This window comes from Agrobacterium sp. CNPSo 2736, from assembly GCF_004005385.1.
Classification (GTDB): domain Bacteria; phylum Pseudomonadota; class Alphaproteobacteria; order Rhizobiales; family Rhizobiaceae; genus Agrobacterium; species Agrobacterium leguminum.
Window position 1 is genome coordinate 804,658 of record NZ_RZTX01000001.1, and the last position, 56,988, is coordinate 861,645.

Below are 56,988 nucleotides of genomic sequence, written 5' to 3' on the forward strand. Positions count from 1 at the left end.
ATAGGATTCGATATTCGGGGCGCTGAGGCCCTTTGCATAGGAGATGACGTCGAGAACCCGATCGCCCGCTTCCGAAAGCTGAACCTTCGTCGGCTCCTTGACGTCGCCCAGCACGGAGGCCTGTGCGGAGCGGCTGGAAATCTTGGTGATGAGAACCTGCGGCTCGATGGCGCGGTTGGCGAGCCGTTCCTCGATTTCGCTCTGCACATCCTCGACGTTGCGGCCGGTGGCGCGGATCTTGCCCGCATAGGGAACGCTGATATTGCCTTCCCGGTCCACGGTCTGGTTCGGCAGGCTGATGAAGTTGCCGGGACGGCTGCCCGCGTCGTTCGGAATGAACAGGCCGCCGGCCTGGCTTTCGAAGATCGCGACCTGCACCACGTCGCCAACGCCCATCGGCAGCGCCGGAACACCGCCCTTGCCGCCGCCGAAACTGCCGAGCAGGGTGGTGGTTGTGGTGTCGCCGACGTAATTGAGGACGGAGCTGTTGATGTCGAGCAGCGCGTAGTCGACACCGGCGGTTTTCTGCTTGTCCTTGGAGGCGAATTTCACGGAAGCGTTAGATTCGATCGAAGCTGCATCTGGGCCGGAGGCCGCAGTAACCGTGCAACCCGCCAGTGCTGCAGAGGCAAGCAGAATCGAAACATTCAATAAACGCATTTGGTCCTCGAAATGAATTCCGTCCGAAAAGCAGAAATAATCCGGACATCGTATAAGTTTTTAAAAATAAGCACTTCATAAATGACACCGGTAAAGGAAATCCAAACCGGCATTACATCCGTTCAGCGGAATCGCATCCCGGGATGTTTACGTCCCCTATCAGGCATATGCCCAATTTCAGACGATGCTTCAAGTTCATCATCGCTCAACTGCGCCGAAAAATTCCGGGCGCGGCACGATGTTCAAGTCCCCTGACGGTGTCAGTATTGTTACGCTTCAATATTCAGTTGGCTGCCATAATCTCTTTGATTGCTGCATTGCGCTAGTGCAGTTTTGTCACGCTTGCGCGGTTTCTTTTGCTGTGGGCTTACGTGAATCCTAATCATTTGTTTTGTAAAATAATTTTTCCTATTTCAGTATAAATGCTTCTGAAATAAAGAGCCTGCCCGCGACTCCAAGTCGTTCTTTAACTCTCGCTAGGTTCGCGTCCACGCTATTCGTCAGACCCTTCGACTGCTATGCAGCACTGGGAGTATGTCGGCGATATGCCGAAGCGGGCAGAGCCACCCATTCATGTATCCCGAAACGTATTGCTGCCATCTGAACAATGGCAGGCAGGGCAACGCCAATGATTGTCGTAATTGCCAACAGGCTCGCTATGTCCGTTACATGAAACAACTTGACCGCGACAGCCCGGCCAAAACCGATGGCGATGATATGCATCACATAAATTCCAACGGACAACTGGCCGAGTGTCTTAAACATCAATGAAATAGGGCTTTCGCGAATAACGAGTGCCTGCGAAATTGCGATCATCAAGACTATGCCGAGGGTCGCCGATAAGAAAGGAAACCGTTCGGGGATTTCAATTTGCCACGAGACATAGGTGGAAATCGCAAAGGCTGCCAGAAGCGCGAGAAATGAGGGCATCGTGTATCTCTTCTGCTGAAAGCCGTATTGTTTTGCGAGAACGCCGAGTGTGAAATAGATCAAGCCGTACGCAATGTCCCATGGGACCTGTTGGCCCTGCAGATAGAAGAAAACGAACAGAATAAGTGCGAATGCCGCTCGGACGAGGGCAGGCACCCAGGCGAATGCATGAGAGGCAAGTTGGCAGAAAAATAGTGAGTAAAGAAACCAGAAGGGGCTTATCGGGCTCCACAGGATTTCCAGGACTCTGGTAAAATCGATGGTCGTGTTTGTAAGACCCAAATGCCCCATCACCACCATCAGGCTGCCATGCAGGACTGACCAGAATAGATAGGGATAAGCGATATTTTTTGCGATCTTGGCGAAAAAATCCCTAGGTGCGGTATCCGGTCCAGAGAAGAACAGTCCCGACACGAAGAAAAAAAACGGCATATGGAAGGTGTAAATTGCATAGTCGGCGAAGCCCATAAGGCTGAAGTGCGGCGGCGCGACAGAGCCATTTAGGCCTCTTTCCGCGTGGCCGAAAACAACAAGGATTATACACAGACCTTTGGCGACATCATAACTATAGTCACGCGGATTCTTAGGTTTCATCCAAGCACTCAATGAAAGCTTTCATGTGTAGATGTGGGCCGAAGGCATTTCTTAATTACGCCCGCTCAGCCAGTGCGAAATTCACGGTATCCGCGAACTCCCGCAGGAAACGCTCCCGTGAGAAGCGGGCGGCATTGTTGATGCAGGCGTTCTTGTCGAAGCGGTCGGAATTGTCGACGAACTCCTGTACGGCGGCGCAGATCGCCTCCGGTGTCTGCTCACCGAAATAAAGGCCGGTTGGATGGTTGGAGGCGCCGAGCGGAACGACGGTTTCCAGCACGCCGCCCTTGCCATAGGCGATGACCGGTGTGCCGAGCGCCTGGGATTCGACGGGCACGATGCCGAAATCGTCTTCTGCCGCAAAAACGAAGGCCTTGGCCTCGGCCATGTATTTGTGAAGCTCTTCATTGCCGACGAAACCGAGGATTTCGACATTCGGCGTGGCGATTTCGCGGATGCGTTTCATGTCCGGCCCGTCGCCGATGACGACCAGCCGTTTGTCGGGCATCTTTGCAAAGGCTTCCACGATCAGGTGCACTTTCTTGTAGGGCACGAGCCGCGACGCCGTGACGAAATAGTCACCCTTAAGCTCGGACGGGGAAAGATGGGAGGTGTCCACCGGCGGATAGATCACGGTGGAATCGCGGCCATAACATTTGCGCACCCGGTTACGGATGAATTTGGAGTTGACCGTCATCAGGTCGACGCCGTTGGCGGTGCGGATGTCCCACATGCGGATATAGTGAAGAATGGCGCGCGCGATCCATGAGGTGAAGCCGCGCGTCATCCTGGTTTCCTTAAGATACTGGTGTTGCAGGTCCCAGGCGTAGCGGATGGGGCTATGGATATAGGAGACGTGAAACTGGCCCGGGCCGGTGATGACGCCCTTGGCGACCGCATAGCTCGAGGAAATAACGAGGTCGTAGCCGCTCAGATCGAACTGTTCGATGGCGAGCGGCATCAGCGGCAGATAGGAGCGGTATTTTTTCCGGGCGAAAGGCAGCTTCTGGATGAAGGAGGTATTGACGGGACGGCCGCCGAGAAACCCCCTGTCGCGCTCGCTCATGAAATCGACAAGGCAGTACAGATCCGCGTGAGGGTAAATTTCAAGAAGGTTGTGAAGCACTTTTTCGGCCCCGCCTCTGTCGGTGAGCCAGTCATGCACGATTGCCGTCTTCATAATTTCCTCAATAATTTCAACGTAATAAAAATTAATGTTCCGCCATGGAATAAAGTTTGGCGGTGTAGAATATCAGGTCTGTCTGCAGCCCTTGAAAACACGGCTGGCGGCGTCAAATAACGTAACGATTAATAAGAATGTGCGGGTATGTCTGTGGTGGCCTAGCGTTAGTCCGCTCTTTAATAGCACTTTGTTCGCAAATGCGAAATATCCAACCTCCTTAATTCCTTTTCTTCCTTTGCAGTCAAAATCCGGTCGTCATTCCCTCTCTCCCAGCCGGAAGAGATGGATGTCACGGCGCGCCGTATTTTTGGCGAAACTCCCGTTTTTTCATTGCCTTAAACGATGCCGCCTTCTTTCGCAAAGACCTGTCTTGCGTTTCGCCGATCATGGAAACCCATCATCGTGCCGCATTGTCATTGACAAGCCGTCTTATCGAGATATTCTTTTATAAAGATGCATATAACATAATAATGGAACACATAAAAGCTGGGAGCTTGACCATGAGACGTAAACTTGCATTTCTCGCCACCGCCGCTTTGATGTTGGCGCCCGGTGTAATGATGGCTGCGGAGAAGGGCGGCGTCATCAACGTCGCCACGATCGGCGAGCCGCCGACGCTCGATCCCATGGCGTCTACCGCCGATCTCGTCGGCATCGTCACGCAGCATATTTTCGAAACGCTCTATACCTTCGACAAGGGCTGGAAGGTGACGCCGCTTCTGGCGGAAAGCCTGCCCGAGATCAGTGCGGATGGCAAAACTTACACGATCAAGCTCAGGCAGGGCATCAAGTTCCATGACGGTAGCGACATGACCTCGGAAGATGTCGTCGCCTCGCTCGGCCGCTGGATGAAGGTCGCCTCGCGCGGCAAGCAGGCAGCCGGCTTTATCGACAATATCTCCGCGCCGGATGCCGGAACGGTGACGATCGCCCTCAAGCAGCCCTATGCGCCGCTCGCTTCGCTGCTCGCCTTCAACAATTCCGCCGCCATCATCCTGCCGGCTGAAAAGCAGGCGGAGCCGATGGCCGAATTTATCGGCACCGGCCCCTATATGCTGAAGGAACGCAAGGCCGACCAGTATATCCAGCTCGTCCGCTTCGATGGCTACAAGTCCCGCGATGGCGAAAGCGACGGTTATGGCGGCGCGCGCCATCAATATCTCGATGAAATCCGCTTCGTCCCGGTGCCTGATCCGAATACCCGCGTCGAAGCCGCCGTTTCCGGGCAATATGACTATGTCGATTCCATTCCGGTGGAATCCTTCGACAAGGTGAAGTCCTCGTCGGCCTCGCAGCCGATGATGCTGAAGCCTTTCGGTTATCCGGTCTTCGTATTCAACACGAAGGAGGGGCTTTCTTCCAAGCTGGAGGTCCGCAAGGCGGTGACCGAAGCGCTGAACATGGAAGACATGCTGGCAGCCGCTTTCGGCAGTACGGATTTCTATGCGCTCGATGGCGCCTATTATCCCGATAATTTCTCCTGGCATTCGGAAGAGGGCGTCGAGGGCAATTATAATCTCGGCAATCCGGAAGCCGCCGCCGAAAAACTGAAGGCGGCCGGTTACAACGGCGAGCCGCTGCGCATCCTCACCAGCCGCCAGTATGAGTTCCACTACAAGATGGCGCAGGTCGCGGCGGAATATCTGAAACTTGCCGGTTTCAAGGTGGATATGCAGGTGGTGGACTGGGCGACGCTGACGCAGCGCCGCGCCGACCCGAAGCTCTGGGATATCTACATCACCCACAGCCCCTTCCTGCCGGAGCCGGCGCTGATCGGCGCGCTCTCCACCGGCTCGCCGGGCTGGTGGGATACGCCGGCGCGCAAGGCCGCGGTTGACGCCTTCACCTCGGAAGCCGATCCGGACAAGCGTATCGCGCTCTGGGCCAATGTGCAGAAAACGATCTATGACGAGCTGCCGCTCATCAAGATCGGCGACTTCAATGCCGTGGCGGCCAAGTCCAACAAGCTTGATGGTGTCGATCCGGCTCCATGGCCTTACTTCTGGAACGCTTCGGTTACGAAATAAGACCGGCACCGCATGCCGTCACCCCGGCCTTGAGCCGGGGTCCAGCGCGATCAAGTCCTTGATCGCAAGAGACTCTCTCACCACGCGGACGCGTGGTGGCTGGATGCCGGATCTAATCCGGCATGACGGAAAAATGCGGTCGGCATTTACGTAAACCAACTCAACCGTCGCCTGGTCGCGGCCTATCACCCGCTTCGGAGCCTTGATACGTGATACGGTATATTTTCCAGAGACTTGCAGGAATGATCGTGGTGATGTTCCTCGTCGTCACCATCGTTTTCGTCATCCTGCGCGTCACTCCCGGAGATCCGGCCGCCGTGATGCTGGGGCCGGATGCCTCGGCGCAGGATATTGCGGAGCTGCGCACCCGGCTTGGCCTCGACCAGTCGCTCGGCGTGCAATATGTCTATTATATCGGCCAATTGCTGAAGGGCGATCTTGGTCAGTCGATCTTCCTCAACATGCCGGTTGGATCGGCACTGCTGGACCGGGCGGAACCGACCTTCTTCCTGACGATCTTTTCGCTGCTGATTGCCAGTGTCATCGCGCTGCCCATCGGCATCTACGCCGCTTACCGGCGCGGTTCCTTCGTGGATCAGGCCGCGACCACCATTGCAATGCTTGCGGCGAGCATTCCGAGTTTCTGGCTCGGCCTCATCCTCATGCAGGTCTTTGCCGTGCGGCTCGATCTGTTTCCGGTGTCGGGTTACGGTGGGCCGGGTGCCAGCTTCATGGAGCGCATGTATCACCTGACCTTGCCGGCCATCGCGCTCGGCCTCGTTTCCTCCGCGCTCATTCTGCGCTTCACTCGCGCCTCGATGCTGGATGTTCTCGGTGACGATTATGTCCGCACCGCCAGAGCCAAGGGCGTCAAGGAGCGCCGGGTGGTGATGAAACATGCGCTGAAGAATGCGCTCATTCCCATCCTCACCGTGCTTGGCCTCACCGCCGCCGTGCTGATTTCCGGTGCAGTGGTAACGGAAACCGTCTTCGGCCTGCCGGGTGTCGGCAATCTTGTCGTCTCAGCCGTGCTCCGGCGGGATTATCCGGTCATTCAGGGCGCGCTTCTCATCATCGCCGGGCTTTACGTGCTCATCAATTTTGCAATCGACATGCTTTATTTGCTGGTCGATCCGAGGGTTCGTTACTGATGGCCGATATTGTTTCCACCACCCCGCCGGCGCGCAACCCGACCATCCTGTTCATTCGGCGCCTGTTGAAGCGCAAGACGGTCGCTGCCGGCCTTATCGTTCTCGTCGTCTTCGTGCTGCTTGCCGTTTTCGCGCCGATGATTGCGCCTTATTCGCCGTCGAAACTGTCGATTGTGAACCGTCTGAAGCCACCGAGTGAAATTTACTGGTTCGGCACCGACGAGTTCGGCCGCGACGTGTTTTCCCGCACCATCTATGCCGGAAGGCTGTCACTTCTGGTCGGGGCCGCCGTGGTGGCGCTTTCGGCGCTGATCGGCATCACGCTCGGCCTGCTTGCCGGCTTCTTCCAGAAACTGGATACGCCGATTGCGCGTCTGATCGATGCGATGATGGCCTTTCCGGATATTCTGCTGGCGATTGCGCTGGTGGCGGCACTCGGCCCGTCGCTGACCACCGTCATCATCGCGCTTGCCGTCGTTTATTCGCCGCGCCTTGCCCGCATCGTGCGCGCCTCGACGCTGGTGATCCGTGAGTTGCCCTATGTGGAGGCGGCGAAGGCGCTTGGCATTTCCACCTTCCACATCATGACGCGGCATGTGCTGCGCAATCTGGTCTCGCCCATCCTTGTGCAATGCACCTTCCTTTTCGCCAGCGCCATGCTGGCCGAGGCGGGCCTTTCCTTTCTGGGGCTCGGTGTCAGCCCCGAAATTCCCACCTGGGGAACCATGATCTCCGCTGGCCGCCAGTATATCGGTCAGGCTGACTGGATGACCTATTTCCCCGGCTTTGCCATCATTCTTTCCGTGCTGTCGCTGCAAATGGTCGGCGACGGGCTGCGGGACATGCTCGACCCAAGACTGCGAAGGGATTTGTAATATGACGTCCGGCGAACAGGCAAACACGCCTCTTCAAGCTCCCATTCTTCTCACCAATGTCAAACCCGTCGGTTTCGGAAAGGGGGCGTCCCAAGCCTCGACCGATATTCTGATCGGCGGCGACGGCAAGATCGCCGCGGTAGGCTCTGCCCTGCAGGCGCCTGCGGATGCACAGCGTATCGATGCCAAAGGTGCCTTCATCTCGCCCGGCTGGGTGGATCTGCACGTGCATATCTGGCACGGCGGCACCGATATCTCCATCCGCCCCTCCGAATGCGGGGCGGAACGCGGCGTCACGACGCTGGTGGATGCCGGTTCGGCGGGCGAGGCGAATTTCCACGGTTTCCGCGAATATATCATCGAACCTTCGAGAGAGCGCATCAAGGCCTTCCTCAATCTTGGTTCCATCGGCCTTGTTGCCTGCAACCGGGTGCCGGAACTGCGCGACATCAAGGATATCGACCTTGATCGCATTCTCGAATGTTACGCCGAAAACAGCGAGCATATTGTCGGCCTGAAGGTGCGGGCGAGCCATGTCATCACCGGCTCCTGGGGTGTGACGCCGGTCAAGCTCGGCAAGAAGATTGCCAAGATCCTGAAAGTGCCGATGATGGTGCATGTGGGCGAACCGCCGGCACTCTATGACGAGGTGCTGGAAATTCTCGGCCCCGGTGATGTCGTGACCCATTGCTTCAACGGCAAGTCGGGCTCCAGCATCATGGAAGACGAGGACCTGTTCAACCTTGCCGAACGCTGCGCCGGTGAAGGCATCCGGCTGGATATCGGCCATGGCGGCGCCTCCTTCTCCTTCAAGGTGGCGGAAGCGGCGATTGCACGCGGCCTGTTGCCGTTCTCGATCTCGACGGATTTGCATGGCCATTCGATGAATTTCCCGGTCTGGGATCTGGCGACGACCATGTCGAAGCTGCTATCGGTTGATATGCCCTTCGAAAATGTCGTCGAGGCCGTTACCCGCAATCCGGCCTCCGTCATCCGCCTCGATATGGAAAACCGTCTCGATGTTGGCCAGCGCGCCGACTTCACCATTTTCGATCTCGTGGATTCCGATCTGGAAGCGACCGATTCAAATGGCGATGTGGCGCGCCTGACGCGTCTGTTCGAGCCGCGTTACGCGGTCATCGGCACGGAAGCGATTGCCGCCAGCCGTTATGTTCCAAGGGCGCGCAAGCTGGTGCGCCACAGCCATGGTTATTCCTGGCGCTGAACCCGAATGGAATGGCGGGGCACGCTCCGCCTTCCGCAGACATTACGGGATACCCGTCCCGGCATTATGAGGAATTCGCGTGAAACAGTCTTCGCTTGATGCAGAAGGGCACCTTTCGCCCTATGATCGGCTCGCTGCGCTCGGCATCTCCCTGCCGCCGCCGCCGCCGCCAATTGCCAATTTCGTCACCCATGTGGTGGAAGGCAACATGCTTTATCTCTCGGGCCAGGGGCCACGGGAAGAAAACGGCCATCTCTATGCCGGCAAGGTGGGCGCGGAAATCGGGCTGGAAGAGGCCTATAATCATGCGCGTCTCACCGGCATCAATCTGCTTGCCGTCATGCATGAGGCGCTGGGTGATCTGTCGCGGGTGAAAAAGGTGGTCAAGCTGCTCGGCATGGTCAATGCCGTCAGCGATTTCCGCGATCACCCGAGCGTTATCAATGGCTGCTCCGATCTCTTCATCGATGTGTTCGGCGATGCGGGACAACATGCCCGCTCCGCCGTGGGTTTCGGCTCATTGCCGGGCAACATCACCGTTGAGATCGAAGCCATCGTCGCGCTCAAGGGGTGAGGCCGTTTAATGGTTGCGCCAGCCCATCAGCTTTTCGATCCGTTCTGCCGAGACCCTGACCTGTTCGGTGTAATGGCTTTCGTCCGCCAGCACCTTCTGTTCCGGCAGCACGATGGAAATCGTCGCAACGCATTCGCCCCTGTTGTCGCAGATCGGCGAGGCGATGCAGGCGACGGCGTAATCGGATTCGGCGACCTGTATCGACAGGCGGTCATGGAAAGCGGCGCCTGCCGATTGCGACAGGGTCTCCGGGTTGATTTCCGCGCGACCGGTGGGCGAGGTGCGTGCGCAGCGCTTGAACAGTTCGACACGCTCAGCCTCCGGCAGATGGCCGACGAGCAGGCGGCCGGATGCCGTCCAGTTCAGGGGAACACGGGTGCCGACGCGCGACGCGACCTGAAAATGGCTTGGACCATCGGCCATGGCCAGAACCAGCATATGGTCGCCATCGCGGCCGCAAAGCTGTACGGTCTCGCCCGCATGGCGGCACAGATCGTGCATTTCGTGGGTGGCGACACCCATGAAATCCAGCGAGCGGGCATAGGCAAGGCCATAATGGTAAAGCCGCGCGCCGAGCCAGATATTGCCATCGGCATTGCGCGCCAGCATGTTCTTTTCGACGAGATCGTCAATGATCACATAGACGGTGGAAAGTGGCGCCTTGATCGCCTTGGCAATCGCGTAAGCGCCGGCTGGCGATCCGGTTTCGTAAAGGTAATCAATAACCTGAAGCGCACGGTCGATGCCGCTGACGCGCGAGCGCTTGGCCGTCTTTGCGTCCGGATTTTCCTCCGTGGGAGACACGGCGGTTGAAGGCATTTCGTCCAGTCTATGGGCGTCCAATTTTGGCTCCTCATGGTTTTGAGAAGCTATTACATTATTATGGCATATATGTCGATGCCTATCGCATCGCAAAGACAGGAGAAAGACATGACCGAGGATATCAGAAGCAGGATCGGCCTTCGCCCGGTCATCAACGTCTCGGGCACCATGACCTCGCTCGGCGCGTCGATTGTCGTTCCCGAGGCCGTTCAGGCCATGGCGGCCATCCTGCCGCAATTCGTCGAGATCAATGATCTGCAACGCAAGGCGAGCGCGATCATTGCAAGGCTGACGGGCGGCGAGGCTGGTTTCGTCACGGCGTCCTGCTCCTCCGGCATCAGCCTTGCGGTGGCGGGCGCCATTACCGGCAATAATCTGCTGGCCATCGAAAAGCTGCCCGATGTCGCGCCTGAAAAGAACGAAGTTCTGGTGCAGATGGGGCATGTGGTGAGCTATGGCGCGCCGGTGGATCAGGCGATCCGCCTCGGCGGCGGCAAGGTGGTGCTGGTCGGCCAGGCGACATCGACCCATCGTTTCCACATGGAAAACGCCATCACCGAAAAGACGGCGGCGGCGGTCTATGTCGTGTCGCACCATGTAGTGAATTACGGTCTGCTGCACCTTTCCGAATTCGTCGAGATTGCCCACGCCAAGGGCGTGCCTGTTATCGTCGATGCGGCGTCCGAATATGACCTGGAGCTGTTTCTGGCGACGGGCGCGGATGTTGTCCTCTATTCCGGCCACAAGTTCCTTGGCGGTCCCACTTCCGGCATCGTCGCCGGCAAAAAGGAACTGGTGCGAAATGCCTTCCTGCAGAATATGGGCATCGGCCGCGGCATGAAGGTCGGCAAGGAAAGCATCTATGGCGTCATGGCGGCGCTGGAAGCCTGGGAAAAGCGTGATCATGACGGCATTCGCGAGCGCGAAACCGGCTATCTTAATCTCTGGAAAAAGACGCTGGACGGACGCCCCGGCGTGACGGCGCTGATCGAGCCCGACCCGACCAACAACCCGCTCGACCGGCTGCGCGTCATCATCGATGCCGAAGAAGCCCATATCACCGCCTGGGACCTGACGACGGCGCTCGCCAAAGGCAGCCCACCGATCATTGCCCGCGATCACGAGGTGGAACACCGCTATTTCTATCTCGACCCCTGCAACCTGCATCCCGGCCAGGAAACCATCGTGGCTTCCCGTCTGGCGGAAGAGCTGGACAAGGCGCGCGCCTCCAACGAGGTGATCGCCACACCGTTCGAAGACCGCAGCCGCCACCGTTTCGACGGCATGCTGCGCTGGCCGGACTGAGTGGAACGAGCGGGTGCGGCAGTTTTCTTCTCCCCGAGGGGGAGAAGTCCGCGGCAGCGGGATGAGGGGGCAGGGGTGCGGTCTATCGCTGGCGTTGCCCCCTCATCCGACCCTTCGGGCCACCTTCTCCCCCTCGGGGAGAAGAAACTCGCGGTAACTGCCCGCCCAAGCATTGCAACCAGAATAAAGAAAAGGGAACGATCATGACCATGCCGCAGGCAGCACCGCTTAGTGCCGAAGATGCCGTGCTTTCCGTCCGCAATCTCACCACGTCTTTTCACGTGGATGGCGGCTGGAAACCCGTGGTGCGTGATATTTCCTTTGATGTCGGGCCGGGTGAGACGGTTGCGATCGTCGGTGAAAGTGGTTCGGGCAAAAGCGTTACATCGCTTTCCATCATGCGGCTGCTGGATCGGGAAAGCAGCAGGGTGCAGGGTGAAATCCTGCTCGGAGGTCGCAACCTGCTCTCGCTTTCCGAGGACGCCATGCGGCGGGTGCGGGGCAATGAGGTGGCGATGATCTTTCAGGAGCCGATGACCAGCCTCAATCCGCTCTTCACCATCGGCGACCAGATTTCCGAGGCTCTGCTGTGCCATCAGCCGATGTCGAAAGCCGATGCGCGGGCCGAGACGATCCGCCTGCTGGAAAAGGTCCGCATACCCTCCGCCGCCTCGCGTTTCGATGAATATCCGCACCGCTTTTCCGGCGGCATGCGCCAGCGCGTGATGATTGCCATGGCGCTTGCGTCCCGGCCGAAGCTCCTGATCGCCGACGAGCCGACGACCGCGCTCGATGTGACCATTCAGGGCCAGATCCTCGATCTCATCAAGACGCTTCAGGAAGAGGAGGGCACCTCCGTCCTGTTCATCACCCATGACATGGGCGTGGTGGCTGAGATTGCCGACCGTACCGTCGTCATGTATCGCGGCGAACAGGTGGAAGTCGGCGCGACGGCGGATATCTTCCATCGCGGCAAACATCCCTATACGCGCGCGCTTTTGTCCGCCGTTCCGGTTCTCGGGTCGATGACGGGTGAGGAAAGACCGCTCCGGTTTCCCATCGTCAACACCACCACGGGGGAAACGCAGGAGCCGGCGCGTCCGGCCGATACCGTTGACGCCAGCGCCCAGCCGGTGCTGAAGGTGGAGGGGCTGACCAAGCGTTTCGACATCCACTCCGGCCTGCTGGGACGGCTCAGCGGCCGCGTCCACGCGGTGGAAAACGTGTCCTTCGATCTGAGGGCCGGGGAGACACTATCGCTGGTGGGCGAAAGCGGCTGCGGCAAGTCGACCACCGGTCGTGCCATCATGCGGCTGATCGAGCCGGATGCCGGTTCGGTGGTGGTAAACGGCGAGAATATTCTCGCCCTCGACAAGATGGGCATGCGCGAAATGCGCAAGACGGTGCAGATGATCTTTCAGGACCCTTTCGCCTCGCTCAACCCGCGCATGACGGTGGGTGCGGCGATTGCCGAACCATTTCTGGAACACCGCATGGGCAGCGCCCGCGAAGCGAAGGAGGTGGTGGCCGACATGCTGGAAAAGGTCGGCCTCTCGCCCGATATGGCGGCGCGTTACCCGCACGAGTTTTCCGGCGGCCAGCGCCAGCGCATCTGCATTGCCCGCGCGCTGGCGCTGAAGCCGAAGGTGATTGTCGCCGATGAAAGCGTCTCGGCGCTGGATGTCTCGATCAAGGCGCAGGTCATCAACCTGATGCTGGATCTGCAGCAAAGCCTCGATCTTGCCTTCCTGTTCATATCCCATGACATGGCAGTGGTGGAGCGCGTCAGCCACCGGGTGGCGGTGATGTATCTCGGCGAGATCGTCGAAATCGGCCCGCGTGCTGCCGTTTTCGACAATCCGCAGCACGACTATACCCGCAAGCTGATGGCCGCCGTGCCGGTGCCGGACCCGGATCGCCGCAACACAAGGCGCGGTGCTGCCAATGACGAGCTGAAAAGCCCGATCCGCGCTGTCGATTATGTCGTCAAGCCGCGTGAATATCGCGAGGTTTCGCCCGGTCACCTCGTCGCCTGTTAAAACCCCGGTACGTCCGACGTTGCGAAGGGGACGCGATAACCGCGCTTAAAACTCTCCCGCTGTCCAAGCTGGCGATACCACCGCTGTACCGCCGGAAAATCATCGAGATTGATTTTGTGGCGCGCGAAACGCGACACCCATGGCCAGATGGCGATATCGGCGATGGAAAAATCTCCCGCCACATATTCCCGCCCCGTTAAACGGTCGTTCAATGTCCGATAGAGGCGCTCCACATCCGCGGCAAAACGTGCCTCGGCAAAGGGGGCCTCTCCGGCATGATAGGTCAGGAAATAATGGGCATAACCGAGTGTCGGGCCGAAATTGGCGGCCTGCCACATCAGCCATTCGGTGACTGTCAGTCGCTCGGCGCCAGAGGCGGGCAGAAGCCGGTCTGCCTTTTCGGCGAGATAGAGGAGGATCGCGTTTGATTCCGTCAGGACGGTGCCGTTGTCATTGTCGATGATTGCCGGAATTTTCGAGCCGGGATTGACGCGGATATAATCGGCTGCGAACTGCTCGCCTTTTTCGATGTCGATGGCGTGGCTGCGATAGGGCAGGCCGAGTTCTTCCAGCGCGACCGAGATTTTGAGGCCGTTCGGCGTGATCCAGGTGTAAAGGTCGATCATGTCAGTCGAACATCGCCTCATCCAGCGGCAGGGCGCGACGGCCTTTCTTGCCCGTCACATCGGAAAGGTCCTTGTAAAGACCGCGCAGGGTCAGAACCAGCTGGATAATGCGCGGATCGGTGACACGATAGATCACCGCCTTGCCCTCCCGTGTGCCTTCAATGATACCGGCATCGCGCAATTCGGCGAGCTGCTGCGAAAGCGTTGGCTGCTGGATACCAAGTTCGTATTCCAGTGCGGAAACGGACGCTTCCGTTTCCATGAGGTAACAGACGATGGCCAGACGGTTGGCGTTGGCGACAAGCTTCAAAAGCTCGCTCGCTTCCACCACGCTGCGGCAGATGAGATTGGAAACCGGTTTCGTCACAACTACTGGTCCCTGTTTCAGACTATAAAAAAGTAAATTGTATGCAGATAAATTTCAATGGCTTAATGCAGGTCGTTTTTAGTCGGCTGCAGAATTTTTAAAATCTACAGGATTAGTAGATTTCTCTTTCGCTTTCCGGCTGAGGATCGCCAAAACGTTCCTCGAAAACACTCTATAAAAAAGTAGATTGATTGTGAAATGAGGTGTCGACATGAAAATCGGGGTCCATCCCAACAATCTGCATTTACGGCTCGCCCGGCTCTGGCCCGGCGCTTTCGAGCAATTTAATCCGGAATTCGTGACCTATCGCGAAGGACGCGATACGGCGGCTCTGCTGGAAAAGGGCGACATCCATTTCGGTGGCACCGGCTCGACGCCGCCCATTGAAGCGGATGCGCGCGGGCTTGCGGCGGTCTATATCGCCGCTTCCGCGCCGAGGCCCGCCAATGGCGCAATCCTCGTGCGGCGCGACAGCCCGATCAGTTCTGCCGCTGAGCTTAAGGGAAAGCGCATATCGCTGATCGACGGATCGTTTCACACCTATCTTCTGGCCCGCAGCCTGGAAGGGGCGGGTCTTGGTCTTTCGGATGTGACGCGGATTGAAAGCGGTGACAGCGACAGCCTGCTCGACCTCGTGGAAGGCCGTGTCGATGCCTGGGTAACGATGTCGCCACGGCTGGAAAAGGCCCTGACCCATGAGGAGATCAGCCTTCTGGTCCGCTGCGGTTCAACCATTCCCAACCGATCGCTGTTCTGGACGCTAGCGCGTCACAATATAGCGCAGGAGACAAGACAGGCGATTGCGGCTGAACTGGACCGCGTCGGCCGCGCCGTCATGGCGGATATCGACAGGGCTGCGGCGCTGCTTGCCGCCGAACCGGGCAGTGAGGGTGATGCGGCATCCTGGGCGAAGGTGCTGCGCTCACGCGATCTTTCCGTGGTGCCCGCCGCTGAAAATATCCTTGCCGAACAGCAGGAGGAGGCCGATACGCTTTACAGGCACGGCCATTTCTCTTTACCGGTTCAGACCGGGCAAAGCCCGGCCCCGCAATCAGCCAGCGTCGGAGGCGACAGATGAATGTTTTCTGGTACATGTGCGCGCCCGACGGTGCCTATCCCTGGCAGCCGGAAGGCTCCCGCAAGGTCGATCTCGGTTATTACAGGCAGCTGGCGCTGGCTTACGATCAGCTGGGTTATACTGGCGCGCTGTTTGCCACTGGCGCGCATGATGTCTGGGTTCTGGCGGGCGCACTGCTCTCCCATACCGAGCGGCTTAAACTGCTGGTCGCCATCCATCCGGGCCTGATTGCGCCGACGCTGCTTGCCAAGATGGCGGCAACGCTCCAGGAGTTTTCGCGCGGCCGTCTGCTGATCAATGTCGTCTCTGGCGATGCGAAAATGCTCGGCGCTTACGGCATGACCATGCCGCATGATGAGCGTTACGACATGGCGGATGAATATCTGCAGATCTGGCACCGCCTTTTCGCCGGCGAGACGGTGGATTTCAAGGGGCGGCATTTCCAGACCGAGGGTGCTAAACTCGCGCTGCCGGTGGGGCAGGGCATCGAGCCGCCGCCCTTGTGGTTCGGCGGTTCTTCGGACAAGGCCATCGACGTTGCGGCCAAACATGTCGAGACCTACCTCTCCTGGGGTGAAACGCCCGATCAGATCGGCGCGAAGGTCGACCTCGTCAAGGCGCGGGCAGAACAGCTTGGCCGCGAACTGGAATATGGCATTCGGCTCTATGTCATCGTGCGTGATACCGATGAAGAGGCCTGGGCCGCGGCGGCCGACCTTTACGGGCGCATGGATGAGCGTGCGATTGCCGCCAACCAGCGTTTTGTCGGCAAGACCGATTCCGTCGGCCAGCAGCGCATGACGGCGATGCATGGCGGGCAGAAGCCGGAAAACCTGCGCGATCTGGAAATCGCCCCCAATCTCTGGGCTGGCATCGGGCTTGTCCGTCCGGGCCCGGGAACCGCGATTGTCGGTTCGCCGGATACTGTCATCCGCACGCTGGAGGCCTATAAGAAGGCGGGCGTGAACACCTTTATCCTCTCCGGCATGCCATTGCTGGAGGAAGCCTTCCGCTTCGGCGAAAAGGTTCTGCCTCGTCTCGATGTATCGCGGGAAGTGTCAGCGGCGAAACAATTCACCTGGTCGACCCTGTTCGACCGCGACCTCTCGGCCAAGGCCTCCTGAGCATGGTGCGGGAGTGGAAAAGAACAACATGACGGCAAGTCCGGCAACAACAATCGCGCAACGGCGCTTCGGTCCACAACGCGTGGCCGAACGGGCGCTTGCCGTTCTGGACAAGGCGCTGGGCGCGGTTGCCGCCGCCATCCTTGCAACGCTTCTTGTGGTGGTGCTGGTCAATGTCGCCCTGCGATATCTGTTCCATACCGGTTTCATCGGCGCGGAAGATCTGGGCATCTGGCTCAATGTGGCGATGATCGCGGTCGGTGCGCCGCTCAGCCTCAAGAGCGCTCTGGCCATGCGGCTGGATGTGTTCGTGCGCTTCCTGCCGGAACGCTTTCATGCCGCAACCGAAGTTCTGGCCGATGCCTTTTCCTTCGTCGCAGCCCTCATCCTCGCCTTCGGCGGGGTGGAGATTGCGGCCATGCTGGGTGGCACATCGCCAACGCTCGGTCTGCCGGAATGGGTGCGCTTCGGTTTTCTCGGTGCAGGCGGCGCGCTGATCTTTGTGTATCTGGCGCTTCAACGGGTCGGCGAAGGCAAGGCGCTTGCCGTTCTGCTCTCCGTCGCCATCGCGGTCGTTTCTTATGTCGGACTGCCGGAACTGTTTATCGATACGAGCCTGCCGCCGAGCCTGTTTCTGGCGCTGACGGCGGCCGTGGGGCTGGTTCTGGCCGCACCGCTTGCCCATGCCTTCCTTGCCGCCGCCTATGTGGCGATCGCGTTCGGCAGCACCTTGCCGGAGCCGGCCATCGTGTCCTCGACGGTGACGGGCATGTCGAAATTCCTGCTGCTTGCCATTCCCTTCTTCCTGCTGGCCGGCAGCCTGCTGACGGAATCGGGCGTCGCCAACCAGCTGGTTCGTTTTGCCGCCTCCATGGTCGGCCACCGGCGGGCAGGGCTGGCGCAGACGACGCTTCTGACCAGCGTGCTGTTTTCCGGCGCATCCGGCTCCTCGGTCGCCAATGCCGCCTTCGGCGCTTCCACCTTCCAGCCGGAACTGGTGAAGCACGGCTATCCGCCAGCGCAGGCGGGCGCGATCATTGCCGCTACCTCGGTGCTGGACAATGTCATTCCGCCTTCCATCGCCTTTCTCATCCTCGCAACGGCCACCAACCTGTCGGTCGGCTCGTTGCTGGTTGGCGGCTTCTTCGCGGGTGGGCTTATGGCAATCTGCCTTGCGGTGGCGATCCATCTCAGCGTGCGCAGCGTCGATACCCTGCCGCGCGCGACAGGCAGCGAACGCTGGCGTTCGGCCGTGGCCGCCATACCCGCCTTCGGGCTTGGCGTCATCGTGGTGGTCGGCATCCGCATCGGCGTTGTCACCACCACGGAAGCTGCGGCCCTTGCCGCCCTCTATACGCTGTTTCTCGGTTTCGGTTACCGGCTGGGCGCGGGCCGCATTTTCGCGACCTTCCGCCAGTCGGCGGGTGAGGCGGCGGCCATCGGTCTTCTGATCGGCACGGCGGGGCCTTTCGCCTTCCTGTTGGCGGTGGACAATGTCTCCGGCCTCGTCACAGATTTTGTGACGCTTCTGGGCGGCAGCAAGATTGCGGTGCTCCTGCTCTCCAACCTCATCCTGCTTGTGGTTGGTCTGGTGCTGGATATTGGTGCTGCCATCCTGCTGTTCGGGCCGATCCTGCTGCCCGCAGCCGTGGCAGCCGGCATTGATCCCATCCATTTCGGCGTCATTCTCGTGGTCAATCTGATGATCCATGGCCTGACGCCGCCGCTCGGCATGCTGATCTTCGTGGTCAGCGGCGTCACCCGCATTCCGGCGACAGCACTTTTCCGGGCCGTCGTTCCCTATCTCGTCTCGCTTCTCGTTTCCCTCGCCATTTTGTGCGCCTGGGCCATTTTCTTCTAAATTTGGGGTTTCAATCATGACTATTATCGATCGCCGCAATCTCCTCAAACTCTCCGCCATCGGCGCCGCAACGCTCGCCGCGCCTGCCTTCGTGCGTACGGCAAATGCCAGAACCCGCAGCCTCACGGTTGCCTCGCTGTTTGCCGATGACAAGCCGGAGACGAAAATCTGGGTGAAGATCAGCGAGCTGGTGGAGGCAAAGCTGCCCGGCCGTTTCCGTTTCAACATCGTCAAGAGCGGTGCGCTGGGCGGTGAAAAGGAAGTGGCGGAAAATATCCGCCTGGGCTCGGTTCAGGCGAGCCTTTCGACAGTCTCCTCGCTCTCCGGCTGGGTGCCGGAACTGCAGATTCTCGATCTGCCTTTCCTGTTCCGCGATGCCGACCATGTGCGCAAGGTGGTGACGGGCGAGACTGGCACTGATCTGAAGACGAAGCTCGCCGCCCAGCAATTCATCGCCGCCGATTTCATCAATTACGGTGCACGCCATCTTCTGACCAAGGAGCCGGTAACCCGGCCGGAGCAGCTGGAAGGCAAGAAGATCCGCGTCATCCAGAGCCCGCTGCACACCAAGCTGTGGAGCGCCTTCGGCACCACCCCGGTCGGTATTCCGATTACCGAGACCTATAATGCGCTGGCAACCGGCGTGGCTGATGCCATGGATCTCACCAAGTCCGCTTATGCCGGCTTCAAGCTTTACGAGGTCGTGCCCTATCTGACGGAAACCGGCCACATCTGGGCTTCAGGCGTCGTTTATTACGGTGCGACCTTCTGGAACCAGCTGGACGACGAAGAGAAGAAGGTTCTCCTGGAGGCATCGAGCGAAGGCGCGCAGTATTTCAACCAGCTGATCGTAGAGGACGAAGTAAAGTCCGTCGAGCTTGCGCTCTCCAAGGGCGGCAAGGTGCTGCAGCCGGAAGCGCTGGACGAATGGCGCAAGGGCGCGCAGGGCGTCTGGCAGGATTTCTCCGGCATTGTTGGCGGCATCGAGAAGATACAGGCTGTGCAGTCGGCCTGATAATACGGCCCATCAAAATCAGGAAATCCCGTGCGTCCTTCGGGCGCACGGGTTTTTTTTTGTTCGATATCAGTGCGAAGCGCCGGAGCCGCCAACGGCAACGATGGAGTAAGGTTGGCCTTCCACCGCAAGCGTGCGGGTTTCCTTCAGGCTTTCCGCATCCACCACGCGCACCAGCGAATGGCGTGGGTCGGAAATTGCGACCTGCCCGTCGGCAACGGCGAGACGCGGACGCGGATCGCGCCAATGGCCATCCTTGCTGTAGGGTTCGGTGACCTTCGCCTTGCGGGTGATGGCGCCTTCCAGCACGTCAAGCACATGCAGGTCGCCATCTTCCGTCAGGATATAGGCATTGCGCGGATTGGCGGGGTCGAGGATGAAATCGACGCGCCGGGTCGGCAGTTCCACCAGGCGGAAGGCGTCCTTGCTGTCAGGATCGATCAGGACGACCTTGTCTTCACCGTAGTTTCCAAGGAAAAACTGCATGGATTTGCCGCCGAGCAGCGTGCCGGTATAGGCTTTCGGAAAATCTTCCGGATAGGTCAGCATTTCGAGCTTCGGGCCATCCGGGCCGCCCGGCCGGGCAACGAGAATGCCTTCCTTGCAGCCAAAGGCCGCAAGCCGTGCGGATGTCGCCTCGCCGTGCAGATCTGTGCATGTCGCCTGTTCACCAACCTGCTTGCCTTCCCTGTCAAGAACCCGCAACCCGGTGCGGGGCGGCAGCGTGTCGGGTTTGGTTTCGATCTGCGTGTTGGGTACGGATACCAGAACGTAACGGCCCATGGTCACCGCCACGCCGTGATGCGGGGCGGTCGTATCGACAGTGCGGACCTTTGCCTTGCCGTCCAGCAGGGCAGCCTCATCAATGATCTCCGCCTTGCCGCCACGGTCGTAGAACAGGATCGCATGGTCATCGTGGGGCACGACGTGGAACGGGCGTTTGCCTTCGAAGGTAACGGGCAGCAGCGCCGTATCCTCCACATCCAGATCGCGATGTTCACCGTGGTCTGAAAAGACGATGCCGGTCTTGATCACATGCACGATATCCGAATCTGACTGTGTGGCGAAAACAGTCTTGCCGGAGGCGCTGGCGGTCAGCGCCGCATAGCCCTTGAGGTCGTAGCGTCCGAGTTCCTTGCCGGTTTCGAAATTGATCGCGCGCACCACCGGCTGGGTGTGATCGGCAATGAAGAGGCGCCATTCCTTGACGGTGTCGCCGCTTTCTTCCGCCTGCGCCACGCCAGAGGCCAGCGGCAGGGTGAGGGCAAGGCACGTGGCAAGCGCGCTCATGCCAAGGTGCTGTTGAAGGGAAAATCTCATGGTGTTCCTTCCAGACGTTATCATCCCCGTGCGGATAAGAACCGGTATCGGTTCTGATGGATGATTGTAATGTTATTACGTTACGATATTGCGTATTAGCATTACGTGCGGGGGCGATGTCAACCGATGCCGACGTCCTGGTACGGAAAAATCTGGATGGGGACCGTGAGGCGGGAGAAGGGGAGGCGGGCGACGGTTCAGCGTCAGGCCGTATTTCCCGAAGGGCATAAAGCCGAATAAAAAAGGCAGGCGCATCGCTGCGCCTGCCTCCGTCAGTTTTAGCGGATATCGTCAGGCAGAACATCCGAAGGGATGTTCTGGTAGGAAACCGGACGCATGAAGCGGCGGATCGACATGGTACCAACAGAGGTTGCGCCGAAGTTCGTCGATGCCGGGTAAGGGCCGCCATGCACCATGGCTTCGGAGACTTCCACGCCGGTCGGGAAACCGTTGGCGAGAACGCGGCCGGCCTTGCGCTCAAGGATCGGCAGCAGCTTGCGGCCAAGCTCGGCGTCGCCGGCATCCAGATGCAGCGTTGCGGTCAGCTGGCCTTCGAAGCTCTTTGCGACTTCCAGCATTTCTTCCGGGCTATCGACCGTCACGATGAGGCCGAGCGGTCCGAAGACTTCTTCGGCAAGAGCGTGGTTGGCAACCCAGTCCTTGCCGGAAACCCGGTACAGATAAGGCGTTGCATTGCGCAGGTTGCAGGTGGTGGTCAGCACGTCGCGCACGCCGTTGCCGGCGGCGATACGGTCGCGGCCGTCACGATAGGCAGAAGCGATACCATCCGTCAGCATGACCTGCGGGCCGACTTCGGAAAGCGCTGCTCGCGCGGTTTCAGCAACCGCATCCGCCTGCTCGGAGAGAATGACGGCGATGCCGGGATTGGTGCAGAACTGGCCTGCACCCATGGTCAGCGAACCGGCCCAGCCCTTGGCGATGGCCTCGCCGCGAGCGGAAACGGCCTCCGGCAGCAGGAACATCGGGTTCACGGAGCCGAGTTCGCCGAAGAAGGGGATCGGCTCGGGGCGCTGGGCGCAGAGATCGAACAGCGCGCGGCCGCCGGCAAGCGAACCGGTGAAACCGACCGCCTTGATGCGCGGATGCTGCACGAGCGCGGAACCGACATCGCGGCGGCCGCCCTGGATCAGCGAGAAGACGCCGGGATGCAGATTGTGCTTCTTGACGGCGGCGAGAACTGCTTCCGCAACGATTTCGCCGGTGCCGGGATGGGCGGAATGGCCCTTGACGACGACGGGGCAGCCGGCGGCCAAAGCAGCAGCGGTGTCACCACCGGCCGTGGAGAAGGCGAGCGGGAAGTTCGACGCGCCGAAGACGGCGACGGGGCCGATCGGGCGCTGCATCAGGCGGATATCCGGGCGCGGCAGCGGCTGGCGATCCGGCAGCGCTTCGTCGTGGCGGCGGTCGAGATAGTCACCCTTGCGGATATGCGAGGCGAAAAGGCGGAGCTGGCCAACGGTGCGGCCACGTTCGCCCTGCAGGCGTCCTGCGGGCAGGCCGGTCTCGGACGAGCCGATTTCGGTGATGGCGTCGGCGCGTGCTTCGATCTCATCGGCGATGGTGTCGAGGAATGCGGCGCGCTCTTCGCGGGTGGTGTAGCCGTAGCTCCAGAAGGCTTCTTCCGCAGCTTCCGCAGCCTTGTTCACCAGATCGACCGTGCCGACCGAAAAATCGAAAGCCTCGCCATGTGCAGGCTCGCTGCGGAATTTTGCTTCCGTTGCGACCCATTCTCCTGCAACCAGATGTTTGCCGTGCGGCTTGAAACTCATTGTGCTCTTCCCTGAAAATCTGATCCTGCGTGGAAAATCCACCCGACACCGCGACATGGACCGAAAGGCGACAGCACAAACGCCATCAGCCGCGATCCTCGCCCGGTTGCCTTCTGCCTTAGCCCGTGCGGGGCCTGAGCGAAAGGCGGTTTCTCAACTATTTGACCAAAAAGTGTGATTAATTGGGCGGGACGTGAAAATGACGCGCTTCCGTTTACGCGCACGGCGCTCTATTGTGACGCCATGATGACAAATAGACTTCCGAAATATATCGCCTGGTCGGTTTTCCTGCTGATCGTGATCGTTACAATCTGCCCGATCAGCTTTCGTCCGCAAACGCTGACGACGGTGGGCATCGACCGCGCCGCGGCCTTCGCCTTCTGCTCGGCCGCCTTCGTGCTCGCCTATCCGCGTTACTGGCTGGCGATCATCGTGGCAGGCATTGCGGCGGCTTTCGGCATCGAGGCGCTGCAATTCCTGTCGCCCACCCGCCATCCGCATCTGATGGACGCCGCCGTGAAAGCCGCCGGCGTCATCGCCGGCGGGCTAGGGGCTTTTTCCTGGCTTCAGTTCAAGGCGCGATTGACCGCAGGTTCTCTCATCCGTCATTCCGGCCTTGAGCCGGAATCCAGCCAGCCCAAGTCCTTGGGCTGAAAGGAGTCTTTTCGTCGCGCGGACGCACGCCGGCTGGATTCCGGCTCGAGGCCGGAATGACGGATAGGAAGCCGATCAAACGCGCCTCGCTTTCGCTCAGCGATCACCCTTCGTCAGCCCGAAACGGCTATGCGATAACGTGCGCTCGATACCGCGCAGCTCCGACAGCCCCTTCAGCCGGCCGATGGCGGGATAACCGGGCTGCGCACCGCGCGTCAGATCATCGAGGATTTCCTGACCGTGATCGGGCCGCATCGGAATGGTGTGGTCTTCGCGGCCTTCCGCCCGACGACGGGCTTCTTCAGTAAGCAGCGCGGCGATGACGGCGACCATGTCGGTGCCGCCTTCCAGATGTTCATCCTCGAAGAAGGAGCAGGGCACGGTATCGGTGTCACGCGTCACATTGCGCAGATGCACGAAATGGATGCGATCGGCAAAACGGCTGGCGATGAAGGGAAGGTCGTTATCCGCCCGTGCGCCAAGCGATCCGGTGCAGAGCGTCACGCCATTGGCGCGACTGTCGACCTTTGAAAGCATGTGGGCATAGTCCGCCTCCGTCGACAGAATACGTGGCAGGCCGAGCAGCGGCCAAGGCGGATCATCACCATGGGCGCAGATGTTGATGCCCACTTCCTCGGCGACCGGTGTCACCTCGGAGAGAAAGTCGATCAGGTTCTGCTGCAGCCTTTCACGGTCGACGCCGTGATAGGAGCGCAGCTTTTCGAGAAGCTGGGCGAGTGTATAACCATCCGCCGAGCCGGGCAGGCCAGCGCCGATATTGCGCCCGAGCGCGGTGATTTTTGCATCCGGCATTTCGGCGAAGCGTTTTGCCGCTTCCTCCAGCAGCCAGTCCGGATAGTCGGCCCTGGCGTCCGGGCGCTTCAGAATGTGAATGTCGAAGGCGGCGAAATCAGGAAGGTCGAAGCGCATCGCCTTTGCGCCGTGCCTGGTTTCCCAGCGCAGATCAGTGCGGGTCCAGTCCAGCACCGGCATGAAATTATAGCAGACGGTGCGGATGCCGGAGGCGGAGAGGCGGCGCAGGGTTTCCTGCCAGTTGGCGATGTGATTTTTCCAATCCCCGGTCTGGGTCTTGATGTCTTCGGAGACGGGCACGCTTTCCACCACATCCCAATAAAGCCCACCGGCCTTGATGGCTTCATGCCGTTTGGTGATTTCGTCCACCGGCCAGACATCACCGGTGGCGATGTGGTGCAACGCGCTGACGATGCCTTCCGCGCCCGCCTGAGCCGCATCCTGAACCGTGACCTTGTCGACCGGGCCGAACCAGCGCCATGTATGTCTCATCTTAAATCCTCAAATATCAGTCTGCTGAAAATGTCAGTTGCACCTTGCAAGCGGCGGAGCGGTCTCCGGCCTGTTCAAAGGCCGCTTTCGCCTCGCCGAGCGGGAAGCTGTGGGAAATGATCGGCCGCACATCGATCCCGCGCTTGGAGATAAGCCCGGCGGCGATGGCGAATTCATCATGGAAACGCTGCGAGCCGCGCCAGAGGATTTCCTTGCCCACCAATGCATTGAGCGGAATGGTGATGTCGCCGGTGACGCCGACCTGCACGATGGTGCCGCGCGGGCGAACGCAGGCAAAGGCGGTGCGAAGTGCTGGACCGGCTGCGGAGCAATCGAAAATGACGTCGAAATAACCCTTATTGTCCTGATAGGGCAAAAGCGCCTCGGCGTCTTTCGCGACATTGATCGTGCGGTCGGCACCCATGGCGGGTGCGCGTTCCAGCGCTGCATCGGTGAGGTCGGTGGCGACAATGGTGGCCGCACCGGCATGGCGGGCGGCGGCGATGGTCAATAGACCGATGGGGCCTGCGCCCGTCACGAGTACGTTTGCCCCTTTCAGGTCGCCGGCCTGGGCCACCGCATGCAGGCAGACCGCAAGCGGCTCGGTGCAGGCGGCTTCGGCGGGTGATGTATCCTCTGAAAATGTCGCGCATTGTTTGGCGGTAACCACCAGCCGGTCGCGGAACATGCCCTGTTCGTGCGGCAAGCGCATGGCGCTGCCCATGAAGCGCATTCCGAGGCAGTGGATCGGCTGACCCTTCAGGCAGAAATGGCAATGGCCGCAGGGCTGGGACGGATTGACGGCGACGAGCTGGCCGATGGCGAGCCCGCTGACGCCAGCGCCCAAAGCCGCGATATGGCCGGATGCCTCATGACCGCAGATGATCGGCTCGCGCACCCGCACCGGGCCGAAACCGCCATCCTGATAATAATGCAGATCGGAGCCGCAGATGCCGCCTGCCGCCATGGTGAGCAGCACTTCGCCGGGGCCGGGAGCCACAAGCTCCTGCGTTTCGACGCGGATGTCCTTAACGCCGTGTAGACGTGCCACGCGTGTCTGCATGACGATGCCCTTTCTTTAGGTGGTTGCACTGGACACGACGTTTGAAAATCATTTGACAATCCTGCGTGTGGCTCACCCCCCTCTGTCCTGCCGGACATCTCCCCCTCAAGGGGGGAGATCGTTCCTTGGCGATGTCTCGCACCTCTCGACGGTCGAGAATGAAGTGGCGAGAAAGCGTCTTGCTGATCTCCCCCCTTGAGGGGGAGATGTCCGGCAGGACAGAGGGGGTGAGCCACACGCGGAATCGTCAATGATTTTCAACCATCGTGTACTGTGTTGAAACCCGCGCGGTGGCGACCGCGCGGGTGTGGATGTTTGTCTTAGCGGATCAGGCCCATTTCGGTCGGCAGCCACAAGGTGATTGCCGGAATGAAGGTGATCAGCAGCAGCGCCACGAACAGCGGCACCAGCCACGGCAGGATGGCGATGGTGGTGCGTTCGACGGAGAGTTTCGCCACGCGCGAGAGCACGAACAGCACCATGCCGAGCGGCGGGTGCAGCAGCCCTATCATCAGGTTGAGCGTGATGATCAGGCCGAAATGCACCGGGTCGATATTGAATTGCAGCACCAGCGGCAACAGGATCGGCACGAGGATGGTAATCGCCGCAATCGTATCGAGGAAGCAGCCGACGAACAGCATCAGCAAATTGACCAGCACGAGGAAAATCCACTTGCTGTCGGTGATCGTCAGGATCGCCGCCGACAGAAGCTGTGCGGCCTGACTGACGGTCAGCAGCCATGCAAAGACGGAGGCTGCCGCGACGATGAAGAGTACCGAAGCGGTCGTTTCGATGGTGTCGAAGGTCGATTTTGCCAGCGTCTTGAAGGTCATCGTCCGATAACGGACAAGGCCGAGGAACAGCGACCACAGAACAGCGGCAACGGCGGCTTCCGTTGGCGTGAACCAGCCCATGGTCATGCCGCCGATCAGGATGACAGGCGTCATCAGCGCCATCACGGCGGAGAAGTCGAAATACCAGTCGCAGGCGAGCAGGATGACCAGCACGATCAGGATCGACAGGTTGAGCGACAGGCCGAATGCCGTGAGGATATAGATGCCGAGCGGCACCATCATCACCACGAAGACTTCTATCGATGCGCCGAAGATGGTTCTGAGGCTGAATGGCGTGTCGGAGCCCCAGCCCTTGATATAGGCGAAGACCGCAACCGTGATCATCATCAACAGCGTCATGACGACGCCCGGAACGATGCCGGCCATGAACAGTGCGCCGATGGAGACATTCGCCATCATGCCGTAGATGACGAAGGGCAGCGACGGCGGGAAGATCGGCCCGAGCGTTGCGGAAGCGGCGGTGACGCCGACGGCCGCTTCGACCGGATAACCGTGATCCTTCATGGCCTTGATTTCGATGGTGCCGATACCGGCCGCATCGGCCAGCGCCGTGCCGGACATGCCGGAAAAGATCACCGAGCCGATGATGTTGACCTGTGCGAGACCGCCCTTCATCCAGCCGACGAGCGCGACGGCGAAGGAATAGATGCGTCCCGTAACCCCCGCCGTGTTCATCAGGTTGCCGGCAAGGATGAAGAAGGGAACGGCCAGAAGCGGAAAGCTTTCCACACCCGCGATCAGGCGCTGCGCCGCGATGATATCAGGCGCGACGTTGTAAAACACGATGTAGAGCAAGGAGGCCGAGGCCATGGAAATAGCGACCGGCAGGCCGATCAGCATCAGGAGAAGAAATGAGCCGATAAGAAGCAGCATATGATCAATCTCCCGCGCTCTGGAATTCTTCGGGCCGTTCCAGAACGGAATAACCACGCTGCATATTGGCGATGAAGACCTGCACCGAGCGGAAGAACATCAGAACGAAAGCGGCCAGAACCGTATAGAAAACGATGCTGCGGGGAAGGGCGACGGTGACCATCTCCTCATCCGCGACGATTTCCATATATCGCCACATCAGCCAAGAGGTGTAGGCGAAAAAGAGGATGCGCAGCACATCGACAAGGATCGACATGATGCGGGCCAACTGCGGCGGAACGTAATGGTAAAGCACGTCCACCTGGATGTGACGCGACATGCGCACGCACATGACCGAACCTAAAAAGACGACGCCTATCAGGCAGTTGACGGCGATTTCTTCCGTCCAGGCATAGCTGTCGTTGAGCACGTAGCGGGTGAAGAACTGAAGGAACACGCAGCCCGTCATCAGCCAGAAGAGGCCGAGCGTAACCCAGTCTTCGAATGAATAGACCTTGAGATCGACCTCCGGCGGCGCCTCGTCGAACGTATGGGCGAGTTCCTCAGGCGTGACCTGAGTATGGATTTCCTGCGACATTGAGATATCCCGTCTGGAGAGAAAGGGCGGTGCGGCAACGGGGCCGCACCGGATCTTGGCTCACTTGACGGCGCGAATGGCTTCCCAGTCGGCCTTGTCGTAACCGAAGTCTTCGAACTTCACTTTTTCGAGGACGTTCTTCTCGAAGTCGGCCTTGTCGACCTCGGCGACGGTGAGGCCGCGCTTCTTGAAGTCTTCGACGAGGCTTTTTTCGCGGCCTTCGATGGTCTTGGTGGTGCGCTCGGCGGCCTGCTGCATGACTTCGGTGAAGATTTTCTTGTCTTCATCGGAGAGCTGCGACCACAGGTTCTTCGAAATCACCGTGTTGAGGTGGTCGACGATGTGGCCGGTCAGGACGATGTTCTTCTGCACTTCGAAGAACTTTTTCGCCTCGATGGTGGTCAGCGGGTTTTCCTGGGCGTCGACCGTGCCGTTCTGGAGCGCCAGATAGACTTCCGCAAAGGCAATCGGGGTGGTGTTGGCGCCGCAGGCACGCGGCATGGCGAGATAGGCCGGAACGTCAGGAACGCGCATCTTCAGGCCCGCCATGTCGGCGCAGGCGGCAATCGGCTTGTTCGACGTGGTGTGACGCGTACCGTAATAGCTGACGGCGGCGATGTGATTGCCGGTCTTGTCTTCATAACCCTTGGCGAGACGCTTGAAGATATCGCTCTTGGTATAGGCGATCAGATGGCTCGGATCGCGGAAGATGTAAGGAAAATAGGTGACGCCGATCGGCTTGAAGTCACGGGCGGCAAAGCTCGAGCCGGAAATGATGATGTCAACGGTGCCGATTTTCAGGCCCTGGTTGATATCGGCTTCCTTGCCAAGCTGCGAGGCGGGGAAAACATCCACCTTGTAGCGGCCGTCGGTGCGCTTGGCGATCTCTTCCGCCGCCCAGACCGAATCCGTATGAAAAGGTTCGGAGGTCTCGTAGACATGTGCCCATTTCAGTGTGGTCTGTGCCTGCGCCGCCAGGGCGGAAAGCAGGATGGCGGCTGTTGCACCCATCAAAGTCGACAATCTGATTTTCATTCTTAACTCCTCCCGAATTAAAGCCAGATGTGCTGTTTTTTCCGTTGCCGGTTGCGGCGACGGTCACTCTTCCCCGATCGTTTCCTCCCCGAAACTTTCGGAAAATCTCTTCTGCGACAGCGTCAGATGCTGCCGCATCGCCTCGCGGGCGCCTTCCGGATCGTTCGCGGCAATGGCGTCGCGGATCACCCGGTGTTCCTGCACGGCGAGGATCCAGGTATGCGGCCCCTCGAAATAGCTGGCGAGCTTCTCGAAATAGGGCGAAAGGCTGCGCTCGTCGTAGATCAGGCCGGTAAAGCGGTTGAGCGCCGAATTGCCGATGATATCGGCAATGGCGGTGTGGAAGGCGCGGTCGAGATTGAGCGCCTGCGGTGAATTGTCGAGCGCGCCGGCCATGCGTTCGATGATGTCGTCGAGCTTTACGATGCATTCCGGTGTGGCGAGCCTTGCGGCTTCTTCCGCAATCGCACTTTCAATGATGCAGCGCGCCTGCAGGATTTCGAACGGACCATGCGCATCCGGCAGCGGCGGCTTTTCCTTGGCCTGCTTGCCGGCCGCGCTGACATAGACGCCCGAACCCATGCGGATATGGATATGGCCTTCCACTTCCAGAACGATCAGCGCTTCGCGAACCGTCGGGCGGGATACGCCGAAGCGTTCGGCAAGGTCCCGTTCCGCCGGCAGGCGCTGGCCTTCGGTCAGTTCCCCGCTTTCGATGAGCAAACGAATTTGTTCCGCAACCAGCCGGTAAAGGCGGCGCGGCTCCAGAGCCACAAACATGATATCCTCCCAGCGCGAAAGTCTCCCCCGATCGCGCAAGCGGTAAGATGGTCTTACCAATTTTATTAGGACGCATTTATGCGGTGCTGTCAATTGGCCGCTGGTGGAAAAGTGTGGGGGAGGAGTTTGAGGCGATTCAGCAGGTCGGGCGTTGTCTTATTCCGGGGCTTTTATCACTCCCGTCATTCCGGCTTGGTGTGGGCATTCAGCCAGCCTGAATCTTTGTGCATAAGAGGATGGTAAAGTTCGCAAACCTTGCCTCCGTCACGCTCGGGCTTGTTCCGAGCATCTGCTACCGGTCAGTTTTACGATAGGTGGTTAGATCCTCGGGACAGGCCCGAGGATGACGTCGGATGTGTTGGCTTGTTAGCCGATAGAAAGTTCGGCTTCTCAGCCTCTATTGCCCGCGAGCCTCAGAGCGCCGTTCTCACCGATGACAACATCCAGCTCACCATATCCGCCTATGGAAAGATGCGGCGTTTCGATGAGATGGGAGTGGGTGGCGTTGATGACGACCACGGTTGCGCCCATGCTTTCCCCGGCCTGAATGCCGGCGGGGGCGTCCTCGAAGACGACGCAGTTTTCAGGCGCGACGCCGAGCTTTTCCGCCGCCTTTTTATATCCTTCCGGATCAGGCTTGCCGTTCACCACGTCCTCGGCGCAGATCATCACCGGAGGCGGGGTGAGGCCTGCGGCCGCCAGCCGGCGTTCGGCGAGCGCGCGGGCGGCGGAGGTGACGATGGCCCATTTGCCGGCCGGCAATTTTTCGAGAAATGCCGCAGCTTCGGGAATCTGGAGGATGCCGTCGACATCGTCCATTTCCTTCTGCAGCAGCATCGCCGCCTGTTCCGCGACATCGAGACCGGGAACGGCCTCGCGGCGCACCACTTCCGACGCGCGCATGCCGTGGATGCGCTGCAGGAAAGCGTTCGGCTCTATGCCGTTGTCCACGGCCCATTCGCGCCAGACCCGCTCCACCACCGCAATCGAGTTGAGCAATGTTCCATCCATGTCGAACAGGAAGGCCGCATAGTCTTGCGAAAATATCTGGTTCTGCGGCGGGACTTTGCTGTGCATCTCATTCTTCCGTTGAAGCTGTGGGGACCGCCTGTCTCTACAGCATCGGCGGAGATAACGGAATCGCTTTTCCACCTTGAAGGCATAATGCGGTCATCTGGCCGAAGGCGGATATTGTCCCGCAATCGGACGTTCGCATGTTCCGCGACTCGCCGGGTTGGGGTAGGGGAGAAGGCGTGCCCATCTCGCGATGCCGGGCGTCAGGTTGCAGCAAGGATGAGCTGCTATCGTGAGTTTTCACAAGTGCCGGAAACGCGTTAAATCAAAAGGTAATGATGGATTTTGAATGTTTCGCATGAAGTTTTTCGGAGCGGAATTTTCTTAACGAATCCGCCGCTTCAGGGGCGGCGTTAACCATTTGTTAACCATATTCGAGGTACCTAATTGTCAACGATTTGTTTACCAAGATGACCAAAGTGCTAACAGACCAGCGTTCGATCCGTATCAAAGGCCGCTCCTTCCTCGCAGTCGTCCTGTCTCCCGAATCTCCGGTCGATCAATGGCTGGAAAGGCTCGATGATCTCGCCGCCCGTTCGGCGGGCTTTTTCCTGTCGCGTCCGGTGGTTCTGGATGTGTCGGAGCTGTCGCTCGACAAGGCGGGGCTGAAGGAGCTGCTGGCGGCGCTGAGGGAGCGCAATGTCGGCATCATGGGTATCGAGGGCGTTCGCCCCTCGATGATCGAGCCGGGCATGCCGCCGTCGCTGAAGGGCGGAAAGCCCGCTTCCGATGTCGAGGTTGAGCCGGTCGCCATCGCCGCCGAACTGCCGGAGGAAAAGCCGCGCGCTGCCGGTGAGGTCAGGGCCGTGGTGCCGTCGCTGGTCATCAACGAGCCGGTTCGCTCCGGCCAGTCGATCATGTTTCCCGAGGGTGACGTGACTGTCATCGGTTCTGTCGCCTCGGGGGCGGAAATCATCGCCGGCGGTTCGGTGCATATTTACGGTGCCCTGCGCGGTCGCGCCATGGCCGGTTCGCTTGGAAATGTCTCGGCGCGCATCTTCTGCCGCAAGCTCGAAGCGGAGCTTCTGGCCATCGACGGCGTCTACAAGGTGGCCGAGGACATTGACGACAAGCTGCGCGGCCAGCCCGTTCAGCTCTGGCTGGAAAACGATACGATCAAGGCCGCAAAGCTTGGCTGATAACAGAGAAACAACACAGGAACAGGAGAGCCATATGGGGAAGGTAGTCGTTGTAACTTCCGGCAAGGGCGGGGTGGGAAAGACCACCTCGACCGCAGCGCTTGGCGCCGCACTGGCGCAGAACAAGGAGAAGGTCGTGGTCGTCGATTTCGATGTCGGCCTGCGCAACCTCGATCTCGTCATGGGTGCTGAACGCCGCGTGGTTTACGATCTCGTCAACGTCATTCAGGGCGACGCCAAGCTGACGCAGGCGCTGATCCGCGACAAGCGCCTCGAGACGCTGTTCCTTCTGCCTGCCTCGCAGACGCGCGACAAGGACAATCTGACGCCGGAAGGTGTCGAATGGGTCATCAACGAGCTGAAGAAACACTTCGACTGGGTGATCTGCGACAGCCCCGCCGGTATCGAACGCGGCGCGACGCTGGCTATGCGCCATGCGGATGTGGCCGTCGTCGTCACCAATCCGGAAGTCTCCTCGGTGCGTGACAGCGACCGCATCATCGGTCTGCTGGATTCCAAGACGCTGAAGGCCGAACGCGGCGAGCGTATGGAGAAGCATCTGCTTCTGACGCGTTACGACGCTTCCCGCGCCGAGCGTGGCGACATGCTGAAGGTCGACGACGTTCTGGAAATTCTCTCCATTCCGCTGCTCGGCATCATTCCCGAAAGCACGGATGTGCTGCGGGCGTCGAACGTCGGCGCACCGGTCACGCTGGCGGATGCCCGCTGCGCGCCGGCCATGGCCTATTTCGACGCCGCCCGCCGCCTGTCCGGCGAGGATATTCCGGTGGTCATTCCGGGTGAGAAGCGTGGCATCTTCTCCAAGATCTTCGCAAGGAGGGCTGCATGAGCATCTTCAGTCTTTTCCGCAAACAGAAGTCGGCACCGCTTGCGCGCGAACGCCTGCAGGTGCTGCTCGCCCACGAAAGGGCATCCTCGGGCTCCGATCTGGTCGCCATCCTCAGGGAAGAAATTCTCGGCGTCATCGCCAAGCATGTGCAGATCGACAATGATCGGGTGCATGTGAAGATGGATCGCGACGAGCATGTCTCCATTCTGGAGATCGATGTCGAGATTCCTCTGGGTGCCGATCTGCGCGCCGCGTAAGATACGTCTCGTAAAACGCCGCCCATCACCGGGCGGCGTTTTCATTCTGCTGTCGTATCGACGGGTTTTCGAAACGCCTCGGCCAGATCGCCGGGCAGCGGACGCTTCAGGTTGATGCCGTTCGGCGGGATAGGCGCATTGAACCATTTGTCGTAGATTTTCTCGATTTCGCCGCTCTCATAGATTTGGCCGAGCGCCTCGTTAACGGCGTCGCGGAAGCCGGTATCGCCATGGCGGAGCATCAGGCCATAGGGCTGTGGCGGGGCGAGATATTCATCGGAGATGACGTAGTCTTCCGGCTTGCCGGTCTCGGCAACGAAGGATCGCAGAAGTATATCGTCCATGACGAAGGCGGAGGCACGGTTTTCCGTCACCATGTCGAAACTGCCCTCGGTGCTGTCATTTTGCAGAACCGCGACGTTCAGCCCCAGTTTGCGATTGAGCACATTGAGTTGGGTGATGTTGATGGTTCCCGTCGTCACCACCACCGTTCGCCCGGCGAGATCGGCGACGGTGTTCAGGCCGCTCGATTTCAGCGCCACATAACGGGTGCCGGTGATGAAGTGGCTGTAGGAGAACCACACGGCCTTGCGCCGCTCCTCGGTATTCGTGCTCGCCACGCATTCCATGTCCATCGTGCCGTCATTGAGAAGCATGATGCGGTTGCTGGGTGTGCGCTTGACGAACTCGACCTTCAGTTCCGGCAGGCCGAGCTTTTTCTTGATGGAATCCGCCACTCTCAGGCATAGCTCGATGCTGTAGCCGATAGGCTCCGGCCCGGTGCCGAGATAGGAAAAGGGAATATTGCGATCGGCATAACCGAGCTTGATGGTGCCGGTTCTGGCAATGGTTTCAAGTGTCGGCGGTTGGGCATCCTCGCTCACCGCCCGGGTGGGCAGAAGACTTGAAAAAACGAGCATAAGCCATAATGTCGATCTCTGCATCGCGCATCTCCAGCCAAAATAATCCGTCAAAACATTTTCATGAAAATCGATACGGGTTGGCGCCTTGCGCTCTCAGTCCTGGTATTCGCTCGGATGTTCGTATGCCTGTTTCAGAGAGGCGGCCATCGGCAGGTTCAGGTTCATGCCGTTTGGGGGAATGGGCTTGGTGAACCATTTTTCATAAAGGCCATGAATGACCGGCCCGGTGAAAATATGCCGAAGGCTTTCATTGACCGCCGCCTTGAAACCGGGGTCGTTGCGCCGGAAAACCAGGCCATAGGGTTCGGGGGCGCTCAGCGTTTCCTCAGAAAGCGCATAGAGGTCCGGATTCTCTGACGTCGCCGCGAGCGCCGCGAGCAATATGCCATCCATGACAAAGGCGGAGGCCTTGCCGGAAACCACGAGTTCGAAGGCCTCCTCATTGGTTTTCGTCGGCATCACAGAGATATTGAGGTTTTTCGCCCGGTTCACGGCATTGAGCTGCTCGATATTGACGGTGCCGGAGGCGGATGTGACGGACCGCCCGGCGAGATCGGCAAGGCTTTTCAGATTGTCCTGCTTGCGAGAGAGAAACTGCGTTGCGGTCATGAAATTGGGATAGGAGAAATCCACGATCTTGCGGCGTTCGCTATTATTGGTCGTGGCCGCGCATTCAATGTCGATCTGGCCGCCGCGGACAAGAATAAAGCGGGTCGCGGGTGTCGCCTTGACGTATTCGAGTTCGATCCTGTCGAGCTTCAGTTTCCTGCGAATATCTTCGCTGATTGCCCGACAAAGATCGGTCGAGAAACCGGTGACCTCCCCATTCGGCAATTGATAGGAAAAGGGCGGTTCGGCTTCGCGATAGCCGATGCGGATCTTTGCGGTTTTGGCGATCTGCTGAAGTGTGTCGCCTTCGCCGGCAGCCTGGAGAGGCGTGATGGGAGCAAGACATGTGAGGAAAAGGCAAAATACTGAAAGACGCATTTTATGTCCTCTAGGCCGGCGGCCGGTTTCTCAAATGGCTTTTTGCGGTGGGCAATAGGTTTCCTGTGTCGGTCTACCGATATCGCCGAATTCATCCTTCGCAATTGGAGCGATGACGGCGCGGTTCTTGAGAATGCGGGCAAGCGGCGCGGGCTCGGCAAAATAATAGCCCTGCGCTTCGTCGCAGCCGGAAAGCTTGAGCGCTTCGACCTGCTCCCTGTTTTCAACGCCCTCGGCGGTTACCTTAAGACCGATCTGTTCAGCCATGTCGATGACGGTGTTGACGATGGCGGAACACATGGGATTGGACGGCAGGCCGGAGACGAATTCCCGGTCGATCTTGATCTTGTCGAAGGCGACATGGGTGAGCGTGCTGAGCCCCGCATAACCGGTGCCGAAATCGTCAAGCGCGAGGCGAACGCCCCTTTCCTTCAGCAGTTTCAGGGCTCGGGCGCTGTTATCGCGCTCCAGCATGACCGTTTCCGTCACTTCCAGTTCAAGCCGTTCCGCCGGGAAGCCGGATGTTTCAAGCGCCCGGTCCACGATCGGGACGATGTCGTCATTGCTGAGCTGAACGGCGGATAGATTGACGGCGAGCCTGATATCCTTCGGCCATGTCATCGCATCCCTGCAGGCCTGCGCCAGAACCCACTCGCCCAACGGCTTGATGAAGTTGTTTTCTTCGGCAAGCGCGATGAAGCGGTCCGGTGCGATGAGGCCAAGCTTGCTGTGCCGCCAGCGGGCCAGCGCTTCATAAGCGACGATGCGACCGCTCTGCAGATTGACAACCGGCTGGTAGTGCAGCTCGAATTCCTGGTTTTCGAGCGCGGATTTCATGTCTATTTCCAGCGCATGCTTGTGCTGCGCTGCCATGTCCATGCCGGGCTCATAAAAGACGAAATAGCCGCAGCCCATGGATTTCGCCCGGTAAAGACCGAGATCGGCATGTTGCAGAAGCTGCGTTGCAGATGTGCCGTGGCCCGGCGCGCAGGCGATGCCGATGCTGGTGTCGATGCTGATATCGCTGCCTTCGAGACTGAAACTGCGCGAGACGGCATGCACCACCCGCGCGGCCAGCATCGCCGCGTCGCTCTCGCAGTCGCCGTTTGCCGATTGTATGATGGCGAATTCGTCGCCGCCGAGACGGCTCACCATGTCGTTTTCACCAAGCACGGCGGAAATCCGCGAGGCCACCGCCACAAGCAGGGCATCGCCGGCGGCGTGTCCGAGTGTGTCGTTGACGGCCTTGAAGCGGTCCAGATCGAGCAGCATGACATTGAATGGCTGGCCTGACGCGGCAAGCTGTTCGAGACGGTTTTCGAGCGTCTTCATCAGCAGCACGCGGTTTGGAAGTCCGGTCAGTGCATCGTGATGGGCCATATGTTCCAGCTGCTGCGCCATATCGCGTATCTGCCGCAGGCGTCCGCGTTCCAGAACCGCCTCGCGCAACGTCTCAATAGCGGTGGCCATGTCGCCGATCTCGTCTCGCCGCTCCTGAAACGGCGTGGCGACATCCGTTTCCTCGCGGGCGATCCGAAGCGTCGCCTGCACCAGCGCCGGGACCGGTTTCAGGAAATGCCGGGCGATGACGGTCACCAGCACGCCGGTAACGGTCAAGACCACGATCAGGGCGGCAAGCGAATTATAGATGAGCTTGCGCTGCGCGCCATAAAGCGCGTCCGAGCCGCCAATGCTGACGGCGACCGCGCCGATGGGTTTCTTCGTTTCCGTGCTGATGATCGGCAGCAGGCCGATATAGTGGCTGGATTCGCCGATGGTCGCAAAACCGGTGGAAAAACGCGCGGCGACCGCATCCCGGGAAAAGATGGGATCGGTAGCGAGCGGCTTTTCACCGTCATCGGTGGCGTTGTCGAAAGCTGCCGCGATCTGCCGGAAGCCGGAATCCGCCTCGTCATAACGGAAAAGCCAGACGGCATTCTTGGTCTGTGCGCCGATAAGCGCGAGAACGTCGCTGGGGTTGAAGCCGGTAACGAGAATGGATTCGTCGTCGCCGATGGGCTTGTCGGTCAATATGCCGTTGACCTGCCCGTCGGCATCGGCTGTGACGCTGACATAGGTATAGATGCTGCGAAGCGTGGCGCTGGCGATCTGCGAATTGACGCGGGCCTGATTGAGCCATTGCTCGCTGGCCGCGGCGACGAACATATACCAGCCGACAAGCGCGCCGACGCTGTAGGAAAAGATCACGCCGCCGAGGAATATCAGGGTTATCTTGCTGGCGAGCGAGCGCCGTCGCGAAAACCGGCCTGTTTCCGGCTGCGTTGGTGAGCGAAGCGTGTGGCCCGGTTCAACCTGTCTATCCGTCCCGCGATAGGCAGTCTCTTCCATTCGCGATAGTCCCCCGCGATGTCGCGTTATAATTGTTTTATGGAATTTTATAGGGCATGCGTTTCAATGCTGTCTGCTAAATAATTCAACAAAGTTTAGATGCGATTAAGAATTAATCCGTCTTTTTATAGTCGTAGCTTATATAAGAGATGACGTCCCTGCACCTCAGGTTGAAAAAATCGGAGGTTGGAGGTGAGCCGTCAAGGATAAACTCTAAAATTCTGCTATTTCTGCCATGTTTTCCGATCCAGCATGCCGGTCATCGATAACGCGGCGATTGGCCTTGCCAACTGGCCGATAAACGGCATCTTGCGCGTAACATGCCGTTTTCAGGGAAGATATCATGGCTCATAAAGGCAAAAACATCGCGCAGCTTTCCGTTCTCCTCCAGAGCGGCCATCTCGATCCGCGTGCCCTGGTAGAAGAGACACTGGACGCGGTCGGCAGAGAGGACGATCACGCTATTTTTATCGAGTTGACGGCAGCGCGGGCGATGTCGGAGGCGGAAGCCGCGGCAAAACGCATTGGCGATGGCCGCTCCTGTGGTGTGCTCGATGGTATTCCGGTGGCCTGGAAGGACCTCTTTGACCTTGAAGGCATGGCGACCACGGCGGGGTCGACGGTGCTTGCCAACGATAAGCCTGCGTCTCGCGACGCGGATGTGGTGACGTTGCTGAAACAGGCGGGCATGATCTGCATCGGCCGCACCAATATGAGCGAGTTCGCGTTTTCCGGTCTCGGCATCAATCCGCATTACGGTACGCCACGCAATCCTGCTTCTATGGATGGTCACCGCCTGCCGGGAGGCTCTTCGTCGGGTGCGGGCGTCGCGGTCGCTGCCGGTCTGGTGCCGGTGGCGATAGGTACCGATACCGGCGGATCGGTGCGTATTCCCGCCGCCTTCAACGGCGTGGTGGGTTACAAGGCAAGCCGTGGCCGTTATTCGATGCGCGGCGTTTATCCCTTGGCGAAGAGCCTCGATTCGCTCGGCCCGCTCACGCATACCGTGAAGGACGCTGTCTGGGTGGATGCCGCCATGCGCGGCAAGGCCGCTGCCGATCTCACGCGCGCGTCTCTTTCCGGCCTGTCGGTGGTGGTGCCGGAAACGGTCTTTTTCGATGGCATCGAGGATGGCGTCGCAGCCGCTTTCGAGCAAGCGGTGGAACGTCTCGTCCGCGCCGGCGCCTCGGTGCGGCGGCAGGCATTCCCGATTTTTTCGGAACTGTTCGATCTTATGAGGGAAAAGGGCGCGCTGGTGACGGCGGAAGCCTTCGCCCTGCACAAGACCCGGCTGGAAGGTGCCGACGCCGCGCGCATGGATCCGCGCGTGGTGGCACGAACGAAGCTTGGCGCGAATATTTCCATGCCTGACTATATCGCCATCATCGAGGCGCGCGAACACATGACGGCGGCATTTTCCGGCATGATTGGCAGGCAGGAACTGCTGGTATCGCCGACATTGCCGCATGTCGCGGCCAAGGTCGCGCCGCTTCTCGAAAGTGACGATGCCTTTTTCGCCATGAATGCGAAAACCCTGCGCAACACCCAGATCGGCAATTTTTTCGATCTCTGCGGTGTTTCGATCCCGTGTGGAACGGGCGATGCGGGCATGCCGGTCGGCCTGCTGCTTTCCGGCCTGCACGGCACGGACGATCATGTTCTCAGCGTGGCGATGACGGCGGAAGAAATCGTTCGGGGTTGAGGGAGATTCATCCCCCTCGGGTTGTCGGCAACGTAAAAATATCCTTCGTCATCCTCGGGCCTGTTCCAAGGATCTGCTCTCTGCTTATTCAACGTGATTAGATCCTCGGTTGAGACGATGCACGGCGGTCACGCAATAAAGTTCTCCCCCCTTATTATCAGTTTTCCAAACTTTTTTATCGGTTACCCCGCGGTGCCTGCTTGCGCGCGCCGTCCCGCCTCCTATGTCAGACGGGCTACGAAGGCGTAGCACCCGTTCTGGCGTTTAAGGGGCAGGGCGGGTTGGTCCTCCCAGGGAAAACGAACATGCTTATCGAAAAACTCAACTGGCGTTACGCCACCAAGAAAATGGATCCTTCCAAGGCCGTGTCGGAAGACAAGGTCGAGCGCATTGTCGAGGCGGCGCGGCTTGCCCCCACCTCCAGCGGTCTTCAGCCCTTCGAGGTGATCGTCGTCACCGATCCCGAAGTGCGCGCCAAAATCCGCGAAATCGCCTGGAACCAGGCGCAGGTGACAGACGGCTCGCATCTGCTGGTGTTTGCGGCATGGGACAACTACACCGAAGAGCGGATCAACCATATGTTCGATCTGGTCAACGAAGAACGCGGCATCAAGAATGAAGGCTGGGAAGCCTATCGCCAGATGCTGCTTTCCACTTATCCGCAGCGCGATCAGCAGGTGAATTTCGAGCACGCCGCCCGTCAGGCCTATATCGGCTTCGGTATGGCCGTGGCCCAGGCTGCCTTTGAGGGTGTGGATTCGACTCCGATGGAAGGTTTCGATCCTGCCAAGCTCGATGAAATCCTCGGCCTGCGTGAAAAGGGCCTGCGCTCCGTCACCATCCTGCCGCTCGGTTATCGCCAGCCGGAAGGCGACTGGCTGGTGAGCCTGAAGAAGGTGCGCCGCCCGGCCGATGAATTCGTCAGCCGCGTCTGATTTTACGCCGCTCGCAAAAGCTAAAGCATTTCCAGGAAAAGTGGAATCCGGTTTTCCGTCCGGAAATGCGGCACACAAAGAGCTGGAGCATTTTCGCGATTCGAAGAACGCGAAAATGCTCCAGACTGCCGCAGGGCTGCATACGCGGCTTTGCGGTAGATTTTTTCTCTCTTTTCAGATAATTGAAAAAACATCCCTGTTAAAAGGTGGCGTGTGCGGGCAAGTATGCGCCATCGAATTGCCGATCCCCGGCATTTCTGAGTGAAAGCCTGACGAAATGACCCGGAAAATCAGCTGTCATCGAATGTGCCCGAAGGCTGCATGAAGAGAGCGGTTCAGCACCGCAACAGGATTTTTTGAGACCCGATCCGTCACGCATTCCCAGAGTTTACAATGAGTTTTCCATCCAGCGCGGCATCCCCCGCGCGCCAAGAACAGGCGGTCCCTGAAGGGTCGGCAAAGGAGCCTATGGTCACGTTTGAAGGCGTGACCAAGACCTTTGGCGGCACGGGCGGCAAGCCGGGCTTCGCAGCCCTTGCCGGTATCGACTATGTCGTGCCGAAAGGCTCCATCACCGGCATCATCGGCCGCTCCGGTGCGGGCAAGTCCACGCTCATCCGCCTCGCCAACGGCCTTGAAAAGCCCTCGACCGGCCGCGTGGTCGTCGATGGCGTCGATGTCGCAGCGCTCGATGAGAAGAGCCTGCGCACGCTGCGCCGTTCCGTCGGCATGATCTTCCAGCACTTCAATCTGTTGTCCTCGCGCACCGCTTTCGACAATGTGGCCCTGCCGCTCGAAATCGCCGGCATGGGCAAGAAGGAGATCGAAACGCGGGTCGCGCCGCTGCTCGATCTCGTCGGCCTTTCGGACAAGGCGAAGCGTTATCCGGCGGAACTCTCCGGCGGCCAGAAGCAGCGTGTCGGCATTGCCCGCGCGCTCGCCACCCAGCCGAAGCTGCTCCTTTCCGACGAGGCGACATCCGCGCTCGATCCGGAAACGACGCAATCCATTCTCGAACTGCTGAAGCGCATCAATGCCGAGCTGGGGCTCACCGTGCTGCTCATCACCCACGAGATGGAGGTGGTGAAGACCATCGCCTCGCAGGTGGCTGTCATCGACAGGGGCCTGATCGTCGAGGAAGGCACGACCTTCGATATCTTCACCGCGCCGAAACACGAGACGACCCGCAGCCTGCTGTCGTCCTCGGTCGGCGTGAAGCTGCCGCACTGGGTCACTTCGGGCCTGAAACCGCAGGCGACGGAAGGCGACCGTGTTCTGGTGCGTCTGGTGTTCTTCGGCGAGACGGCCTTCCAGCCGCTGACGGCGCGCCTCGTCGCCGAAATCGGCCCGGACGTGAACATCCTTGCCGGCACCATCGAGGAAATTTCCGGCCAGCCCTTCGGCTCGCTGGTCGTCTCCTATCCGGCTTCGGCGGATGTCACCGCCCGCGCCAATCGCTTTTATGCTGAGACCGGTCTTCACACGGAGGTGCTCGGTTATGTCGCCTGATATGCTGTTCAGCCTTCTTTCCAAGGGCCTGTTGCAGACGCTGCACATGGTCGCCGTTGCCGGCATCGTCGGCTCGCTGATCGGCGTGCCCATGGGTGTTTTCCTTGCCACCAGCGGCAAGGGCGAGCTGTTTCCGGCGCCGATTACCAACCGGATTCTCGGCCTCGTCGTGAATGCCGCGCGCTCCACGCCCTTCATCATTCTGGTGGTGGCGATCATTCCTTTCACCCGCCTCGTCGCCGGCACCTCCATCGGCACCAGCGCGGCCATCGTGCCGCTGACGGTCGCGACCGTGCCCTTCATCGCAAGGCTGGTGGAAGCGGCGATCCGCGAGGTGGACAAGGGCCTGATCGAGGCCGCCCGTGCCATGGGCGCCACGCCGCTGCAGATCGTGACCAAGGTGCTTCTGGCCGAGGCGAAGCCCGGCATCACGCTGGCGCTCACGCTCACGCTGGTCAGCCTCATCGGTTATTCGGCCATGGTCGGCGCGGTCGGCGGCGGCGGGCTGGGCGATCTCGGCATCCGCTACGGTTACCAGCGCTTCATGCCGGATGTGATGCTGGTCGTGGTTCTGGTGCTCATCGTGCTGGTGCAGCTGGTGCAGAGCGCCGGCGACAGGCTGGCCCGCAGCTTCGACAAGCGGACCCGGAAGAATTAACTGCGTTTATAATAACAACCCAAGGAGACACCATGAAGAAACTCATTCTCGCGGCCTCGCTCGCCGCTCTCTTCACCGCCGGTCAGGCGCTGGCAGAGACGATCAAGATCGGCGTAACCCCCGCCGAACACGCGCAGATCATGGAGCAGGTGAAGAAGATCGCGGCCGCCAAGGGTCTCGATATCGATATCGTCGAATTCTCCGACTATGTCGTGCCGAACCAGGCGCTGGCCGATGGCGAGCTGCAGGCCAACTCCTTCCAGCACCAGCCTTACCTCGACAACCAGATCGCTGACCGCAAGTTCGATCTCGTCAGCGTCGGCACCACCATCACCACCCCGATGGGCGTTTATTCGAAGAAGGTGAAGAACCTCGACGAGTTGAAGGACGGCGCAACCGTCGGCATTCCGAACGACCCGACCAATGGCGGCCGCGCGCTGCTGGTTCTCGCTTCCAAGGGCGTGCTCAAGGTCAAGGAAGAGGCCGGCCTCAAGGTAACGCCTGCCGACATCACCGAAAACCCGAAGAACATCCAGATCGTCGAACTCGACGCCGCCCAGCTGCCGCGCTCGCTTGACGATACCGACGCTTCGGTCATCAACACCAACTATGCGACGGCTGCCGGCCTGAACCCGAAGAAGGACGCCATCGCCATCGAAAGCGAAAAGTCCCCTTACGCGAACGTCATCGCCGTTCGTGCGCAGGACAAGGACAAGCCATGGGTGAAGACGCTGGTTGAATCCTACCAGAGCCCGGAAGTGAAGGCATTCATTCTGGAAAAGTACAACGGCACGGTCATCCCGTCCTGGTAAGCCGCTCCGGCACTGAAAAGTCACGACCTCTCCCGTTCGCGGGGGAGGTTTTTCTTTTGAAGGCGTGTGCAAATCCACCTTCCATGAAAAACCCCGTGCATTTCAGGGAAGGATTTTTCAGCGCCTCCGCCAGACTGTCGTTTTATACCCGTAGTTTTTTGGGGCGGGGCCACAATGCGGCTTAACCGCTTTTGAATGTTTCCTTCGGAAGATGATGCTTTCGAAGGGGATTTTATGCGGATTGCGCCGCGCAACATTGGGGACTATTTGCCGGTCGGGCGCAGAACCGCCGTGGGCGTTGTCTTGTCCACCTTCGCGCTGGTGCTTCTCATCGTCACCGCGCTGGTTTTATCCGCCTTGAGCCAGGTCCGGGAAAAGGCCAACCTGCTCGACAATGCCCGTTCGCGCGAGACGACGGCGGGCGCCCTCGTCACCTTTCGCGAACAGCTCGGCGCGACGCTGAACGACTACGCCGCCTGGGACGACGCCGCCGAATATGTCTATGCTCCTGATCGTTTCGACTGGGTGGCGAGCAATTATGGCGAGATGACGGTCAATAACGATCTCTTCGATACGGCCGTGGTCATCGATGAGGACGGCAAGGTCCGCATGGCCTATCAGGACGGCAAGCCGGTGGCATGGAAGCCGGACGCCTATTTTGCCGGCGGCCTGAGGGAAATGATCGAGCGCGTGCGTTCCATGCGTCCGGGCATCACCTCGCAGATGACCGGCTTCGTCAAGACCGGCGATGGTATCGCCGCCGCGGGGGTTGCGCTCGTGCGGATGAAGTCCGGGGCGCTGCCGCCGGTCGGTGCGGAGCGGCGTTACCTGGTTTTCGCCCGTCATCTCAAGCAGGCGACGGTGGACAAGCTTGCCCGCAATTACGTCATCGACGGTCTGGAACTGCAATATGGCGACGGGCTTGCCGCCAACCATGTGGATATCGTCAATCCGCTGGGGGAGGTGCTGGCCCGGCTCGTCTGGCGCTCGCACCTGCCGGGAGACATCAGCTTTCATGAGGCTCGGCCGGTCGTCTTTACCGCGCTTGGCATTGCCGGCACGTTTTTTCTGGTGCTGCTCATCATCGGTTCGGCCACGCTCGACCGCCTGAAGGCGGATGAGGCGGCGGCGCGGGAGGAGGCGCTGCGCGACCGGCTGAGCGGGCTCAGCAACCGCGCCGGGCTTTTCGCCAGGCTTAACCGCATGGTCGACAGGGGCCGCCATGACAAGACGGATATCAAGCTGCTCTATCTCGATCTCGACGGTTTCAAGGAAATCAACGATTCCTACGGCCACGCCGCCGGCGACCGGCTGATCAAGGGCGTGGCCGCGGCGCTCAGGGTGCTGGTGCCGGAAGGCGCGGTGCTGGCGCGGCTCGGCGGCGACGAATTCGCCATCGCCATTCAGGGCAACGACGTCTGGGCCGAAGGCCGCAAACTGTGTCTGGCGCTTCTCGAACTCTTTACCGAGCCTTTCAGCATCGGTGAAAGGGTGGCGAGCATCGGTTGCAGCATCGGCACCTCGGTTTCCCGTGCCGGCGACATAAATGGCGAGGAGCTGCTGCGGCGTGCCGATATGGCCATGTATCAGGCCAAGGAGAACGGGCGCGGGCGTTACGTTTCCTATGAGCTGAAGATGGATGCGCTGCGCGAGGAAAAGCTGCAGCTCGAAGCCGATCTTCGCTCCGCAATTCTGAACGACGAAATACAGGTGGTCTATCAGCCGGTCGTCAGCGCCGCCACGCGCTGTATTACCGGGGTGGAGGCGCTGGCCCGCTGGCAGCGGCCGGGATATGGCTTCGTCCCGCCGGATATCTTCATCGCCGCTGCCGAAACCAGCGGCCTTATCGACCGGCTCGGCCTTCTCGTCCTGCACAAGGCCTGCGAGACGGCGCAGCAATGGCCGTCCATCAAGCTCTCGGTGAATATCTCTCCCGTGCAGTTCCGCAATCCGGCCTTTTCCGGCCATGTGGCCGATATTCTCGACGCGACGCAGACGCCGCCCGAAAGGCTGCGGCTGGAAATGACGGAAGGTTATTTCATCCAGCATCCGGAACGGGCGAGTGCGGCCATCGACAAGCTGAAACAGCTTGGCCTGCATATAGCGCTCGACGATTTCGGCGCCGGCTTCGCCAGCGTCGGTTATCTGCGCCGCTTCGGTTTCGACCGCATGAAGATCGACCGTTCGCTGATCATGGCGCTCGACAAGGGCGGCCGGTCGCTGGAAATGCTGCAGGCCACCGTGGCGTTGGCAAAGTCGCTCGATATTCCGGTGACGGCCGAAGGCGTGGAGACGGAAGAGCAGGCGGCCATCCTGCATCTGTGCGGCTGCGATGAATTGCAGGGTTACCTGTTCTCGAAACCGGTCGCGGCGGAAGAGATCACCGCCATGCTGGACGGGCAGGATGCGCCGCTTTTTGCGTTGCGGGCAGGGGCGTGAGGCTGATTACTTCCACCCATTCTTGATCACCTGAAGGTGCGGCCCATTTCTTCTCCCCGCCGGGGAGAAGGTGGCCCGAAGGGTCGGATGAGGGGGCCACGCTGCCGGATTTCGGAGAGCTTGCCCCCTCATCCCGCTGCCGCCGACTTCTCCCCGGCGGAGAGAAGAAATACGCGGGAGCCGCTCAATCGAAATCCTACTCTGAATGCCGATAGCCGACCCGGCTTACCGCCCCAGATGCCGTTCGCCGCGCTTCTTTGCCAGTTCGATCTGCTGCTGCCGGTCGCGGAAGCGCTGGCGGTCCTCTTCGCTGCGGTCTTCGTAGCAGCTCGGGCAGGACACGCCTTCCTCGAATTTGGGGGACAGGCGCACTTCCGGCGTGATCGGGTTGCGGCAGGCGTGGCAGAGCTGGTGGTCGCCTTCGGCAAGGCCGTGCACCACCGAGACGCGCTCATCGAACACGAAGCAGGCGCCTTCCCACAGGCTCTCTTCTTCCGGCACTTCTTCCAGATATTTCAGGATGCCGCCCTTGAGGTGATAGACCTCGTCGAAACCCTGTTCCTTCATGAAGGCGGTGGCCTTTTCGCAGCGAATGCCGCCGGTGCAATACATGGCGATCTTCGGCTTGTTGTGCAGGCCGGGATTGTTCTTCACCCAGTCGGGAAACTCGCGGAAGGTTTTCGTCTGCGGATCGACCGCGCCCTTGAAGATACCGATGGCGGTCTCGTAATCGTTGCGGGTGTCGATGACGATCGTATCCGGATCGGAGATCAGCTCGTTCCAGTCGCGCGCCTCGACATAGGTGCCGACGATGCGGTTCGGATCGATATCCGGCACGCCCATGGTGACGATCTCTTTCTTGAGCTTCACCTTCAGCCGCACGAAAGGCATGTGCGAAGCGCGGCTTTCCTTGTGCTCCAGTGCCGCAAATTCCGGCTGGGCGCGCAGAAAGGAGAGCACGGCGTGAATACCCGCATCCGGCCCGGCAATGGTGCCGTTGATGCCTTCGGCGGCAAGCAGCAGCGTGCCCTTGACGCCGTTTTCCTGGCAGAGCGCGAATAACGGCTCGCGCAGGCTCTCGAACCGCGGCAGGCGGGCGAAATGATAAAGCGCGGCCACAAGGAAATCACCAGAGACTTCCGGGCGGGGGAGAATGGTCGTGTCGGTCATGGGCGCTGAAATACAGCGACGGCGGCCGCAAAGCAATATTTATCAGCGGTTCCGGGTATTTTGAAAATCGTCAAATCGGGAGGGTTTGCGGGCTTCCTGTCACTCCTGCTGCCGTGTGCAGGCAACAGGGTGTTGCATTGCCGCCTCCGTCATTCCGGCCTTGAGCCGGAATCCAGCCGACGCGCGTCTGCGCGGCGGGATGAGTCTTTTCAGCCCAAGGACTTGGGCTGGCTGGATTCCGGCTCAAGGCCGGAATGACGGAGGTGGGTGAGCGCCGAAAGTGGCGTTTGGCCTACTTGGCCGCCTGCCGCCACAACAGGCCGACGATGCGGCTTTCGGTGCGGGCGGACTCGGAAAACACCTCGTTCGCCAGCGCAAGGCCTTCCGTGCGCAACGCCTGCTGCCGCTCGATGATGGCATCGAGCAGCAGGGCCAGCCGCTCGCCATTGCCGAAACGGTCCGGCTCGCGGTCGGCGACGGCGGCGAGGACCGAGAGATCGTGCTCGTGGCCGAGAATATCCACCAGCCGCTTGGTATCGGCCCGCTTGGCGCGCATGGCGGAGGGCCAGAGCCGGCGCATCAGGCCAAGATGCATCCAATAGGCCTGCCCGGACTTGCGCAATTCATGGAAATGCTCGACGTCGGCCTGCTCGTGGCAATCGGTGAGCGCCTTGCGCGCCCTTTTTCGCTGTTTCGCCCAGGCGCTTCTGAGCAGCCGGGCGGTGTCTTTCAAAGCATCCGGTAGCGACAGGTCCTCAAGCTTCCTGCGCGCTTCCCCGCAGCCGGCAATGGCGGCGGCAATGGCCTCGTCGAGACCCGCCTCATGTTCTATCGCGTCGTCGCGGCGCGCGCGCAGCATCGCGGTGATCGACCGCAGCGCTTCGCCCTGCGCGTCCGAGCGGGCGAAGGCCTCGAGATATTCCGCCGTCTCCACCAGCGCCGTGGCGTCCCGCGCAAAGGCGAGGGAGCGGGCGATATCGCGAATACGGGCGTTTTCCTCGCGGCCGAAATCCGGCGCCGCCTTGCGGATGAGGCGATAGAGGGCGCGCAGCCGCTTGAACCGCTTGCGGGCGTCGTGCACGGCCTCGTGCGATCCGGACGGCTGGTCGCGAAGGATCGTGACCGTATCGTCGATCAGCTCCAGCCCGGCCCGACGGATTTCGTTATCGAAGGGCTTTTTCGGATCAATTCTGAAGGGCATCCGGCAAGTCTCCGTTCGGACAGTCCATGGCGAGCGACTGGTTGGAGAAGCGCTTGTCTCCGGTGACTTCCCGGCCCAGCCAGGACGGCAGATCGGGATCCGCATTCTCGTCGTTCATTTCCACTTCCGCCACCACCAGCCCGTGATATTTCCCTTCGAAAACATCCACTTCCCAGGTGAAGCCGCCATGATCGACGGTGTGACGGGTTTTTTCGATCACCACGCCCGGTGCGCTCGCCATCAGCTCCTCGGCGTCCTTGAGGGGTATGGAATATTCATATTCGTCGCGGACAAGCGCGCTCGCGCCGATCTTGATGGTCAGGGTCGCATCGCGCTGGTCGACGATCCTGACGCGGACCGAGCGGTTTTCCATCGAGGCGACATATGCCTGCCGGAAAGCCATGCTATGCGTGACCTCATTGCGCCATTCACCGCCTGCAACAAGAAACTTCCGTTCAATTTCCTTGGCCATGCTGTCTCCGCAAACTGGGGCGCCAGATTATCGCAATATGATAGTGTGATGAAGCGAATTGATTGAAGTATCTGGATAAAAATGCGGCTGGCGCGCCTCGACATGAAAGCCGAGGCAGGCTAATCGGTAGACGGAATTTCAATCGTTTCAATTGCGCAAGGGAGGCTCATCTTGGCCCAGGACTCCGAAAAACTGCTCTCCATCCTCAAGCTCCAGCCGGTCGTGCCGGTGCTGATCGTGGATGATGCCGCTTCCGCCGTGCCGCTTGCGCGCGCTTTGGTCGCAGGCGGCCTGAAGGCGATCGAGATCACCATGCGCACACCGGCGGCGCTCGATGCCATCCGCGCGGTTGCGGCGGAAGTGGAGGGCGCGAATGTCGGCGCCGGCACCATTCTCAACGCCAAGGATTTCGAAGCGGCGGCGGAAGCCGGCTCCACCTTCATCGTCAGCCCCGGCATCAATAAAAGCGTGCTGGAAGCCGCGCGCGGTTCCAAAGTGCCGCTGCTTCCGGGTGCGGCCACCGCAAGCGAAGTCATGGCGCTGCGCGACGAGGGTTACAAGGTGCTGAAGTTCTTCCCCGCTGAACAGGCTGGCGGCGCGCCTTATCTCAAGGCGCTGTCCTCGCCGCTCGCCGGCACGGTCTTCTGCCCGACCGGCAGCGTGTCGCTCAAGAACGCCAATGACTATCTCTCCCTGCCGAACGTCGTCTGCGTCGGCGGTTCCTGGGTTGCCCCGCGCGAACTGGTAGCGACGGGTGACTGGGCGGGCATCACCAGGCTCGCCGCCGAAGCCGCCGCACTGCGCGCCTGATTTGCATTCTGTCAAACCCGTTCACGAAGGCGTGAGCGGGTTTGACATTTGTATTCGGCCCACGGCTTCCTATCTCCCCTGTAGATTTGACCTCTACAGGAGATTTTGATGTTCGACGCCAAGAAGCTTCTTGAACAATTCCTCGGCTCGCAGGTGCCGGGCCTTTCGGGAAGCGTCCGTGACAGAGCCGGGCAGGCCGCCGATATCGCCAAGAATAATCCGCTCAAGGCCGGCGCGCTCGCCGCCGCCATTCTGGGCACCAAGACCGGCCGCAAGCTCGCCGGCAATGTCGCCACCATTGGCGGTGTCGCCGCCATCGCCGGTCTCGGTTACCTCGCCTACAAGAATTACAAGTCCGGCCAGGCGCCTGAAGCCGCGCCGAAACCCGAGCCGGAGCTTCTCGCCCCGCCCGCCGATTCCGCCTTCCATCCGCAATCGCCAGCCCTTTCCAACGATTTTGCGCTGAAGCTCATCCAGGCGATGATCGCCGCCGCCAAGGCGGACGGTCATATCGATGAGAAGGAGCGCGCCAACATCATGGACAAGGTGCAGGTCTCCGGCCTCGATAGCGAAGCCGAGCGTTTCCTCGAAAAGGAACTGGCCGATCCGCTCGACATCGATGCGCTGGTGGCTGCCGCCCGCACGGAAGAGCAGAAGGTGGAGCTTTACACCGCCTCGCGGCTTGCCATCGAGGCGGATACGCGGGCGGAGCGGGGCTATCTCGACCTTCTGGCCGGGCGGCTTGGGCTGCCGGATGCGCTGGTCGACCATATCGAGGCGACGGTGGTGGCGGCGAAGGTTTGAGGTAGGCGTTTAGCCTCGGCGGGTGTGGCTCACCCCCCTCTGCCCTGCCGGGCATCTCCCCCTCAAGGGGGGAGATGCCCGGCAGGGCAGAGGGGGGTGAGCCACACCCGCCAGGGCCACCGCATCCCACCCCACATGCACTGTTGTCATCCCGCCCCGCTTGCCCTAATCCTTCTCCCAGCAAATGGGGAAGAGAATGCGCGATCTGAGTGATTTCAAGGGATGTCCGCCGCCGCAGCCGGTGGTGTTGAAGGGCCGTTACGTGACGGCGGAGCCGTTCGATCGCGAAAAACATCTTGCGAGGCTCTGGGCCGCACTTGGCGGTGAGGGCGTGAATGCGCTGCTCAAATATTTCCCGCAAAATGCCTTTCCCGATGCCGACGCCTTTGGCGACTGGCTCATCGGCGCGGGGCAGAAGCTCAACTGGGTCACGCTGGTCTTCGTTGAAAACGCCACCGGCGATATCGTCGGCATGGCGAGCTATATGCGGCCCGATCCCGCCAATGGCGTGGTCGAGGTGGGCTCCGTCGCCCATGGCGCGAAGATGAAGCGCTCGCCTCTTTCCACCGAGGCGCATTACCTGATGGCGAAACATGTTTTCGAGGATCTGGGGTATCGCCGTTACGAGTGGAAATGCCACAATGAAAACGAGCCCTCCAAGATAACGGCGAAGCGTTACGGCTTCACCTTCGAGGGCATCTTCCGCCAGCATATGATCTCGAAGGGGCAAAATCGCGATACGGCGTGGTTTTCCATGATCGACGGCGAATGGCCGTTGATCGGCAAGGCCTTCGAAGCCTGGCTTGCGCCGGAGAATTTTGCGGCCGATGGCGCGCAGAAGCGCAAGCTTGAGGATATCCGTGCGGAGTTTGCCGATGTCTGAAAACCCGGCGCCTGAAAAGCCGAGCCCCGGCAAGAAGGATTGGTCGCCGGCCATCGCCGCCGCCCTCATCATCGTCGGTTTCGGGCTGGTCTTCTTCGTCATGCCGAAGATCATGCTGTGGCTCGGCGATTATTCGCCCTGGCTCGCCGCTGCCTTCGGCACGGTGGCGGTGCTGTGTTTCTTCCTGCTGTTCTGGCTGCGCGCCCGTTACCAGCGTCGCCGTGACGGTTAGAGCTGAAGCGACGCGCCGAGCAGCAACAGCCCCATGATGAGCACGAACAGCGCACCGGCGATCTCTATCGCATGGCTGATGCCGGCTGCCCTGCGGCCGCCGGGGCCGGCGAAACGCACGGCGAGGCCCTTTGCCGAGACGGCCATGATGGCGAGCAGCGATACCGTTATCGCCGTGCCGAGCGACATGGCGAGGACGGAGAGCACGCCGCCGAGATAAAGCCCGTTCAGAAGCGCGAAGCTCATGACGATGATCGCGCCCGAGCAGGGCCTGAGCCCGACCGCGATGATGGCTGACCATGCCTCATGCAGGCTGAAGTTCTTTCCCTTCAGCAGCATCGGATCCGGCGCATGGGATTTGCCGCAGGCGGCGCAGAGATCGCCTGTGCCGTCATGGTCGTGATCGGCAAAAACCGGCTTGCCCTGAAACCGGAGGCCAGTGCCCATGCCGGTGGTTCTGCCGGCCGAGGTTTCACCTGCCGCCGCGAAAACCGCGACAGGTTCGCGCCGGATGCGCAGTGACCAGAGTTTTCGCACCAGCAGCCAGGCGCCGAACAGCGCCACCATGGCGAAGCTGGCGATCTCCATCGCCTGCGTGGCCTTCGTCATGGTGATGGAGGTGCCGCGCAGCACCAGCCAGGCCGCACCGACGAGGCCGACGGCGACCGCACCCTGAATGAGCGCCGAGACGAAAGAAATGAGAATGCCGCGTTTCAGCTGCGTTTCATTGGCGATCATGTAGGACGAAATGACCGCCTTGCCGTGGCCGGGGCCGGCGGCGTGGAAAACGCCATAAGCAAAGGAGAGGCCGATCAGCGAGCTGAGCGCCCAGCCATCCTCACGCATGGCCTTCAGCGCGCCGGTCAGCGCACGGTAGAACATCTGCTGGTGCACGTTGATCCATTGCATCAGCGGCGCGAAGGGGCCGCCGACGGAAAAGGAAGGTTCGGCCGATCCGATGCCGAGCGGCGATTGCGCATGGGCCGCACCGGCCACTGCAATGAGGCCGATGGCGACGGCGAAGAGGCCGGCCCTGCGGCTCAGCATGAGACCTCCAGCCGGGTGGCGAAGAGCTTGGTCATGTCGGTGCCGGTCGGATCGTTGAAGAAGGCGTCGGTGAGCGTGCCCTGGTTCTGCGAGATCACCTCGTCGGGATCGGGACGGACGACATGATGCTTGCAGGCATTCAGATCCTTGCCCTGCGTGGCGATATCGCCATCCTTGGCGAAATCGATCGCCGTATACATGGTCGGATCCCAGGCGCCGAAGCTGAGCTTGCCCTTGACGGCCAGAGGCTTGGCCGGCTTCACGGAGAAGAACATCAGGATCTGCTGATCCTTATAGTCCACGTGAATGGCCTCGGGCTTGGAAAATTCCACCGGTTTTCCATTGGCGGTGATGAAGGTGTAGTAGGAATATTCGGCGAGCGATTCCAGGACGGTATTGCCGATTTCGGCCAGCTCGTCCTTGTCGAGCTTCAGATCGCTGTTCTTGTCGTAATCCATCACCACGCTTGCCGAGAACATCTCGTCGAAACGCCAGATATTGCGCACTTCCTGAACGGTGCCGTTCGGCCCCTCGACGATTTCCATGCGGGCTTCGGCAAAGATATGCGGATGCGCCGCCGCGGCGACGGGAACGCAGGCAAGGCCGGCCGCGAGGAGCAAAAAGCGTCTGTTCATTATCCGGTCTGTCCTGCCTTCGAATCTGGAAGGTCTGACTCTAGCAGAAATTGGGACCGAATTTCGACCTGATGCGGCTGATCCTTCGCGCGGGCTGACGTTAAATTTCAGAAGGTGCCGCTGAAACGCGAGGTGATGCTGGAGCCGCTATAGGCAAGATCGGTATCGCGCTCGCCATGCAGCAGGCGGTTGAACTCCACTTCCAGCTTGCTGTTCTTGCCGGTATCGAAGGAAAGCGTCGCGACCAGCCGGCGCTCGCTGGTATCGTAATTATAATAGATCCAGTCCTTGTGGACCCGGTGCAGCGCAAGATCGAGCCCCACCTTTTCGGTGAGCCTGCTTTTCATGACGAATTGAAAGCGGCGATGGAATTCGGCAATCGGGTCATCCGGGTCGAAAAGCGCATAGTCCTGCGAAAAGCCCGCGCCGAAGGCGATGCGCTCGGTGGCTTTCACCTCGGCCTCGGCCCGCAGATAGGGGCGGGTGCGCTTTACCTTGTCGCTGATCTCATCGCCGGAAATGGATGTGAAGCCCGCTTCGGCCAGAACCGCGAAACGGTCGGAGAACCTGTAACCATAGGCCAGAGAACCTCGCAGCGTGTTCGCCGGGAAACGTTCATATTTTTCCTGCTGTCCCTCAGGCACGGCGATGCGGTCGTAAGCAAGCGTCAGCCCGGCCTCGCCGCCACCGAGCGATCGTGCATGTTCGGCCTTCAGCGATAAAAGCGCCTCGTTCGCTTCCAGTCGGGTGGGCAGGAAATAGGCCGGGCGGAACCGCGCCTTGCCTTTCATCAGGCTGGCGAGGCTTGCCGTCAGCGTGTTCTTGCCGCCAAGGGCGAGGATGCCGAGCTGGGAAGACGCCTCCAGCTTGTGATCCAGCTGCCGGTAACCAATGTCTTCTTCCGGCAGGTGCAGGAAAATATCGCCGGCATCGCTGCGGGTGCCGCGCAGCTCAAGGGCCCATTCCAGCTTTTCGGAAAATCGTTTCGTCAGCCCCAGTGCCGCGATGGTGTTATGTTCATCGGCGAAACGATAGCGGGGCAGGCGAACCTCTTCCTGCTCGAGCGAATAGCGCAGCTCAGCCCCCTCCAGCGCGATCTTGCCATTGAGCCCGAAGCCGGCGCGCAGCGAAATCGCGCTCAGCCGGTTGGTGTCGGCGAAATAATTGCTGTCATAAGCAATGCCGGATTTATAGGTGACATTGTGTTCATCGGCCTTTTCCCCCGCCCGCGCGCCGTAGGCGCAGGCAAGCCCGAGAACAAGCGCGATATATCCCCCCACCCGCATGCGCATCTCCGGTCCCTAATTAAGCAATATCTTATATTTGGATGGTTAATAAAGTTTCCCGCGCCGCTTTACTGTTGCGGCACAGGTGCTGACCGACATTGTTTGAGCAAGGGGCGGGAGCGCGAAGTCGCGATATGTAAAATTTGATTAAAATGACAAGTATTAGTGTTAATCGTTTATTGTAATATTAGCCTTTGCTTGAATTAGAATCCTCTAAATATACAGTTCAGTTACGCCAGATGGCGTGATCAAACAAAAGAGGAGAGAGAAATGATTGCAAAGTTCGCTTGTGTAGCCGCTATTCTTACTGTCGCTTCCGTTGGTCAGGCCAATGCGGGCGGTCTTCTGGGAGGCATCCTGTCCGGCAACAGCAACAAGGGCGGCGCCCTTGTCGTCGTCTCGCCGAGCATCGATCTCGGTGTCAGCGGCATCCTGTCCAATAACGGGATTCTGAATGGCAACAAGACCGGCATCCTGAACGGTGTGCTGAACGGCAACAAGACGTCCGTCGATGTCATCGACAACAAGAATGACGGCGGCAAAAAGCGCCGCCACTAACCGAAACGTGGAACGGGATGGCGAAACCATCGGGCTTTTCTCCATCCCGCTCCAACGCAACAGCTCGAAAATCATCAGGGATTTTCGACGCAGACGATGCGCGCAGCGCATAAGCCGGCAATGACCCTCGAGTTGCGTGTGTTTGACGCATGGCGTTTCCGGCAAGAACAAACGGCGCATCGCATGACTGGAAGAGGGCCTCGCGGCCCTCTTTTTTTGTCCGCGTCGCCGATGTGAACGACGCGCACAGAAGTGCGGGATGGCCACTACTCGTGGTGGTCTTTGTGATGCGGTTGGAGCCGTTTTTACGTTGCGGCGGCCGACTTGTGAATATCCGCGTTAATTCTAATTTATATTTGGTAAATATTGCAGATATTAATCGAAATACGTTTCATGACGGCTATTTTATCTGCGCTATTTACGCGATTTTAACCACGATGTTCTTCAATCTACGGGTGCGTTAACCCCGTCACGACACTGCGCTTCTGGTCGCGAAATACTCGCAGCCCGCAGGTGACGGGATGTTATTTTCAAGGAGCTATCGCATGTTGAAACAATCACTTCTCGCGCTCGGCCTGCTCGGTGTTTTCTCCGGTGTGGCCGTTGCCGCCGATGCCGTCAGCGAGATTCCGTCCGCGCCGGTCGTCAACGACGTTGCGCCTGCCTTTTCCTGGGATGGTGTTTATGTCGGTGCGTCTGCGGGTTACGGCTGGAACCGGGTTAAGTCGACCACTTTCGGCGTCACCACGGAGCATGAATTTGACGGCGGCCGTTTTTCCGGTTTCGCGGGTTATAATTTTGAAGTTGCCCCTTCCGTCATTCTCGGCGTCGAGGGCGATCTCGGTTACGCCTGGGGCGACAAGACCATTGTCACCAGCGAGGTTTCCGCAGGCCTGAACGGCTCCGCACGCCTGCGCGCCGGTTACGCCATCGACCGCGCGCTGATCTATACCGCCGCCGGCTACACTGCGACGGATAGCGAAGTCAAAGCGCCGTTCGGTGAGGACAGCAAGGTTCTGCACGGCTGGACGGTCGGTGCGGGTGTCGATTATGCCTTCACCAACAACCTGTTTGGGCGCGTCGAATATCGTTACAACGACTTCGGCAAGGAAACCTACCGTACCGGTCCGATCACCTCGACCGGCGATGTAAGCGAACACGTCGTCAAGGTTGGCCTCGGCGTAAAGTTCTGACGGTTATTCCGTTTTCGAAAAGGGGCGGCGCAGCGTTGCGACGCCCCGCGCGCCTGATGCGGCGATCCTTGCATCAATCCAGCGGACGTTCCGCCGAAGGCGAAAACGCACATTGCCTTTCAAGGCAGGCTTGAACAGCTGGCCGTTTTGGTGTGATTGTGGTCGCCGTCATCCCGTCCCGCCTCCCAGCCTTCAGTCGATTCCCATGCTACAGAAAAGCACTTTGCCGGGCGCTTTCGATCGTCAGGCCTATATGATCGCCCTGCTGGTTTTTATTGCCGGCAGCACCAATGCGGCCGTCGTGCCATTTATCGGTTTCTATATCATCCAGGTGCTTGGCCATCCGCCGGCAACAGTCGGTTTTTACAGCGTGACGGCGGCGCTGGCTTCGATTGCCGCCAGCCGTGTTTATGGCGAGCGCGTCGATGCCGGGGTAAGGGTGAGGCCGCTGTTGATACTTTCCGTGTGCGGCGCTTTTGTCGCGGCGGCTGCGGCGAGTTTCGGGCATCTGGCGCTGCTGGTGGCGATAACGGCGACCGGCATGGGGCTTTCCAATGCCGCCAGCACGCTCATTTTCAGTTACGGCCGGTATCATGGCCGGGTGAAGGCGCTGGATACGGCCGCCTATAATGCCTTCCTGCGGACGATGGTGTCGCTGGCATGGATGCTGATTCCCGCCGCCGCCTATCTGATCTTCGACCTTGCCGGCGCGAAGGCCGTGTTCGTGAATGCCATGCTGATGGCGGTCATCTGGGGCGGGCTTGCCCTTGCGGTCGTGCCGCGCGACCAGACCAGCCCAATGGAGCGGCGACAGGCGGGTGACGACGATACACGGCGCAACCTGCCGCTGCTTCTGGCGGCGGCCGCCAGCTTCTGCATGTCTTTTGCCCACGCTCTCTGCGCCTCGGCCCTGCCGGTGTTTCTGGTGCGGGAGGTCGGCCTGCCGGATTACGTGCCGGGCCTGTCGCTCAGCGTCAAATGCGCCATGGAGGTTCTGTTCATCCTGCTTGCGCCTCGAATGATGCGCCGCTTCAGCGCCCGCCTGCTTCTGGGCGTTTCAGCGATGATGGCCATCGTCGCCTTCAACGTCATAGCCTCCGTCACCACATTGCCGGCCATGATCGCGGGTGCGGCGCTGGAAGGCGCCTATTACGGCCTTTGCGCCGGCACTTGCCTTACCTTCGTGCAGGGATTTGCGCGCGGCCGCACGGCCCGGGCGACGGCGCTCTACATGAACTCCATCTTCCTTGCCGCGCTTTTTGCAGTGCCGCTGATGGGGTTCGTGTCGCAATATGCAAGTTTCGGCGTCTCGATCCGGCTCGCTTCGGTTGGCGCGGGCGCGGCCTTGCTGCTCCTG

Annotated in this window: 52 protein-coding genes and 1 pseudogene (2 of these 53 cut by a window edge); 29 read left to right on the top strand and 24 right to left on the bottom strand. The window is 60.0% G+C overall.

Annotated features, from left to right (window positions below; translation table 11 throughout):
- From EM858_RS03645 to EM858_RS03655, 3 genes are all read right to left on the bottom strand, one after another.
- Positions 1-660, bottom strand: the 5' portion of a protein-coding gene (locus EM858_RS03645; RefSeq protein WP_003519875.1) for a polysaccharide biosynthesis/export family protein. 537 nt of this gene lie to the left of the window's left edge; the window shows 660 of its 1,197 coding nt (coding positions 1-660); its start codon is at positions 658-660; its stop codon lies beyond the left edge, outside the window.
- A 516-nt stretch (positions 661-1,176) separates the two neighbouring features.
- Positions 1,177-2,184, bottom strand: coding sequence for an acyltransferase family protein (locus EM858_RS03650; RefSeq protein ID WP_127755841.1), 1,008 nt, complete (start codon positions 2,182-2,184; stop codon positions 1,177-1,179).
- Between the two features lie 55 nt (positions 2,185-2,239).
- Complete coding sequence (locus tag EM858_RS03655; protein WP_127755842.1) at positions 2,240-3,364, bottom strand: glycosyltransferase family 4 protein; 1,125 nt, start codon at positions 3,362-3,364, stop codon at positions 2,240-2,242.
- Between the two features lie 503 nt (positions 3,365-3,867).
- Between EM858_RS03655 and EM858_RS03665 the strand changes: the two genes are divergently transcribed.
- The 5 genes from EM858_RS03665 to EM858_RS03685 all read left to right on the top strand — a co-directional run bounded on the left by EM858_RS03665 (position 3,868) and on the right by EM858_RS03685 (position 9,219).
- Positions 3,868-5,394 (top strand): ABC transporter substrate-binding protein, encoded by a 1,527-nt coding sequence (locus EM858_RS03665; protein ID WP_127755843.1) that lies wholly within the window; start codon positions 3,868-3,870, stop codon positions 5,392-5,394.
- A 209-nt stretch (positions 5,395-5,603) separates the two neighbouring features.
- Positions 5,604-6,545: an ABC transporter permease gene (locus EM858_RS03670; protein ID WP_164865292.1), complete on the top strand. Its 942-nt coding sequence runs from the start codon at positions 5,604-5,606 to the stop codon at positions 6,543-6,545.
- Positions 6,545-7,420, top strand: coding sequence for an ABC transporter permease (locus tag EM858_RS03675; RefSeq protein WP_065117645.1), 876 nt, complete (start codon positions 6,545-6,547; stop codon positions 7,418-7,420). The genes EM858_RS03670 and EM858_RS03675 overlap by 1 nt, the downstream gene beginning before the upstream one ends.
- Before the next feature lies 1 nt (position 7,421).
- Positions 7,422-8,645: an amidohydrolase/deacetylase family metallohydrolase gene (locus tag EM858_RS03680; RefSeq protein ID WP_127755844.1), complete on the top strand. Its 1,224-nt coding sequence runs from the start codon at positions 7,422-7,424 to the stop codon at positions 8,643-8,645.
- 79 nt (positions 8,646-8,724) lie between these two features.
- Entirely contained in the window at positions 8,725-9,219 is a 495-nt protein-coding gene (locus EM858_RS03685) for a RidA family protein (RefSeq protein WP_020011822.1), read from the top strand.
- A 6-nt stretch (positions 9,220-9,225) separates the two neighbouring features.
- Here the strand turns inward: EM858_RS03685 and EM858_RS03690 are convergent, their stop codons facing one another.
- The gene (locus EM858_RS03690; RefSeq protein ID WP_164865293.1) at positions 9,226-10,062 is read right to left on the bottom strand and encodes an IclR family transcriptional regulator; all 837 of its coding nucleotides are present in this window, start codon (positions 10,060-10,062) and stop codon (positions 9,226-9,228) included.
- Positions 10,063-10,149: 87 nt separating this feature from the next.
- Here EM858_RS03690 and EM858_RS03695 point away from each other — a divergent pair, with 87 nt between their 5' ends.
- Both EM858_RS03695 and EM858_RS03700 read left to right on the top strand, forming a co-directional pair.
- The gene (locus EM858_RS03695) at positions 10,150-11,346 is read left to right on the top strand and encodes an aminotransferase class V-fold PLP-dependent enzyme (RefSeq protein ID WP_127755845.1); all 1,197 of its coding nucleotides are present in this window, start codon (positions 10,150-10,152) and stop codon (positions 11,344-11,346) included.
- A gap of 203 nt (positions 11,347-11,549) precedes the next feature.
- Positions 11,550-13,385, top strand: a complete 1,836-nt coding sequence (locus tag EM858_RS03700; RefSeq protein ID WP_127755846.1) for an ABC transporter ATP-binding protein — start codon at positions 11,550-11,552, stop codon at positions 13,383-13,385.
- Here EM858_RS03700 and EM858_RS03705 read toward each other — a convergent pair.
- The gene (locus EM858_RS03705; protein WP_127755847.1) at positions 13,382-14,011 is read right to left on the bottom strand and encodes a glutathione S-transferase N-terminal domain-containing protein; all 630 of its coding nucleotides are present in this window, start codon (positions 14,009-14,011) and stop codon (positions 13,382-13,384) included. The genes EM858_RS03700 and EM858_RS03705 overlap by 4 nt on opposite strands.
- A 1-nt stretch (position 14,012) precedes the next feature.
- The gene (locus EM858_RS03710; protein ID WP_065117652.1) at positions 14,013-14,378 is read right to left on the bottom strand and encodes a metalloregulator ArsR/SmtB family transcription factor; all 366 of its coding nucleotides are present in this window, start codon (positions 14,376-14,378) and stop codon (positions 14,013-14,015) included.
- A gap of 211 nt (positions 14,379-14,589) precedes the next feature.
- On the opposite strand from EM858_RS03710, the gene EM858_RS03715 reads away from it, so the two are divergent.
- From EM858_RS03715 to EM858_RS03730, 4 genes are read left to right on the top strand one after another with little or no spacing between them, the layout of a single operon-like run.
- Positions 14,590-15,456 (top strand): ABC transporter substrate-binding protein, encoded by an 867-nt coding sequence (locus tag EM858_RS03715; protein WP_127755848.1) that lies wholly within the window; start codon positions 14,590-14,592, stop codon positions 15,454-15,456.
- Entirely contained in the window at positions 15,453-16,580 is a 1,128-nt protein-coding gene (locus EM858_RS03720; RefSeq protein ID WP_065117654.1) for an LLM class flavin-dependent oxidoreductase, read from the top strand. Before EM858_RS03715 ends, EM858_RS03720 begins: the two co-directional genes overlap by 4 nt.
- 28 nt (positions 16,581-16,608) lie before the next feature.
- On the top strand, positions 16,609-18,441 hold the full coding sequence (locus tag EM858_RS03725) for a TRAP transporter large permease subunit (protein ID WP_127755849.1): 1,833 nt from the start codon (positions 16,609-16,611) through the stop codon (positions 18,439-18,441).
- A gap of 16 nt (positions 18,442-18,457) precedes the next feature.
- Positions 18,458-19,456: a TRAP transporter substrate-binding protein gene (locus tag EM858_RS03730; protein ID WP_065117656.1), complete on the top strand. Its 999-nt coding sequence runs from the start codon at positions 18,458-18,460 to the stop codon at positions 19,454-19,456.
- Positions 19,457-19,525: 69 nt separating this feature from the next.
- Here EM858_RS03730 and aztD read toward each other — a convergent pair whose 3' ends face one another.
- On the bottom strand, positions 19,526-20,776 hold the full coding sequence (gene aztD, locus EM858_RS03735; protein ID WP_127755850.1) for a zinc metallochaperone AztD: 1,251 nt from the start codon (positions 20,774-20,776) through the stop codon (positions 19,526-19,528).
- Positions 20,777-21,054: 278 nt separating this feature from the next.
- Positions 21,055-22,566: an aldehyde dehydrogenase (NADP(+)) gene (locus tag EM858_RS03740; protein ID WP_127755851.1), complete on the bottom strand. Its 1,512-nt coding sequence runs from the start codon at positions 22,564-22,566 to the stop codon at positions 21,055-21,057.
- Between the two features lie 243 nt (positions 22,567-22,809).
- Here EM858_RS03740 and EM858_RS03745 point away from each other — a divergent pair.
- A pseudogene (locus tag EM858_RS03745) lies at positions 22,810-23,160 on the top strand (antibiotic resistance protein VanZ); the annotation flags it as partial.
- Positions 23,161-23,316: 156 nt separating this feature from the next.
- Here EM858_RS03745 and uxuA read toward each other — a convergent pair.
- The 7 genes from uxuA to EM858_RS03785 form a co-directional block, all read right to left on the bottom strand.
- Positions 23,317-24,525, bottom strand: a complete 1,209-nt coding sequence (gene uxuA, locus EM858_RS03750) for a mannonate dehydratase (RefSeq protein WP_127755853.1) — start codon at positions 24,523-24,525, stop codon at positions 23,317-23,319.
- A gap of 16 nt (positions 24,526-24,541) precedes the next feature.
- Positions 24,542-25,588 (bottom strand): L-idonate 5-dehydrogenase, encoded by a 1,047-nt coding sequence (locus tag EM858_RS03755; protein ID WP_127755854.1) that lies wholly within the window; start codon positions 25,586-25,588, stop codon positions 24,542-24,544.
- Positions 25,589-25,908: 320 nt separating this feature from the next.
- A complete protein-coding gene (locus EM858_RS03765) occupies positions 25,909-27,315 on the bottom strand; it encodes a TRAP transporter large permease (RefSeq protein WP_003519850.1) in 1,407 nt (468 codons plus the stop codon).
- Positions 27,316-27,319: 4 nt separating this feature from the next.
- Positions 27,320-27,892, bottom strand: coding sequence for a TRAP transporter small permease (locus EM858_RS03770; protein ID WP_080819100.1), 573 nt, complete (start codon positions 27,890-27,892; stop codon positions 27,320-27,322).
- 60 nt (positions 27,893-27,952) lie between these two features.
- A complete protein-coding gene (locus tag EM858_RS03775) occupies positions 27,953-28,927 on the bottom strand; it encodes a sialic acid TRAP transporter substrate-binding protein SiaP (protein WP_003519848.1) in 975 nt (324 codons plus the stop codon).
- 63 nt (positions 28,928-28,990) lie between these two features.
- Positions 28,991-29,707 carry a FadR/GntR family transcriptional regulator gene (locus tag EM858_RS03780; RefSeq protein ID WP_127755855.1) on the bottom strand — a complete coding sequence of 239 codons (717 nt, stop codon included), beginning with the start codon at positions 29,705-29,707 and terminating at the stop codon, positions 28,991-28,993.
- 390 nt (positions 29,708-30,097) lie between these two features.
- Positions 30,098-30,784, bottom strand: coding sequence for an HAD family hydrolase (locus EM858_RS03785; protein ID WP_127755856.1), 687 nt, complete (start codon positions 30,782-30,784; stop codon positions 30,098-30,100).
- A 407-nt stretch (positions 30,785-31,191) separates the two neighbouring features.
- Between EM858_RS03785 and minC the strand changes: the two genes are divergently transcribed.
- Genes minC through minE form a run of 3 tightly spaced genes read left to right on the top strand, consistent with a single transcriptional unit; the run spans position 31,192 to position 33,027 of the window.
- On the top strand, positions 31,192-31,920 hold the full coding sequence (gene minC / locus EM858_RS03790; RefSeq protein WP_164865295.1) for a septum site-determining protein MinC: 729 nt from the start codon (positions 31,192-31,194) through the stop codon (positions 31,918-31,920).
- A gap of 34 nt (positions 31,921-31,954) precedes the next feature.
- Entirely contained in the window at positions 31,955-32,770 is an 816-nt protein-coding gene (minD, locus tag EM858_RS03795; protein ID WP_003506498.1) for a septum site-determining protein MinD, read from the top strand.
- Positions 32,767-33,027 (top strand): cell division topological specificity factor MinE, encoded by a 261-nt coding sequence (gene minE / locus EM858_RS03800; protein WP_020809474.1) that lies wholly within the window; start codon positions 32,767-32,769, stop codon positions 33,025-33,027. The genes minD and minE overlap by 4 nt, the downstream gene beginning before the upstream one ends.
- 41 nt (positions 33,028-33,068) lie before the next feature.
- On the opposite strand, the gene EM858_RS03805 is transcribed toward minE, so the two are convergent.
- The 3 genes from EM858_RS03805 to EM858_RS03815 form a co-directional block, all read right to left on the bottom strand.
- Positions 33,069-33,971 (bottom strand): amino acid ABC transporter substrate-binding protein, encoded by a 903-nt coding sequence (locus tag EM858_RS03805; protein WP_127755857.1) that lies wholly within the window; start codon positions 33,969-33,971, stop codon positions 33,069-33,071.
- A 72-nt stretch (positions 33,972-34,043) separates the two neighbouring features.
- Complete coding sequence (locus EM858_RS03810) at positions 34,044-34,937, bottom strand: amino acid ABC transporter substrate-binding protein (RefSeq protein WP_020809472.1); 894 nt, start codon at positions 34,935-34,937, stop codon at positions 34,044-34,046.
- A 30-nt stretch (positions 34,938-34,967) separates the two neighbouring features.
- Entirely contained in the window at positions 34,968-37,286 is a 2,319-nt protein-coding gene (locus tag EM858_RS03815) for an EAL domain-containing protein (protein ID WP_080819094.1), read from the bottom strand.
- A 343-nt stretch (positions 37,287-37,629) separates the two neighbouring features.
- Here EM858_RS03815 and EM858_RS03820 point away from each other — a divergent pair, with 343 nt between their 5' ends.
- The 7 genes from EM858_RS03820 to EM858_RS03850 all read left to right on the top strand — a co-directional run bounded on the left by EM858_RS03820 (position 37,630) and on the right by EM858_RS03850 (position 45,341).
- Entirely contained in the window at positions 37,630-38,988 is a 1,359-nt protein-coding gene (locus EM858_RS03820; RefSeq protein ID WP_127755858.1) for an amidase, read from the top strand.
- Between the two features lie 305 nt (positions 38,989-39,293).
- A complete protein-coding gene (locus EM858_RS03825) occupies positions 39,294-39,923 on the top strand; it encodes an NAD(P)H-dependent oxidoreductase (protein ID WP_127755859.1) in 630 nt (209 codons plus the stop codon).
- Positions 39,901-40,188, top strand: a complete 288-nt coding sequence (locus EM858_RS03830) for a hypothetical protein (RefSeq protein WP_127755860.1) — start codon at positions 39,901-39,903, stop codon at positions 40,186-40,188. Before EM858_RS03825 ends, EM858_RS03830 begins: the two co-directional genes overlap by 23 nt.
- 203 nt (positions 40,189-40,391) lie before the next feature.
- Entirely contained in the window at positions 40,392-41,432 is a 1,041-nt protein-coding gene (locus EM858_RS03835) for a methionine ABC transporter ATP-binding protein (protein WP_127755861.1), read from the top strand.
- Positions 41,422-42,090 carry a methionine ABC transporter permease gene (locus tag EM858_RS03840; protein WP_127755862.1) on the top strand — a complete coding sequence of 223 codons (669 nt, stop codon included), beginning with the start codon at positions 41,422-41,424 and terminating at the stop codon, positions 42,088-42,090. The genes EM858_RS03835 and EM858_RS03840 overlap by 11 nt, the downstream gene beginning before the upstream one ends.
- Positions 42,091-42,122: 32 nt before the next feature.
- Positions 42,123-42,902 carry a MetQ/NlpA family ABC transporter substrate-binding protein gene (locus EM858_RS03845; RefSeq protein WP_004433407.1) on the top strand — a complete coding sequence of 260 codons (780 nt, stop codon included), beginning with the start codon at positions 42,123-42,125 and terminating at the stop codon, positions 42,900-42,902.
- Between the two features lie 195 nt (positions 42,903-43,097).
- Entirely contained in the window at positions 43,098-45,341 is a 2,244-nt protein-coding gene (locus EM858_RS03850) for an EAL domain-containing protein (protein WP_164865296.1), read from the top strand.
- Positions 45,342-45,566: 225 nt separating this feature from the next.
- Here the strand turns inward: EM858_RS03850 and EM858_RS03855 are convergent, their stop codons facing one another.
- The 3 genes from EM858_RS03855 to EM858_RS03865 all read right to left on the bottom strand — a co-directional run bounded on the left by EM858_RS03855 (position 45,567) and on the right by EM858_RS03865 (position 48,184).
- Positions 45,567-46,511: a rhodanese-related sulfurtransferase gene (locus EM858_RS03855; RefSeq protein WP_127755864.1), complete on the bottom strand. Its 945-nt coding sequence runs from the start codon at positions 46,509-46,511 to the stop codon at positions 45,567-45,569.
- A gap of 292 nt (positions 46,512-46,803) precedes the next feature.
- On the bottom strand, positions 46,804-47,712 hold the full coding sequence (locus EM858_RS03860) for a CHAD domain-containing protein (protein WP_127755865.1): 909 nt from the start codon (positions 47,710-47,712) through the stop codon (positions 46,804-46,806).
- Positions 47,696-48,184 carry a CYTH domain-containing protein gene (locus EM858_RS03865; protein ID WP_065655372.1) on the bottom strand — a complete coding sequence of 163 codons (489 nt, stop codon included), beginning with the start codon at positions 48,182-48,184 and terminating at the stop codon, positions 47,696-47,698. Before EM858_RS03865 ends, EM858_RS03860 begins: the two co-directional genes overlap by 17 nt.
- A 171-nt stretch (positions 48,185-48,355) precedes the next feature.
- On the opposite strand from EM858_RS03865, the gene EM858_RS03870 reads away from it, so the two are divergent.
- The 4 genes from EM858_RS03870 to EM858_RS03890 all read left to right on the top strand — a co-directional run bounded on the left by EM858_RS03870 (position 48,356) and on the right by EM858_RS03890 (position 50,913).
- Positions 48,356-48,994: a 2-dehydro-3-deoxy-phosphogluconate aldolase gene (locus EM858_RS03870; protein WP_077984065.1), complete on the top strand. Its 639-nt coding sequence runs from the start codon at positions 48,356-48,358 to the stop codon at positions 48,992-48,994.
- A gap of 108 nt (positions 48,995-49,102) precedes the next feature.
- Positions 49,103-49,798 carry a tellurite resistance TerB family protein gene (locus tag EM858_RS03875; protein WP_004445183.1) on the top strand — a complete coding sequence of 232 codons (696 nt, stop codon included), beginning with the start codon at positions 49,103-49,105 and terminating at the stop codon, positions 49,796-49,798.
- Positions 49,799-49,994: 196 nt separating this feature from the next.
- On the top strand, positions 49,995-50,681 hold the full coding sequence (locus tag EM858_RS03885; RefSeq protein ID WP_127755866.1) for a GNAT family protein: 687 nt from the start codon (positions 49,995-49,997) through the stop codon (positions 50,679-50,681).
- The gene (locus tag EM858_RS03890) at positions 50,674-50,913 is read left to right on the top strand and encodes a hypothetical protein (protein WP_127755867.1); all 240 of its coding nucleotides are present in this window, start codon (positions 50,674-50,676) and stop codon (positions 50,911-50,913) included. The genes EM858_RS03885 and EM858_RS03890 overlap by 8 nt, the downstream gene beginning before the upstream one ends.
- On the opposite strand, the gene EM858_RS03895 is transcribed toward EM858_RS03890, so the two are convergent.
- The 3 genes from EM858_RS03895 to EM858_RS03905 form a co-directional block, all read right to left on the bottom strand.
- Positions 50,910-51,959 carry a nickel/cobalt transporter gene (locus tag EM858_RS03895; protein ID WP_127755868.1) on the bottom strand — a complete coding sequence of 350 codons (1,050 nt, stop codon included), beginning with the start codon at positions 51,957-51,959 and terminating at the stop codon, positions 50,910-50,912. The genes EM858_RS03890 and EM858_RS03895 overlap by 4 nt on opposite strands.
- A complete protein-coding gene (locus EM858_RS03900; RefSeq protein WP_164865297.1) occupies positions 51,953-52,594 on the bottom strand; it encodes a DUF1007 family protein in 642 nt (213 codons plus the stop codon). The genes EM858_RS03895 and EM858_RS03900 overlap by 7 nt, the downstream gene beginning before the upstream one ends.
- Before the next feature lie 107 nt (positions 52,595-52,701).
- Complete coding sequence (locus EM858_RS03905) at positions 52,702-53,880, bottom strand: hypothetical protein (protein WP_127755870.1); 1,179 nt, start codon at positions 53,878-53,880, stop codon at positions 52,702-52,704.
- Positions 53,881-54,150: 270 nt separating this feature from the next.
- Between EM858_RS03905 and EM858_RS03910 the strand changes: the two genes are divergently transcribed.
- The 3 genes from EM858_RS03910 to EM858_RS03920 form a co-directional block, all read left to right on the top strand.
- On the top strand, positions 54,151-54,438 hold the full coding sequence (locus EM858_RS03910; RefSeq protein ID WP_004433441.1) for a hypothetical protein: 288 nt from the start codon (positions 54,151-54,153) through the stop codon (positions 54,436-54,438).
- A 545-nt stretch (positions 54,439-54,983) separates the two neighbouring features.
- Positions 54,984-55,631 carry an outer membrane protein gene (locus EM858_RS03915; RefSeq protein ID WP_127755871.1) on the top strand — a complete coding sequence of 216 codons (648 nt, stop codon included), beginning with the start codon at positions 54,984-54,986 and terminating at the stop codon, positions 55,629-55,631.
- 205 nt (positions 55,632-55,836) lie between these two features.
- A protein-coding gene (locus EM858_RS03920) for an MFS transporter (protein ID WP_127755872.1) crosses the window boundary here: on the top strand, positions 55,837-56,988 show its 5' portion. The gene runs 30 nt beyond the window's last position; only the first 1,152 of its 1,182 coding nucleotides appear in the window; the start codon lies at positions 55,837-55,839; its stop codon lies off the right edge, out of view.

Bases quoted from the DNA above. Each gene is read 5' to 3' on its own strand.
- EM858_RS03650 (WP_127755841.1), bottom strand. From the start codon at position 2,184: ATGAAACCTAAGAATCCGCGTGACTATAGTTATGATGTCGCCAAAGGT.
- EM858_RS03655 (WP_127755842.1), bottom strand. From the start codon at position 3,364: ATGAAGACGGCAATCGTGCATGACTGGCTCACCGACAGAGGCGGGGCC.
- EM858_RS03665 (WP_127755843.1), top strand. From the start codon at position 3,868: ATGAGACGTAAACTTGCATTTCTCGCCACCGCCGCTTTGATGTTGGCG.
- EM858_RS03675 (WP_065117645.1), top strand. From the start codon at position 6,545: ATGGCCGATATTGTTTCCACCACCCCGCCGGCGCGCAACCCGACCATC.
- EM858_RS03680 (WP_127755844.1), top strand. From the start codon at position 7,422: ATGACGTCCGGCGAACAGGCAAACACGCCTCTTCAAGCTCCCATTCTT.
- EM858_RS03695 (WP_127755845.1), top strand. From the start codon at position 10,150: ATGACCGAGGATATCAGAAGCAGGATCGGCCTTCGCCCGGTCATCAAC.
- EM858_RS03700 (WP_127755846.1), top strand. From the start codon at position 11,550: ATGACCATGCCGCAGGCAGCACCGCTTAGTGCCGAAGATGCCGTGCTT.
- EM858_RS03705 (WP_127755847.1), bottom strand. From the start codon at position 14,011: ATGATCGACCTTTACACCTGGATCACGCCGAACGGCCTCAAAATCTCG.
- EM858_RS03715 (WP_127755848.1), top strand. From the start codon at position 14,590: ATGAAAATCGGGGTCCATCCCAACAATCTGCATTTACGGCTCGCCCGG.
- EM858_RS03720 (WP_065117654.1), top strand. From the start codon at position 15,453: ATGAATGTTTTCTGGTACATGTGCGCGCCCGACGGTGCCTATCCCTGG.
- EM858_RS03725 (WP_127755849.1), top strand. From the start codon at position 16,609: ATGACGGCAAGTCCGGCAACAACAATCGCGCAACGGCGCTTCGGTCCA.
- EM858_RS03730 (WP_065117656.1), top strand. From the start codon at position 18,458: ATGACTATTATCGATCGCCGCAATCTCCTCAAACTCTCCGCCATCGGC.
- aztD (WP_127755850.1), bottom strand. From the start codon at position 20,776: ATGAGATTTTCCCTTCAACAGCACCTTGGCATGAGCGCGCTTGCCACG.
- EM858_RS03740 (WP_127755851.1), bottom strand. From the start codon at position 22,566: ATGAGTTTCAAGCCGCACGGCAAACATCTGGTTGCAGGAGAATGGGTC.
- uxuA (WP_127755853.1), bottom strand. From the start codon at position 24,525: ATGAGACATACATGGCGCTGGTTCGGCCCGGTCGACAAGGTCACGGTT.
- EM858_RS03755 (WP_127755854.1), bottom strand. From the start codon at position 25,588: ATGCAGACACGCGTGGCACGTCTACACGGCGTTAAGGACATCCGCGTC.
- EM858_RS03765 (WP_003519850.1), bottom strand. From the start codon at position 27,315: ATGCTGCTTCTTATCGGCTCATTTCTTCTCCTGATGCTGATCGGCCTG.
- EM858_RS03770 (WP_080819100.1), bottom strand. From the start codon at position 27,892: ATGTCGCAGGAAATCCATACTCAGGTCACGCCTGAGGAACTCGCCCAT.
- EM858_RS03775 (WP_003519848.1), bottom strand. From the start codon at position 28,927: ATGAAAATCAGATTGTCGACTTTGATGGGTGCAACAGCCGCCATCCTG.
- EM858_RS03780 (WP_127755855.1), bottom strand. From the start codon at position 29,707: ATGTTTGTGGCTCTGGAGCCGCGCCGCCTTTACCGGCTGGTTGCGGAA.
- EM858_RS03785 (WP_127755856.1), bottom strand. From the start codon at position 30,784: ATGCACAGCAAAGTCCCGCCGCAGAACCAGATATTTTCGCAAGACTAT.
- minC (WP_164865295.1), top strand. From the start codon at position 31,192: ATGACCAAAGTGCTAACAGACCAGCGTTCGATCCGTATCAAAGGCCGC.
- minD (WP_003506498.1), top strand. From the start codon at position 31,955: ATGGGGAAGGTAGTCGTTGTAACTTCCGGCAAGGGCGGGGTGGGAAAG.
- minE (WP_020809474.1), top strand. From the start codon at position 32,767: ATGAGCATCTTCAGTCTTTTCCGCAAACAGAAGTCGGCACCGCTTGCG.
- EM858_RS03805 (WP_127755857.1), bottom strand. From the start codon at position 33,971: ATGCAGAGATCGACATTATGGCTTATGCTCGTTTTTTCAAGTCTTCTG.
- EM858_RS03810 (WP_020809472.1), bottom strand. From the start codon at position 34,937: ATGCGTCTTTCAGTATTTTGCCTTTTCCTCACATGTCTTGCTCCCATC.
- EM858_RS03815 (WP_080819094.1), bottom strand. From the start codon at position 37,286: ATGGAAGAGACTGCCTATCGCGGGACGGATAGACAGGTTGAACCGGGC.
- EM858_RS03820 (WP_127755858.1), top strand. From the start codon at position 37,630: ATGGCTCATAAAGGCAAAAACATCGCGCAGCTTTCCGTTCTCCTCCAG.
- EM858_RS03825 (WP_127755859.1), top strand. From the start codon at position 39,294: ATGCTTATCGAAAAACTCAACTGGCGTTACGCCACCAAGAAAATGGAT.
- EM858_RS03830 (WP_127755860.1), top strand. From the start codon at position 39,901: ATGAATTCGTCAGCCGCGTCTGATTTTACGCCGCTCGCAAAAGCTAAA.
- EM858_RS03835 (WP_127755861.1), top strand. From the start codon at position 40,392: ATGGTCACGTTTGAAGGCGTGACCAAGACCTTTGGCGGCACGGGCGGC.
- EM858_RS03840 (WP_127755862.1), top strand. From the start codon at position 41,422: ATGTCGCCTGATATGCTGTTCAGCCTTCTTTCCAAGGGCCTGTTGCAG.
- EM858_RS03845 (WP_004433407.1), top strand. From the start codon at position 42,123: ATGAAGAAACTCATTCTCGCGGCCTCGCTCGCCGCTCTCTTCACCGCC.
- EM858_RS03850 (WP_164865296.1), top strand. From the start codon at position 43,098: ATGTTTCCTTCGGAAGATGATGCTTTCGAAGGGGATTTTATGCGGATT.
- EM858_RS03855 (WP_127755864.1), bottom strand. From the start codon at position 46,511: ATGACCGACACGACCATTCTCCCCCGCCCGGAAGTCTCTGGTGATTTC.
- EM858_RS03860 (WP_127755865.1), bottom strand. From the start codon at position 47,712: ATGCCCTTCAGAATTGATCCGAAAAAGCCCTTCGATAACGAAATCCGT.
- EM858_RS03865 (WP_065655372.1), bottom strand. From the start codon at position 48,184: ATGGCCAAGGAAATTGAACGGAAGTTTCTTGTTGCAGGCGGTGAATGG.
- EM858_RS03875 (WP_004445183.1), top strand. From the start codon at position 49,103: ATGTTCGACGCCAAGAAGCTTCTTGAACAATTCCTCGGCTCGCAGGTG.
- EM858_RS03885 (WP_127755866.1), top strand. From the start codon at position 49,995: ATGCGCGATCTGAGTGATTTCAAGGGATGTCCGCCGCCGCAGCCGGTG.
- EM858_RS03890 (WP_127755867.1), top strand. From the start codon at position 50,674: ATGTCTGAAAACCCGGCGCCTGAAAAGCCGAGCCCCGGCAAGAAGGAT.
- EM858_RS03895 (WP_127755868.1), bottom strand. From the start codon at position 51,959: ATGCTGAGCCGCAGGGCCGGCCTCTTCGCCGTCGCCATCGGCCTCATT.
- EM858_RS03900 (WP_164865297.1), bottom strand. From the start codon at position 52,594: ATGAACAGACGCTTTTTGCTCCTCGCGGCCGGCCTTGCCTGCGTTCCC.
- EM858_RS03905 (WP_127755870.1), bottom strand. From the start codon at position 53,880: ATGCGGGTGGGGGGATATATCGCGCTTGTTCTCGGGCTTGCCTGCGCC.
- EM858_RS03910 (WP_004433441.1), top strand. From the start codon at position 54,151: ATGATTGCAAAGTTCGCTTGTGTAGCCGCTATTCTTACTGTCGCTTCC.
- EM858_RS03915 (WP_127755871.1), top strand. From the start codon at position 54,984: ATGTTGAAACAATCACTTCTCGCGCTCGGCCTGCTCGGTGTTTTCTCC.